The sequence below is a fragment of the Phycicoccus sp. Root563 genome, from assembly GCF_001427915.1.
In the GTDB taxonomy this organism is placed as follows: Bacteria; Actinomycetota; Actinomycetes; order Actinomycetales; family Dermatophilaceae; genus Pedococcus.
The window spans coordinates 1,727,520-1,775,684 of record NZ_LMGM01000001.1 but is presented as its reverse complement, the minus strand read 5'-3'; the positions used below and the strand labels follow the sequence as shown (position 1 = coordinate 1,775,684).

At 71.7% G+C, this 48,165-nt stretch carries 45 protein-coding genes; 26 read left to right on the top strand and 19 right to left on the bottom strand.

From position 1 onward, the window contains the following. Positions 1 to 1,619, top strand: a 1,619-nt coding sequence (locus tag ASD62_RS08425) for a hypothetical protein (protein WP_235530664.1), incomplete at its 5' end; no start/stop codon positions are given. 16 nt (positions 1,620 to 1,635) lie between these two features. Continuing rightward, positions 1,636 to 3,453: a 2-succinyl-5-enolpyruvyl-6-hydroxy-3-cyclohexene-1-carboxylic-acid synthase gene (gene menD, locus ASD62_RS08420; RefSeq protein ID WP_056915571.1), complete on the top strand. Its 1,818-nt coding sequence runs from the start codon at positions 1,636 to 1,638 to the stop codon at positions 3,451 to 3,453. On the opposite strand, the gene ASD62_RS08415 is transcribed toward menD, so the two are convergent. Both ASD62_RS08415 and ASD62_RS08410 read right to left on the bottom strand, forming a co-directional pair. Then, complete coding sequence (locus tag ASD62_RS08415) at positions 3,416 to 4,069, bottom strand: HAD family hydrolase (protein ID WP_056915570.1); 654 nt, start codon at positions 4,067 to 4,069, stop codon at positions 3,416 to 3,418. The two genes, menD and ASD62_RS08415, sit on opposite strands and share 38 nt — an antisense overlap. Before the next feature lies 1 nt (position 4,070). Further along, complete coding sequence (locus ASD62_RS08410; protein WP_056915569.1) at positions 4,071 to 5,363, bottom strand: isochorismate synthase MenF; 1,293 nt, start codon at positions 5,361 to 5,363, stop codon at positions 4,071 to 4,073. 96 nt (positions 5,364 to 5,459) lie between these two features. On the opposite strand from ASD62_RS08410, the gene ASD62_RS08405 reads away from it, so the two are divergent. The 17 genes from ASD62_RS08405 to ASD62_RS08325 all read left to right on the top strand — a co-directional run bounded on the left by ASD62_RS08405 (position 5,460) and on the right by ASD62_RS08325 (position 25,000). After that, positions 5,460 to 6,155: a demethylmenaquinone methyltransferase gene (locus ASD62_RS08405; RefSeq protein ID WP_056915568.1), complete on the top strand. Its 696-nt coding sequence runs from the start codon at positions 5,460 to 5,462 to the stop codon at positions 6,153 to 6,155. Between the two features lie 149 nt (positions 6,156 to 6,304). After that, positions 6,305 to 7,639 carry a geranylgeranyl reductase family protein gene (locus ASD62_RS08400; RefSeq protein ID WP_056915567.1) on the top strand — a complete coding sequence of 445 codons (1,335 nt, stop codon included), beginning with the start codon at positions 6,305 to 6,307 and terminating at the stop codon, positions 7,637 to 7,639. A gap of 160 nt (positions 7,640 to 7,799) precedes the next feature. Next, positions 7,800 to 8,162 (top strand): NADH-quinone oxidoreductase subunit A, encoded by a 363-nt coding sequence (locus ASD62_RS08395; RefSeq protein WP_056915566.1) that lies wholly within the window; start codon positions 7,800 to 7,802, stop codon positions 8,160 to 8,162. A 19-nt stretch (positions 8,163 to 8,181) separates the two neighbouring features. Beyond that, entirely contained in the window at positions 8,182 to 8,835 is a 654-nt protein-coding gene (locus ASD62_RS08390) for an NADH-quinone oxidoreductase subunit B family protein (protein ID WP_235529344.1), read from the top strand. 146 nt (positions 8,836 to 8,981) lie between these two features. Further along, on the top strand, positions 8,982 to 9,701 hold the full coding sequence (locus tag ASD62_RS08385; RefSeq protein WP_056917257.1) for an NADH-quinone oxidoreductase subunit C: 720 nt from the start codon (positions 8,982 to 8,984) through the stop codon (positions 9,699 to 9,701). Further along, positions 9,701 to 11,053: an NADH-quinone oxidoreductase subunit D gene (locus tag ASD62_RS08380; RefSeq protein ID WP_056915565.1), complete on the top strand. Its 1,353-nt coding sequence runs from the start codon at positions 9,701 to 9,703 to the stop codon at positions 11,051 to 11,053. The genes ASD62_RS08385 and ASD62_RS08380 overlap by 1 nt, the downstream gene beginning before the upstream one ends. Continuing rightward, positions 11,053 to 11,901, top strand: a complete 849-nt coding sequence (gene nuoE / locus ASD62_RS08375) for an NADH-quinone oxidoreductase subunit NuoE (RefSeq protein ID WP_056915564.1) — start codon at positions 11,053 to 11,055, stop codon at positions 11,899 to 11,901. The genes ASD62_RS08380 and nuoE overlap by 1 nt, the downstream gene beginning before the upstream one ends. Positions 11,902 to 11,906: 5 nt before the next feature. Continuing rightward, positions 11,907 to 13,220 carry an NADH-quinone oxidoreductase subunit NuoF gene (gene nuoF, locus ASD62_RS08370; RefSeq protein ID WP_056917256.1) on the top strand — a complete coding sequence of 438 codons (1,314 nt, stop codon included), beginning with the start codon at positions 11,907 to 11,909 and terminating at the stop codon, positions 13,218 to 13,220. After that, the gene (locus ASD62_RS08365) at positions 13,217 to 15,733 is read left to right on the top strand and encodes an NADH-quinone oxidoreductase subunit G (protein ID WP_056915563.1); all 2,517 of its coding nucleotides are present in this window, start codon (positions 13,217 to 13,219) and stop codon (positions 15,731 to 15,733) included. The genes nuoF and ASD62_RS08365 overlap by 4 nt, the downstream gene beginning before the upstream one ends. Positions 15,734 to 15,768: 35 nt before the next feature. Then, positions 15,769 to 17,136 carry an NADH-quinone oxidoreductase subunit NuoH gene (gene nuoH, locus ASD62_RS08360; protein WP_056917255.1) on the top strand — a complete coding sequence of 456 codons (1,368 nt, stop codon included), beginning with the start codon at positions 15,769 to 15,771 and terminating at the stop codon, positions 17,134 to 17,136. Continuing rightward, positions 17,129 to 17,845, top strand: coding sequence for an NADH-quinone oxidoreductase subunit NuoI (nuoI, locus tag ASD62_RS08355; protein ID WP_082553495.1), 717 nt, complete (start codon positions 17,129 to 17,131; stop codon positions 17,843 to 17,845). The genes nuoH and nuoI overlap by 8 nt, the downstream gene beginning before the upstream one ends. Then, the gene (locus ASD62_RS08350) at positions 17,842 to 18,612 is read left to right on the top strand and encodes an NADH-quinone oxidoreductase subunit J (RefSeq protein ID WP_056915562.1); all 771 of its coding nucleotides are present in this window, start codon (positions 17,842 to 17,844) and stop codon (positions 18,610 to 18,612) included. Before nuoI ends, ASD62_RS08350 begins: the two co-directional genes overlap by 4 nt. Further along, positions 18,609 to 18,908, top strand: coding sequence for an NADH-quinone oxidoreductase subunit NuoK (gene nuoK, locus ASD62_RS08345; RefSeq protein WP_056915561.1), 300 nt, complete (start codon positions 18,609 to 18,611; stop codon positions 18,906 to 18,908). The genes ASD62_RS08350 and nuoK overlap by 4 nt, the downstream gene beginning before the upstream one ends. Positions 18,909 to 18,922: 14 nt before the next feature. Then, a complete protein-coding gene (nuoL, locus tag ASD62_RS08340) occupies positions 18,923 to 20,860 on the top strand; it encodes an NADH-quinone oxidoreductase subunit L (RefSeq protein WP_056915560.1) in 1,938 nt (645 codons plus the stop codon). Continuing rightward, positions 20,860 to 22,386, top strand: a complete 1,527-nt coding sequence (locus ASD62_RS08335; protein WP_056915559.1) for an NADH-quinone oxidoreductase subunit M — start codon at positions 20,860 to 20,862, stop codon at positions 22,384 to 22,386. The genes nuoL and ASD62_RS08335 overlap by 1 nt, the downstream gene beginning before the upstream one ends. Next, positions 22,386 to 23,984 carry an NADH-quinone oxidoreductase subunit NuoN gene (nuoN, locus tag ASD62_RS08330; protein ID WP_056915558.1) on the top strand — a complete coding sequence of 533 codons (1,599 nt, stop codon included), beginning with the start codon at positions 22,386 to 22,388 and terminating at the stop codon, positions 23,982 to 23,984. Before ASD62_RS08335 ends, nuoN begins: the two co-directional genes overlap by 1 nt. A 14-nt stretch (positions 23,985 to 23,998) precedes the next feature. Beyond that, on the top strand, positions 23,999 to 25,000 hold the full coding sequence (locus ASD62_RS08325; RefSeq protein ID WP_056917254.1) for a polyprenyl synthetase family protein: 1,002 nt from the start codon (positions 23,999 to 24,001) through the stop codon (positions 24,998 to 25,000). A gap of 169 nt (positions 25,001 to 25,169) precedes the next feature. Here the strand turns inward: ASD62_RS08325 and ASD62_RS08320 are convergent, their stop codons facing one another. Further along, entirely contained in the window at positions 25,170 to 27,218 is a 2,049-nt protein-coding gene (locus ASD62_RS08320) for a PhoX family phosphatase (protein WP_056915557.1), read from the bottom strand. A 152-nt stretch (positions 27,219 to 27,370) separates the two neighbouring features. Here ASD62_RS08320 and ASD62_RS08315 point away from each other — a divergent pair, with 152 nt between their 5' ends. The 3 genes from ASD62_RS08315 to ASD62_RS08305 are packed head-to-tail and all read left to right on the top strand — an operon-like array spanning position 27,371 to position 30,484. Continuing rightward, positions 27,371 to 28,609 (top strand): alanine racemase, encoded by a 1,239-nt coding sequence (locus ASD62_RS08315; protein ID WP_369818784.1) that lies wholly within the window; start codon positions 27,371 to 27,373, stop codon positions 28,607 to 28,609. After that, positions 28,606 to 29,922 (top strand): D-arabinono-1,4-lactone oxidase, encoded by a 1,317-nt coding sequence (locus tag ASD62_RS08310; protein WP_056915556.1) that lies wholly within the window; start codon positions 28,606 to 28,608, stop codon positions 29,920 to 29,922. Before ASD62_RS08315 ends, ASD62_RS08310 begins: the two co-directional genes overlap by 4 nt. A gap of 58 nt (positions 29,923 to 29,980) precedes the next feature. Continuing rightward, positions 29,981 to 30,484, top strand: coding sequence for a DinB family protein (locus ASD62_RS08305; protein ID WP_056915555.1), 504 nt, complete (start codon positions 29,981 to 29,983; stop codon positions 30,482 to 30,484). Positions 30,485 to 30,597: 113 nt separating this feature from the next. Here ASD62_RS08305 and ASD62_RS08300 read toward each other — a convergent pair whose 3' ends face one another. From ASD62_RS08300 to ASD62_RS08230, 15 genes are all read right to left on the bottom strand, one after another. Continuing rightward, positions 30,598 to 31,614, bottom strand: a complete 1,017-nt coding sequence (locus tag ASD62_RS08300; RefSeq protein WP_056915554.1) for a siderophore-interacting protein — start codon at positions 31,612 to 31,614, stop codon at positions 30,598 to 30,600. Beyond that, on the bottom strand, positions 31,611 to 32,513 hold the full coding sequence (locus ASD62_RS08295) for an ABC transporter ATP-binding protein (RefSeq protein WP_082580634.1): 903 nt from the start codon (positions 32,511 to 32,513) through the stop codon (positions 31,611 to 31,613). The genes ASD62_RS08300 and ASD62_RS08295 overlap by 4 nt, the downstream gene beginning before the upstream one ends. Further along, positions 32,510 to 33,532 carry an iron chelate uptake ABC transporter family permease subunit gene (locus ASD62_RS08290; protein ID WP_056915553.1) on the bottom strand — a complete coding sequence of 341 codons (1,023 nt, stop codon included), beginning with the start codon at positions 33,530 to 33,532 and terminating at the stop codon, positions 32,510 to 32,512. Before ASD62_RS08290 ends, ASD62_RS08295 begins: the two co-directional genes overlap by 4 nt. Further along, a complete protein-coding gene (locus ASD62_RS08285; RefSeq protein WP_369818782.1) occupies positions 33,529 to 34,539 on the bottom strand; it encodes a FecCD family ABC transporter permease in 1,011 nt (336 codons plus the stop codon). Before ASD62_RS08285 ends, ASD62_RS08290 begins: the two co-directional genes overlap by 4 nt. Before the next feature lie 14 nt (positions 34,540 to 34,553). Beyond that, positions 34,554 to 35,582 (bottom strand): iron-siderophore ABC transporter substrate-binding protein, encoded by a 1,029-nt coding sequence (locus ASD62_RS08280; protein WP_056915551.1) that lies wholly within the window; start codon positions 35,580 to 35,582, stop codon positions 34,554 to 34,556. 85 nt (positions 35,583 to 35,667) lie between these two features. Further along, complete coding sequence (gene rarD, locus ASD62_RS08275) at positions 35,668 to 36,534, bottom strand: EamA family transporter RarD (protein WP_369818813.1); 867 nt, start codon at positions 36,532 to 36,534, stop codon at positions 35,668 to 35,670. Positions 36,535 to 36,611: 77 nt separating this feature from the next. Then, complete coding sequence (locus tag ASD62_RS08270; protein WP_056915549.1) at positions 36,612 to 37,709, bottom strand: 2-oxoacid:ferredoxin oxidoreductase subunit beta; 1,098 nt, start codon at positions 37,707 to 37,709, stop codon at positions 36,612 to 36,614. Next, the gene (locus ASD62_RS08265; RefSeq protein ID WP_056915548.1) at positions 37,706 to 39,628 is read right to left on the bottom strand and encodes a 2-oxoacid:acceptor oxidoreductase subunit alpha; all 1,923 of its coding nucleotides are present in this window, start codon (positions 39,626 to 39,628) and stop codon (positions 37,706 to 37,708) included. The genes ASD62_RS08270 and ASD62_RS08265 overlap by 4 nt, the downstream gene beginning before the upstream one ends. A gap of 194 nt (positions 39,629 to 39,822) precedes the next feature. Further along, positions 39,823 to 40,071, bottom strand: a complete 249-nt coding sequence (locus ASD62_RS08260) for an SCO4226 family nickel-binding protein (protein WP_056915547.1) — start codon at positions 40,069 to 40,071, stop codon at positions 39,823 to 39,825. Between the two features lie 63 nt (positions 40,072 to 40,134). After that, on the bottom strand, positions 40,135 to 40,926 hold the full coding sequence (locus ASD62_RS08255) for an urease accessory protein UreD (protein WP_056915546.1): 792 nt from the start codon (positions 40,924 to 40,926) through the stop codon (positions 40,135 to 40,137). Further along, positions 40,910 to 41,617, bottom strand: coding sequence for an urease accessory protein UreG (gene ureG, locus ASD62_RS08250; RefSeq protein ID WP_056915545.1), 708 nt, complete (start codon positions 41,615 to 41,617; stop codon positions 40,910 to 40,912). The genes ASD62_RS08255 and ureG overlap by 17 nt, the downstream gene beginning before the upstream one ends. Beyond that, positions 41,610 to 42,320: an urease accessory UreF family protein gene (locus tag ASD62_RS08245; protein WP_200956866.1), complete on the bottom strand. Its 711-nt coding sequence runs from the start codon at positions 42,318 to 42,320 to the stop codon at positions 41,610 to 41,612. Before ASD62_RS08245 ends, ureG begins: the two co-directional genes overlap by 8 nt. Further along, positions 42,320 to 44,029: an urease subunit alpha gene (locus ASD62_RS08240; RefSeq protein WP_056915544.1), complete on the bottom strand. Its 1,710-nt coding sequence runs from the start codon at positions 44,027 to 44,029 to the stop codon at positions 42,320 to 42,322. Before ASD62_RS08240 ends, ASD62_RS08245 begins: the two co-directional genes overlap by 1 nt. Continuing rightward, entirely contained in the window at positions 44,022 to 44,435 is a 414-nt protein-coding gene (gene ureB, locus ASD62_RS08235) for an urease subunit beta (RefSeq protein ID WP_082580631.1), read from the bottom strand. The genes ASD62_RS08240 and ureB overlap by 8 nt, the downstream gene beginning before the upstream one ends. Positions 44,436 to 44,462: 27 nt before the next feature. After that, complete coding sequence (locus ASD62_RS08230) at positions 44,463 to 44,765, bottom strand: urease subunit gamma (protein ID WP_056915543.1); 303 nt, start codon at positions 44,763 to 44,765, stop codon at positions 44,463 to 44,465. A 140-nt stretch (positions 44,766 to 44,905) separates the two neighbouring features. Between ASD62_RS08230 and ASD62_RS08225 the strand changes: the two genes are divergently transcribed. The 4 genes from ASD62_RS08225 (at position 44,906) to ASD62_RS08210 (ending at position 47,738) form a co-directional block, all read left to right on the top strand. Next, the gene (locus tag ASD62_RS08225) at positions 44,906 to 45,583 is read left to right on the top strand and encodes an alpha/beta hydrolase (RefSeq protein WP_157581404.1); all 678 of its coding nucleotides are present in this window, start codon (positions 44,906 to 44,908) and stop codon (positions 45,581 to 45,583) included. Positions 45,584 to 45,604: 21 nt separating this feature from the next. Next, positions 45,605 to 45,907, top strand: a complete 303-nt coding sequence (locus tag ASD62_RS08220; protein WP_056915541.1) for a DUF2087 domain-containing protein — start codon at positions 45,605 to 45,607, stop codon at positions 45,905 to 45,907. A 54-nt stretch (positions 45,908 to 45,961) separates the two neighbouring features. Next, complete coding sequence (locus ASD62_RS08215) at positions 45,962 to 46,987, top strand: glycoside hydrolase family 68 protein (protein ID WP_056915540.1); 1,026 nt, start codon at positions 45,962 to 45,964, stop codon at positions 46,985 to 46,987. Positions 46,988 to 47,198: 211 nt separating this feature from the next. After that, positions 47,199 to 47,738 (top strand): GNAT family N-acetyltransferase, encoded by a 540-nt coding sequence (locus tag ASD62_RS08210; RefSeq protein ID WP_056915539.1) that lies wholly within the window; start codon positions 47,199 to 47,201, stop codon positions 47,736 to 47,738. Between the two features lie 150 nt (positions 47,739 to 47,888). Here ASD62_RS08210 and ASD62_RS20460 read toward each other — a convergent pair. Continuing rightward, the coding region (locus tag ASD62_RS20460) for a DUF664 domain-containing protein (protein ID WP_200956865.1) at positions 47,889 to 48,165 on the bottom strand (277 nt) is incomplete at its 5' end.

Below are 48,165 nucleotides of genomic sequence, written 5' to 3'. Positions count from 1 at the left end.
CGTCCGGCCCCGGCCCGTCCGGCCCCGGCCCGTCCGGCCCCGGCCCGTCCGGCCCCGGCCCGTTCAGCCCCGGCCCGTCCGGCCCCGGCCCGTCCGGCCCCGGCGCGTCCGGCACCGGCCATTCCGGGGGTGACCCATCCAGCACCGACCCGGTGATCGAGGTCCGGGGTGGGGTCGGCGGTACGACCGTCGGGGTCGACGAGCTCGTCGGGGCGGCCGGACAGCTGGTCCAGGCGGCGGCCGACCTCGGTGGCGTCGTGGTGGGGTTGGTGGCGGCGGCGGCCCGGGTGGCGGCGTCGTCGAGCACCGGGGCCGCGTTGAGCCCCCTCACGGCCGTGCGGGCCGAGGCCGAGGTGCTCGAGGCCGCCCGGGCGCTGGTCGTCGAGGCGGCGGCCCTGGAGGGTGTCGCGCTCGCGGTCCGGGCTGCCGCACGGGCCTATGGGGAGGTGGAGGACGAGGTGGTCCGGACGGCGTCGCTCGCCCAGGACGTCGTCCTGGCCCTGGCCGGGCACGCCGCCCCGACCCTCGTCGTCGGGGTGGTCGCGCTCGAGGCCGTCGGGGTGGACGTCGCAGACCTGCTGGACCGGGCAGCCTGGGCGCTGCCCGAGGTGGCCGAGCTCGGGGGAGGCAGCGGCGGTCTGGTCGTCGGGCTGCGTTCGAACCCCCTGACAGCACCGCTCCTCGCCCCACCGCTCCTCGCTCCACCGCACCGGGTGAGCAGCAGCCCGTGGGCCGGACCCGACCTCGCCCGGCCGGCCGACCGCGACGAGCAGGCGGTCGGGGTGCTGGCGGACTCCGCGGCAGCCCGGGGCCTGCTCGACGACGCGGGCGCGGTCCGCGTGACCGAGGTCGCGGTCCCTGGGGGTGGGGGTAGGGCCACCGTCGGGCCGGGGGGTGTGGCGGCGCTCGCCGGCGACCTCGCGGAGCTGCCCGGCGACGGCCGGGTCCGGGTCGTCGAGGTCGTGGGTGACCGGGGTCCGGCCTGGATCGTGGAGGTCGGCGGCACCCAGGTCTGGGACGCGCGGGCGGGGGAGAACCCGTTCGACCTCACCACCGATGTCCGCTCGATGGCGGGGGAGTCGACCCTCCTCGCAGCCGGGGTCCAGCAGGCGCTGGCAACGGCGCAGGCTGGTGCGGCCGCGGCGGATGGCCGGGACGTCGCCGCGGAGCCGGTGATGCTGGCCGGACACAGTCTGGGCGGCATCGTCGCGGCGGGGCTGGCTTCGTCCGCGGAGTTCAGGTCAGCCCACCGCGTCACCCATGTGGTGGCCCTCGGGTCCCCGATCGGCAAGGCTCCCGTGCCTCCCGGGGTGCAGGTGCTGGCCCTCGAGCACCGGCAGGACCCCGTTCCCCGGCTCGAGGGACGCGCCAACCCCGACCGGGTCGACTGGGTGACCGTCTCGCGCGACCTCGCGGACGATCCCGGGCAGCGGCACCGCGCCAGCGCAGCCCACCCGGGTGAGCTCTACGTCGGGACCGGAGCGGCCGTCGACGCCTCCGACGACCGGTCCGTGGTGCGCTGGCTGGAGGGCGCGTCCTCCTTCTTCGAGTCGTCGGGTGGCCCGGGGACGGCGGTGGTCCGCGACTACCGCATCGCCCGCGTCGGTCCCGAGCCCTGATGGCACAATCCGAGCCGTGAACCCGTCCACCGCCATGGCCACCGTCCTCGTCGACGAGCTGGTCAGGCAGGGGGTGCGGCACGTCGTGCTCTGCCCGGGGTCGCGGTCCGCGCCCCTCGCGTATGCCGTGCAGGAGGCCGAGCGCGTCGGGCGCGTGCAGCTCCACGTCCGCGTCGACGAGCGGTCCGCCGGGTTCCTCGCCCTGGGACTGGCCAAGCTCACCCGGGTGCCGGCTGTGGTCGTCACGACATCCGGTACCGCCGTCGCGAACCTCCACCCGGCCGTGCTCGAGGCCCACCACGGCGTGGTGCCGCTGGTCGTCCTGTCCGCCGACCGGCCGGTGGAGCTGCGCGGCACCGGGGCGAACCAGACGACCGTGCAGCCGGGCATGTACGGCGAGGCGATCCGGTGGTCGGTGGACTCCGCGGCGCCGGACCGCCGCCCCGGCGAGGTGGACCGCTGGCGCGCGGTCGCCGCGGCCGCGGTCGGGCACGCGACCGGGACGGTCGGCGGTGGCGAGCCGGGTCCCGTGCACCTCAACGTGCAGCTGCGCGAGCCGCTGGTGCCGGCAGCGGGCGAGCCCTGGCCGGAGCCACTGGATCACCCGCAGCCCCACGACTGGTCCACGTCCGCGCCCTCGACCACATCCGCGTCGTCGGCCACCTCTGCGCCGTCGACCACGTCCGCGCCCTCGAGCACGCCGGTTCGCCATGGCCAGGAGCCGGCCACGGGGGTGCAGGACGTCGCCCGCACGGTCGTCGTCGTGGGTGACCTGCCCGAACCCGACCAGTTCGAGCGGGTGGTCCGGTGGGCGGGGCGTCGCGGGTGGCCGGTCGTGGCCGAGCCCTTCGGCACCCATCCCCGCCCCGCCGTCCTGCCGCACGGGCCGCTCGTCCTGACCGACCCCGGCTGGCTCGACGAGCACGCGCCTGACCGGGTGATCGCCGTCGGGCGGCTCACCCTCTCCCGGCCGGTCGCAGCGCTCCTGCGCCGTCCCGGGGTGCGGGTGGAGGCCGTGGGGACCCACGCGTGGATCGAGTCCCGCCCCGACATCGCCGCCGTGCACCCCGTCGAGGTCATCGACGAACCGACCCCCGAGCCGACCCCCGAGCCGGCCAGGACCGACGCCGACCTGGAGTGGGCCCGTGCCTGGGAGGCCGCAGGCTCGCGCCTGACGGCCGCCCTCGCACCCGGCGCGGCAGTGGGTCGAGCCTGGCCGAGCGGGCTGGCCGTCGCGGAGACGGTGACCGAGGCACTCCCTGTAGGGTCGACGCTGTTCGTCGGGTCGTCGAACTCGGCCCGGGACCTCGACCTCGGCCCGGCACGCACCGAGGAGCTGCGCGTGGTGGCGAGCCGCGGGCTCGCCGGCATCGACGGCTGCGTCTCGACGGCGGTGGGCCTGGCCCTGGCCGGCGACGACCCCGTCTACGCCCTCCTGGGCGACCTCACGTTCCTGCACGACGCCAACGGGCTCCTCATCGGCCCGCTGGAACGACGGCCTGACCTGACGATCGTCGTCACCAACGACGACGGCGGCGGCATCTTCACGCTCCTCGAGCCCGGTGAGCCCGAACGCACCGCCGACTTCGAGCGCGTCTTCGGCACCCCCACAGGTGTCGACCTCGCCTCCTTGTGTGCCGCGCACCACGTCGCGCACCGAGGCATCTCGACCCGGGACCAGCTCGTCGACGCCCTGGCCCAGCGACCGGACGGCCTGCGCGTCCTGGAGGTGCCGCTCGACCGCTCCGGCCACCGCGAGCTGCACGCAGAGCTGCGCCGAGTGGCGGCTGCCGCGATCAGGGCAGGTGACGCAGCGGCATACCCCGCGCGATGAGGTCCTCGCGCAGGTGGTCCGGGTTCGTGAAGTGGATGGCGTCGAGCCCGGTCTCCTCGGCGGCGAGGACGTTCGCCGGGCTGTCGTCGATGAAGATGCAGTCGTCCAGCCCTGCGCGGTGACGGACCCGTTCCTCGAGCACCTCGAAGATCTCGGGGTCGGGCTTGGCCACCCCCTCCTCACCGGAGACGATGATGTCCTCGAACAGGTCGAGGAACCCGAACCGCTCGACGGCCACGGGGAACAGGTCGGCCGACCAGTTGGTCAGGGCGAACAGCGGCACCTTCGCCGCGTGCAGTTCCTCGAGGATCGCGACCGTGCCCTCGATCTCGCCCACGAGGGACGCGTCGAAGTGCCGGCCGTAGGCGAGCACCTCCTCCGCGTAGTGCGGGTGCGACGCGAGCGCCGACTGCTCCGCCTCGTCGAGGGTGCGGCCCGCATCGTTGGCGTGGTTCCACGCGGCGAAGTCGAAGTCGGGGTCGGCCACGAACGCGGCCGCCCGCTCGGGGCCGACGGCGACGGCGATGGCCGGCACCGGGTCCCACCGGATCAGGACGTTGCCGAGGTCGAAGACGACGACGTCCGCAGGACGTGGAGCGAGGTCGCCGGCCGACACGTCAGCTCCGCGCCGTCAGGGCGTCGCGCATCGGCACGAGCTTGGCGTCGGACTCGGCGACCTCCGAGTCGGGGTCGGACCCGGCGACGATGCCGCACCCGGCGAACAGTCGCATCGATGCCGCGTCGTCGGGCTCGAAAGCGCCGCAGCGCAACGCGATCCCCCACTCGCCGTCACCGGAGGAGTCCATCCAGCCGACCGGTCCGGCGTACCGGCCGCGGTCCATGTGCTCGAGCTCGGAGATCACCGCGTCGGCGACCTCCGCGGGTGTGCCGCACACCGCGGCCGAGGGGTGCAGGGACGCGGCGAGGGTGAGCGAGGTCGCGCCGTCGGCGACCACCCCTGCGACGTCGGTGGCGAGGTGCATGACGTTGGACAGGTGCAGCACGAACGGCGACTCGGGGACGTTGACCGACGAGCAGTGCGGGCGGAGGGCGTCGGCGACCGAACGCACGGCGTACTCGTGCTCCTCGAGGTCCTTGCTCGACCGGGCCAGCGATCCCGCGAGCGCCAGGTCGTGCTCGTCGTCGCCGGTGCGCCGGATGGTGCCGGCGAGGACGCGCGACGTCACGAGGCCCTTCTCCAGCCGGACGAGCATCTCCGGCGTCGCCCCGACCAGGCCGTCGACGGCGAACACCCACGTGGTGTCGTACCGCTCGGCCAGCCGCTGCAGCAACCAGCGGGCGTCGATCGGCTCGGACGCGGTGACCCGCAGGTCACGCGCGAGGACCACCTTGTCGAGGTCGCCGTCGGTGATGCGGGCGACCGCCTCCTCCACGGCTCCGGCCCACTGGGCCGGTGACAGCGCCCCGTCGGCGAACGCGACGCCTGTCGGCTCGAGGGGGGCGGACTGCTCGGGGAGCACGGGCGAGGGGAGCTCGGAGGTGGTGCCGATCGTGGTGACCCACCAGGCGCCGTCACGGGCGCCCACGACCACCTCGGGCACGACGAGCGTTGCGCCCGAAGGGGATCCGGCGGCATACGCGACCGAACCGAAGGTGACCGGGCCGGAACCGGGGCGGCCGACCTCGTCGCGCACGACGGCGGAGGCGACGACGTCGCGCCACCACTCCTCCGCGAGGGCGAACCGGTCGGGTCCGTGCGCCGTGAACTCCAGCGCACGCCCCCAGCCCACGAGCCCCTCGCCGCGACGGACCCAGCTGGCGATCTCGCGCGGGTCACCGAGGTCGGGCAGCAGGGTGAGCAGGCTGCCCGGGTCGGTGAGCGCCACGGTGCGGGCGACGAGGTGGGTCCCCTGGCGGGCAGCCGCGGCGGGAGTGGGCAGGGTGCTCATGTCGGGGGCCAGCCTACGACCGACCGGTATGGCGCCGGTCGCGGGCCGAGCCGGGGCGGGGCTGCCCCTCCGCGCGGGGTGCGGGAGGATGGCGCCATGACGCGTGCCAGCCTCGACAAGGACCCCCGTGACGTCGCCGCGATGTTCGACGACGTGGCCGGCAAGTACGACCTGACCAACGACGTGCTGTCGCTGGGGCAGGACCGCCTGTGGCGCCGGGCCGTCCTCAAGGCGGTTGCGGCCCAGCCGGGGGAGACGGTGCTCGACATCGCGGCCGGCACGGGCACGAGCAGCGAGCCGTTCGCCGACGGTGGGGTCAACGTCGTCCCGGCGGACTTCTCGCTCGGCATGCTGCGGGTGGGCAACCGGCGTCGCCCCGACCTCGGGTTCACCGCGGCCGACGCGATGAGGCTGCCGTTCGCGGACGACAGCTTCGACGCCGTCACGATGTCGTTCGGCCTGCGCAACGTCGCCAGCGTCGAGGCGGCGCTGGGGGAGTTCCTGCGGGTGGTGAAGCCGGGCGGACGGCTCGTGGTCTGCGAGTTCAGCCAGCCGGTCAACGCCGCCTTCCGCAAGGTCTACACCGAGTACCTCATGCGCTCCCTGCCGCCGGTGGCACGCAAGGTCAGCAGCAACCCGGAGTCCTACGTCTACCTCGCCGAGTCGATCCAGGCGTGGCCCGCGCAGCGCGAGCTCGCCACGACGATCGCGGCGGCCGGCTGGTCGCAGGTGGGCTGGCGGAACCTGACCGGTGGCATCGTCGCGCTGCACCGAGCGGTGAAGCCGGCGTGACTCGCGCACCGAGGCTCGCGCCGAGCCGGTGCCGAGCTGGAGCCGGGGCGGCATGCGGTTAGGGCTGCCTTACTAGGAGGGCCGATGAGGGCGGGAATAGACTCCGCATTTGAAGTTCGTGAAGTCGTTCACAAGCGGGTGAGGCAGGCGTGACACACAGCATCAGCGAGGTCGTCGGAGGCAGCTCCACGATCGGCGCAGCCACCGAGACCGCCGACGTCATCGTCGTCGGCGCGGGTCCCGCGGGATCCGCGACCGCGGCATACCTGGCGATGACGGGACTGGACGTCCTCCTCCTGGAGAAGACGACCTTCCCGCGCGAGAAGGTCTGCGGCGACGGACTGACCCCGCGAGCGGTCAAGGAGCTCATCACCCTCGGCATCCCCACGCCCGAGGAGGACGGCTGGATCAAGAACCACGGGCTGCGGATCATCGGCGGCGGGATGCGCCTGTCGCTGCCGTGGCCGGACCTCGCGAGCTTCCCGCCCTACGGCCTGGTGCGCACGCGCCAGGACTTCGACGACATCCTGGCCAAGCACGCCGTGAAGCACGGTGCGCGACTGCGCGAGGGCACCAACGTCACCGGCCCGATCGTGGACTCCAAGGGGTCCATCGTCGGTGTCACGGCCAAGGCCACGGACGAGAGGGGCCGGGCGACCGGACCGGAGCTGCGCTACACCGCACCCCTGGTCGTGGCGGCCGACGGCAACTCCTCCCGGTTGTCCCTGGCGATGGGCCGCGAGAAGCGCGAGGACCGACCCATGGGTGTCGCGGTCCGCACCTACTACACCAGCCCGCGCCACGACGACGACTACCTCGAGTCCTGGCTCGAGCTGTGGTCGACCGACGCGAACGGCAAGAAGGTGCTCCTGCCCGGCTACGGCTGGATCTTCGGTGTCGGTGACGGCACCTCCAACGTCGGGCTCGGCATCCTCAACACCTCCAGCGCCTTCGGCAAGACGGACTACAAGGACGTCATGCGCCGCTGGGTCGCCACCATGCCGCAGGAGTGGACCTACTCCGACGAGACGATGGTCGGCCCGATCCGTGGAGCCGCGCTCCCGATGGGCTTCAACCGCCAGCCGCACTACGACCAGGGCCTCCTCCTCGTCGGCGACGCCGGCGGCATGGTCAACCCGTTCAACGGCGAGGGCATCGCCTACGCCATGGAGTCGGGTCGGCTCGCGGCCGAGGTGATCGCCCAGGCGTTCGCCCGCACCGACGACGCCCAGCGGGAGCGGGTCCTGCAGTCCTACCCGGGTGTCATGGCCGACTCGCTGGGCGGGTACTACACGCTCGGCCGGTACTTCGCGAAGATGATCGGCAACCCCGAGATCATGCGCCTGGCCACGAAGTACGGACTTCCGCGCACCACGCTCATGAAGTTCCTCCTCAAGGTGATGGCCAACCTCGCCGAGCCCCGCGGGGGCGACGCGAGCGACCGCCTCATCACCGCCCTGTCGAAGATGGCGCCCGACGCATGACCCGTCGTGCAATCTCGGAGGCCACCCCTAGGATTGGGGCGCGCACGTCGCGGCCCGGCTGCACGTCCCGCCCTGACGCCGCCCACGGCGTCAGCCACGACGTCGAGCACGACGTCACACATGAGCTCACAGATGACTTCGGAAGGGGAGTGGCACGGCGATGAGCAACCCCTACGTCCCCCTGCTTTTCCTGTTGGCGATCGGTGGCGGCTTCGCCGTGTTCTCGGTCTTCGCCGCCTCGATCGCGGGGCCCAAGCGCTACAACCGCGCGAAGCTCGACGCCTATGAGTGCGGCATCGAGCCGACGCCCCAGGCCGCCGGCGGCGGGCGCGTGCCGATCAAGTACTACCTGACCGCCATGCTCTTCATCATCTTCGACATCGAATCGGTGTTCCTCTACCCGTTCGCCGTCGCGTTCAACCAGCTCGGTCTCTTCGCACTCGTCGAGATGGTGCTGTTCATCCTGACCGTCTTCGTGGCCTACGCATACGTGTGGCGCCGCGGCGGCCTCGAGTGGGACTGACGAGGACTAGGACAAAGCAATGGGAATCGAAGAGAAGCTGCCCGCAGGCTTCCTGCTGAGCACGGTCGAGCAGGTCGCGGGCTACATGCGCAAGAGCTCGGTCTGGCCCGCCACGTTCGGTCTGGCCTGCTGCGCCATCGAGATGATGGCCGTCGGCACGCCCGACTACGACATCGCCCGGTTCGGCATGGAGCGGTTCTCCGCGACGCCGCGCCAGGCCGACCTGATGATCGTCGCCGGCCGGGTCAGCCAGAAGATGGCCCCCGTCGTGCGCCAGGTCTACGACCAGATGCCCGAGCCCAAGTGGGTCATCTCCATGGGTGTCTGCGCCAGCTCCGGTGGCATGTTCAACAACTACGCCATCGTGCAGGGGGTCGACCACATCATCCCGGTCGACGTCTACCTGCCAGGGTGTCCGCCCCGCCCCGAGATGCTCCTCAACGCGATCCTGACGCTGCACGAGCAGATCCAGAACAGCAAGCTCGGCGTCAACCGCGTCGCTGCGGCCCGCGCGGCCGAGGCGGCCGCCCTCTCGGCGACGCCGACGCACCAGATGACCGGCCTGCTCGCCCAGGGTGCGGGCACCAGCCTGCCGCTGGCCGCTGCCGGCCCGTCGCACGCCCACAGCCACTCGCACAGCCACGACCACGGCGCGCACGGAGGTGTCGCGTGAGCGACGAGAAGGACCCGAAGCAGGCCACCGCCAACAGCGACGTCCTCGGCAACAAGGCCGCTGACGCCGCCGCCGACAAGGGCGACGGACCCGACCAGCCGGCCGCCGTCGTGGCCGGGGCCACCGTCGGGGCCGAGCCCGGCGCCGTGACCGACCGCGAGACCGGGGACCGGCTCCCCGCCGCCCCCGGCACCACGCCCGACCCCGTCCAGGTCGGTGAGCGCCGCGGCATGTTCGGTGCCACCGACACCGGTGACACCACCGGGTACGGCGGCATGGTCAGCCCGATCCTCTTCCCGGCCGCCGCGGTGCGTCCGTACGGCAGCTACTTCGACGAGATCGCCGACCGGCTCGAGCAGGGGCTGGTGGGCGGCTCCGCCTCCTACTCCGAGGCCGTCGAGCGCGCGGTCGTCGACCGGGGCGAGCTGACCCTGTTCGTCCGGCGCGAGCACCTCAGGGCGGTCGCGCGGGCGCTGCGCGACGACCCCGCGCTGCGCTTCGAGATCTGCACCGGCGTGTCCGGTGTGCACCACCCGCAGGAAGAGGGCCGAGAGCTCCACGCGGTCTACCACTTCCTGTCGATCACCCACGGCGGACGCCGGGTCCGCGTCGAGGTCACTGCCCCCGACGCCGACCCGCACATCCCGTCGATCGTCGAGATCTACCCGGCGAACGACTGGCACGAGCGCGAGACGTGGGACATGTTCGGGATCCAGTTCGACGGCCACCCCGCGCTGACCCGGATCCTCATGCCCGACGACTGGCCGGGCCACCCCCAGCGCAAGGACTACCCCCTCGGCGGCATCCCCGTCGAGTACAAGGGGGCCACGGTCCCGCCGCCGGACCAGCGGAGGTCTTACAACTGATGAGCACCGACACCACCGACATCTACGCGACCTCCGGAGCCGACGCGGCTGCGGCCGAGGGCGCGCACATCTTCAACGCCACCGGCGGCGACTGGGACCAGCTCGTCGACGAGGCCGCTGCCCTCCACGAGGAGCGGATCGTCGTCAACATGGGTCCGCAGCACCCGTCGACGCACGGCGTGCTGCGCCTCATCCTCGAGCTCGACGGCGAGACGGTGACCGAGACCCGCGCGGGCATCGGCTACCTGCACACCGGCATCGAGAAGAACATGGAGTTCCGCACCTGGACCCAGGGCGTCACGTTCTGCACCCGCATGGACTACCTGACGCCCTTCTTCAACGAGGCGGCGTACTGCCTGTCCGTGGAGAAGCTGCTCGGCATCACCGACCAGATCCCCGAGCGCGCCAACGTCATCCGCGTCCTCATGATGGAGCTCAACCGCATCACCTCCCACCTCGTCGCCCTCGCGACCGGTGGCATGGAGATGGGGGCCAGCACGGTCATGACCGTCGGCTTCCGCGAGCGCGAGCGCATCCTGGCCATCTTCGAGATGGTCACCGGGCTGCGCATGAACAACGCGTTCATCCGCCCCGGCGGCGTCGCGCAGGACCTGCCCCCGGGCGCCATCGACAAGGTGCGCGACACGGTTCCGTTGCTGCGCAAGGGACTCGGCGAGCTCGAGCTCCTGCTCAACGAGAACCCCATCCTCAAGGGACGCACCGTCGACGTCGGCTACCTCGACCTGTCGGGCTGCATGGCCCTGGGCATCACCGGTCCGGTGCTGCGCTCGACCGGCCTGCCGCACGACCTGCGCAAGCTCGACCCCTACTGCGGCTATGAGACCTACGAGTTCGAGGTCATCACCCGCACCGAGGCCGACGCCTACGCCCGCCTGCGGATCCGCATCGACGAGATGTACGAGTCCCTCAAGATCGTCGAGCAGGCCATCGACCGCCTGCAGTCGAACCCGGGCCCGGTCATGGTCGCCGACAAGAAGATCGCGTGGCCGGCCCAGCTGGCCATCGGCGGCGACGGCATGGGCAACAGCCTCGACCACATCCGCGAGATCATGGGCACCTCGATGGAGTCGCTCATCCACCACTTCAAGCTGGTGACCGAGGGCTTCCGGGTGCCGCCCGGCCAAGCGTATGCCGCCGTGGAGAGCCCCAAGGGCGAGCTCGGCTGCCACACGGTGTCCGACGGCGGGACGCGCCCCTACCGCGCGCACTTCCGGGACCCGTCCTTCAACAACCTGCAGGCCACTGCCGCCATGTGCGAGGGCAGCCAGATCGCCGACGTCATCGTCGCCGTGGCCTCGATCGACCCCGTCATGGGAGGCGTGGACCGCTGATGAGCGGAGACAACTTCGGACTGCAGACCGCCTCAGGTCACCTCAACGTCCCCGTCGAGTCCAAGGAGCCCTACCCGGCCGACGTCCTGGCGGGCCTCCACGAGGACGCCGCCCAGGTGGTGGCGAAGTACCCGCAGAAGCGTTCGGCGCTGCTGCCGCTGCTGCACCTGGTGCAGAGCGTCGACGGGTACGTCACGGGCCGCGGCATCGACTTCTGCGCGGAGGTCCTCGACCTGACCACCGCCGAGGTGTCGGGCGTCGCGACGTTCTACACGCAGTACAAGCGCCACCCCAACGGTGAGTACACCGTCGGCGTCTGCACCAACACGCTCTGCGCCATCATGGGCGGCGACCAGATCTGGGACGAGGTCTCCGAGCACCTCGGCATCGGCCACGACGAGACGACGGCCGACGGCAAGATCACCCTCGAGCGGGTCGAGTGCAACGCGGCCTGCGACTACGCGCCGGTGGTCATGGCCAACTGGGAGTTCTTCGACAACCAGACGCCCGACTCGACCAAGCAGCTCGTCGACGACCTGCGCGCGGGCAAGGACGTCGCCCCCACGCGCGGCGCGGCGAAGGTCTGCAGCTTCAAGCAGGTCTCCCGCGTCCTGGCCGGCTTCCACGACGGCCTCGCCGACGAGGGTGTCGGCGCCGGTCCCTCGTCCCTCGAGGGCCTGCGGGTCGCCAAGGACCGCAACTGGACCGCCCCGGGCGCCAAGCACGCCGCTCCCGCCGACGGCGACGCCGGCACGGCCGGCCTGGCGCCGGGGCGCAGCTCCTCCACCGACACGCCGTCCAACGCCGCCGACGAGCAGGCGGGCTCCAAGCCCGCCGAGGGGAAGTGACAGCCGTGGCCACCACGCTCACCCCGATCCTCACCAAGTTCTGGGACGACCCGCAGTCCTGGACCCTGGAGACGTACGAGAAGAACGAGGGCTACCAGGCGCTGAAGAAGGCGCTCTCGATGGCTCCCGCCGACCTCGTGCAGATGACCAAGGACTCCGGCCTGCGCGGTCGTGGGGGCGCAGGCTTCCCGACCGGCATGAAGTGGGGCTTCCTGCCCCCGCCGGACGGCGGCCCCCGCTACCTCGTCGTCAACGCCGACGAGTCCGAGCCGGGCACCTGCAAGGACATCCCGCTCATGATGGCGGCACCGCAGTTCCTCATCGAGGGCTGCGTCATCACCTCCTACGCCATCGGCTGCAACCACGCCTTCATCTACCTGCGCGGCGAGGTCGTGCACGTCTACCGCCGCCTGCTGCGCGCGGTGGAGGAGGCGTATGCCGCGGGCCACCTGGGCAAGAACATCCACGGCTCCGGCTTCGACCTGGACATCACCGTGCACGCGGGTGCCGGCGCCTACATCTGCGGCGAGGAGACGGCGCTGCTCGACAGCCTCGAGGGCCGTCGCGGACAACCGCGCCTCAAGCCGCCGTTCCCGGCCGTCGCAGGCCTCTACGCCCGCCCGACCGTGGTCAACAACGTCGAGTCGATCGCCTCGGTCCCGCCGATCCTGCTGCACGGCGCCGACTGGTTCTCCGACATGGGCACCGCCAAGTCCCAGGGCTTCGGCATCTTCAGCCTGTCGGGCCACGTCAAGCGCCCCGGCCAGTACGAGGCGCCCCTGGGCATCACGCTGCGCGAGCTGCTCGACATGGCCGGTGGGATGCGCGACCCCAACCACAAGCTGAAGTTCTGGACGCCCGGTGGCTCCTCCACCCCGCTGTTCACCGACGAGCACCTCGACACCCCGCTCGACTTCGAGTCGGTGGCGGCCGCGGGCTCGATGCTCGGCACGCGCGCCCTGCAGATCTTCGACGACACCACCTGCGTGGTGCGGGCCGTCGACCGCTGGACCGACTTCTACAAGCACGAGTCCTGCGGCAAGTGCACCCCGTGCCGTGAGGGCACGTGGTGGCTCAAGCAGATCCTCGGCCGGCTCGAGCACGGCGAGGGGTCCGAGGAGGACCTCGACAAGCTGCTCGACATCTGCGACAACATCCTCGGTCGCAGCTTCTGCGCGCTGGGTGACGGTGCCACGTCGCCGATCACCAGCAGCATCCAGTACTTCCGCGAGGAGTACCTCGCACACCTCACCAACGGTGGCTGCCCCTTCGATCCGAGGGAGTCGTCGCTGTTCGCGAAGGAGAAGGCCACCGCATGACGGTCCAGACCAGTCCCAGCGCCGGCGGCAACGCCGTCAGCAAGGGCGGCGACGCCTCGCCGCCCGCCACCGTCGACCAGGTCAGCCTGACCATCGACGGCGTGGAGGTGTCGGTCCCGAAGAACACGCTGGTGATCCGCGCCGCCGAGGAGGTGGGCGTCCAGATCCCGCGGTTCTGCGACCACCCGCTGCTGGAGCCCGTGGGCGCCTGCCGCCAGTGCCTCGTCGACATCGCCACCCCGGGCCCCGACGGCAGCATGCGCGCCATGCCCAAGCCGCAGGCCTCCTGCACGATCACCGTGTCGGAGGGCATGCAGGTCAAGACCCAGCAGACTTCGCCGGTCGCCGACAAGGCGCAGCAGGGTGTCATGGAGCTGCTGCTCATCAACCACCCGCTCGACTGCCCGGTCTGCGACAAGGGCGGCGAGTGCCCCCTGCAGAACCAGGCGATGAGCAACGGTCGCGCGGTGTCCCGCTTCGAGGACGTCAAGCGCACCTACCCCAAGCCCATCAACATCTCGAGCCAGGTGCTGCTCGACCGCGAGCGCTGCGTCCTGTGCGCCCGGTGCACCCGCTTCTCCGACCAGATCGCCGGTGACCCGTTCATCGCGCTGGTCGAGCGCGGCGCCCTGCAGCAGGTCGGCATCTACGAGCAGCAGCCGTTCGAGTCCTACTTCTCGGGCAACACCGTGCAGATCTGCCCGGTGGGCGCCCTCACCGGTGCGGCCTACCGCTTCCGCAGCCGTCCGTTCGACCTGATGTCGACGCCGAGCGTCTGCGAGCACTGCGCCTCCGGCTGCTCCATCCGCACCGACCACCGTCGTGGTGTCGTGCTGCGTCGCATGGCGATCAACGACCCGGCGGTCAACGAGGAGTGGAACTGCGACAAGGGTCGCTGGGCCTTCCAGTACGCCACCACGGGCGACCGGATCCAGTACCCGATGGTGCGTGACGAGTTCGGTGACCTGCAGGTCGCGTCGTGGCCGGAGGCCCTCGAGGCAGCGGCCAACGGCCTGCGCGCCGCCAAGGGCGTCGGGGTGCTCGTCGGCGGCCGCGTGTCCGCCGAGGACGCCTACGCCTACTCCAAGTTCGCCCGCACGGTCGTCGACACCAACGACGTCGACTTCCGCGCCCGCCCGCACTCGCAGGAGGAGGCCGACTTCCTCGCCTCCACCGTCGTCGCCACCGGCCCGCACGGTGCCGCCGTGACGTACGCCGAGCTGGAGACGGCCAGGACGGTCGTCCTCGTCGGCTTCGAGCCGGAGGAGGAGAGCCCGATCGTGTTCCTGCGGCTGCGCAAGGCGCACCGCAAGAACAAGACGGCCGTGTATGCCGTGGCCCCGTTCGCCACGCGCGGCCTCGAGAAGCTGGGCGGCACGCTCATCCCGGCCGCTCCCGGTACCGAGGCCGAGGTGCTCCGCGCCCTCGGTGACGGGGTCACCGGCGACGGTGCCGCCGCCAAGGCCGCGCAGGCCCTCGAGGAGCCCGGCACGGTCGTGCTCGTCGGCGAGCGCCTGGCCACCGTCCCCGGTGCGCTGTCCGCCGCGGCGGCCCTCACCTCCTCGGTCGGTGCCCGCCTCGCGTGGGTGCCCCGCCGGGCCGGTGAGCGTGGTGCGCTGGAGGCCGGTGCGCTCCCGACCCTGCTGCCCGGTGGCCGACCGGTCGCCGACCCGGCTGCCCGTCAGCAGGTGGCCGAGGCCTGGGACGTCGTCGGCCTGCCCGACACGCCCGGCCGCGACACCGCCGGCATCATCGCCGCGGCGACCACCGGTGACGTCAACGCCCTCGTCGTCGGTGGCGTCGACGCCCGCGACCTCGCCGACCCGCGCGCGGAGGAGGCCCTGGCCAAGACGTTCGTCGTGTCGCTGGAGGTCCGGCCCTCGTCGGTCACCGAGGTCGCCGACGTCGTGTTCCCCGTCGCCGCGCACGCGGAGAAGGGCGGCACCTTCGTCGACTGGGAGGGTCGCACCCGGCCCTTCGCCACGGCGATCGACACCGCGCACAACTCCGACTACCGCGTCCTGGACATGCTGGCCGGCGAGCTCGGCTCGTTCCTGGGTGCGCGCACGCTCACCGAGGTCCGCGCCGACATGTCCGCGCTCGGACCGTGGGAGGGCCAGCGGCCCGCCGCGCCGTCCGTCGCCGCCGGTGACGTCCCGCACCTGCCCGAGGGCAAGGTCGTCCTCGCCACCTGGCACCACCTGCTCGACCGCGGTTCGCTGCAGGACGGCGAGCCGTTCCTGGCCGGCACCGCCCACGCCACGCGGGCGCGCGTCTCCGCCGCCACCGCCGAGGCCCTCGGGCTCGTCGACGGTGACACCGTGCGGGTGGCGGGCGACCGGGGTGCGATCAGCGCACCGGTCGAGGTCACGCCGGACATGGTCGACCACGTCGTGTGGCTGCCCACCAACTCCGAGGGCAGCCGGGTCCGTGCCACGCTGGGCGCCGACGCGGGAGCCCTTGTGTCCCTCACGAAGGCCGCGAACACCGTGGACAGGAAGGTCACCCAGTGAGCACCGTGACGTATGCCGCCCAGGCAGTCACCGCCCTGCCGCACCTCCCGGCCGGGCTGGCGAGCGCGCCGTTCGCCGACAACCCCAGCGCCGACTTCAGCGACACGCCGTGGTGGCTGCACCTGGTCAAGGCGTTGCTCGTCTTCGTGTTCCTGCTCGTCAACACGCTGATCGTCATCTGGTTCGAGCGTCGCGTGATCGGTCGGATGCAGCAGCGTCCCGGACCCAACCGCACCGGTCCGTTCGGGCTGCTGCAGACCCTCGCCGACGGCGTCAAGCTGGCCCTCAAGGAGGACCTGACGCCGAAGAACGCCGACAAGGTCGTCTTCGCACTCGCCCCGGCCATCGCGGGTGCCATGGCGTTCGTGTCGTTCGCGATCATCCCGCTCGGCCCGACCGTCTCGATGTTCGGCCACCGGACGCCGCTGCAGCTGACCGACATCCCCGTGGCGGTGCTGCTCGTGCTCGCCGTCGCCGGTGTCGGCGTCTACGGCATCGTGCTGGCCGGCTGGTCGTCGGGCTCGACCTACCCGCTGCTCGGTGGACTGCGCTCGACCGCCCAGGTCATCTCCTACGAGATCGCCATGGGCCTGTCGCTCGTCGCCGTGTTCCTCTACTCCGGCTCGATGTCGACCTCGCAGATCGTCGCCTCGCAGAAGGACCTCTGGTACATCATCCCGGCGTTCTTCAGCTTCTTCGTCTACGTCATCACGATGGTCGGCGAGACCAACCGACTGCCCTTCGACCTCGCCGAGGGCGAGGGCGAGCTCACCGGTGGCTTCCACACCGAGTACTCGTCGCTGAAGTTCGCGATGTTCTTCCTCGGCGAGTACGTCAACATGTTCACCGTCGCGGCGCTGGCCACGACGATGTTCCTCGGTGGCTGGCAGGCGCCTCCCGGCATCGCCGCCATCAACGACGGCATGTTCAACCACGGCTGGTGGGGTCTGCTCTGGTTCGTCATCAAGCTCTGGCTCTTCATGTTCTTCTTCGTCTGGCTGCGCGGCTCCCTGCCGCGTGTCCGCTACGACCAGTTCATGCGGTTCGGCTGGAAGTTCCTCATCCCCGTCACCCTGGGCTGGGTCGTCGTCGTCGCCTTCATCCGTGGCAGCCAGCTCGGCTACTTCGGTGATGCCGCCCTGACCCTGGGCAACCGGCAGTTCCCGGTCTTCAGCATCGTCTTCGTCGTCATCGTGTCCCTCGCGGCACTGCTCGCGGTGTGGATCTGGGACAACAAGAAGATCGAGAAGGACGCCGCCCGCTCCGCCCCCGCACCGGAGGAGATCGACCCGTTCGCGGGTGGGTACCCGGTGCCACCCCTGCCCGGACAGCGCCTGAAGGAGCCGACCATGGCCATCAGCGACCGCACGGACGCAACCCAGAAGGAGGCCGCTCGTGGCTGACCGAGCAGCTGGTCGACCAGCTGACGACAAGAAGAGCGGGTTCTTCGCCGACCTCTTCGCCCCGGTCGGCGGGTTCGGCGTCACCTTCGCCACGATGTTCCGCAAGCTGGAGACCGAGGAGTACCCCGAGGAGAAGCGTCCGACGCAGCCTCGCTACCACGGTCGCCACCAGCTGAACCGGCACCCGGACGGCCTCGAGAAGTGCGTCGGCTGCGAGCTGTGCGCGTGGGCCTGCCCGGCCGACGCGATCCTCGTCGAGGGTGCTGCGAACGACGACAGCGAGGGCGGTCTGGGCCGCTTCTCGCCCGGCGAGCGCTACGGCCGCGTCTACCAGATCAACTACCTGCGCTGCATCTTCTGCGGCCTGTGCATCGAGGCCTGCCCGACGCGCGCCCTGACGATGACGAACTTCTACGAGCTCGCCGACGACAACCGGGCTGACCTCATCTTCACCAAGGAGCAGCTGCTCGCGCCGCTCTCCGAGGGGATGCTCCCCGCGCCGCACCCGATGGTCGACGGCCTGGAGGAGCGCGACTACTACCAGGGCAAGGTCGCTCGGTCGACCCCCGAGCAGGAGGCATGGGTGAAGGAGCACGACACCGCCCCCCGCGACGGCGTCGCTGCCAGCGGCGACCCCGTCGAGGGCGTCGACACCGTGGTGACCGGTCAGGCCACCCGCGACAGCAGCGGAGAGGCGGTGCGCCGATGACCGGGCTCGGTGAGCAGGTGCTCTTCTGGATCCTCGCGCCGGTCTCCGTCGTGGCGGCCACCGGGCTGCTCTTCGCGAAGAAGGCGGTGCACGCCGCCATCGGCATGGCCCTGGTGATGATCAACCTCGGCATCTTCTACATCGCGCAGGAGGCGGACTTCCTGGGCATCATCCAGATCTTCGTCTACACCGGCGCCGTGATGATGCTGTTCCTCTTCGTCCTCATGCTCGTCGGCGTCGACTCCTCGGACTCGCTCGTCGAGACCCTCAAGGGCCAGAAGTGGGCGTCGCTGTTGTTGGCGCTCGGCCTCGGCACGCTGGTCTTCACGGCTGTCGGCCGCGTGGAGTTCGGCCCCATGAAGGGCCTGGCCGGTGTCAACGACAGCCCCGGCAACATCACCGGTGTCGCCGAGCTGATCTTCGGCAAGTACGTCTGGACCTTCGAGGTCACCTCGGCCCTGCTCATCACCGCTGCGCTCGGCGCGATGGTGCTGGCCCACCGCGAGCGGATCGGCGCCAAGCCGAGCCAGCGGCTGTGGTCCGAGCGGCGCATCCGTGACAACCGCAACGTCGCCGGCCTCCCCGCGCCGGGTGTCTACGCCCGCAGCAACGCGGTCGACACCCCGGCCCTGCTTCCCGACGGCACCCCGAGCGAGCTGTCCGTCTCGCGCGTGCTGACCGCCCGCGAGCAGATCGTGACCCCCGTCCCGCACATCGAGTCCGAGCACGACATCGAGCACGAGATCGAGGAGGGCTCACAGCGATGAACCTCGTCAACTACATCTACCTCGCGACGATCCTGTTCGCGATCGGTGGAGCCACCGTCCTCATGCGGCGCAACGCCATCGTCGTGTTCATGGGTGTCGAGCTCATGCTCAACGCGACCAACCTGATGTTCGTGACCTTCGCGCGGATGCACGGCTCCCTCGACGGCCAGGTGATCGCCCTGTTCGTCATGGTGGTCGCGGCCGCCGAGGTCGTGGTCGGCCTCGCGATCATCATGGCCATCTTCCGTGCCCGCAGGTCGGCCTCGGTCGACGACGCCAACCTCCTGAAGCTGTAGAAGGGGCCTCGAAGGTGACTTCCCTCGCAACTCTCGCCGCCGCCGACGGTGCCGCCACCGCGGCCACCGGCATCACGGCATACGCGTGGCTCCTGGTGGCTCTCCCGCTGCTCGGTGCCGCCGTCCTCCTCCTCGGGGGACGCGCCACCGACAAGTGGGGGCCGCTGTTCGCGACCGCCATGTCGTGGGCCGCGTTCCTCGTCGGCGCCATCATCTGGATCTCGATGATCGGGCGCGACCACGAGTCGCGCGCCGCGTCGCTGCACCTGTTCAGCTGGGTGCCGGCCGGGTCGTTCAACGTCGACGCCGGCATGCTCATCGACCAGCTGTCCGTGGTGTTCGTGCTGCTCGTGACATTCGTCGGCTCGCTGATCCACGTCTACTCCCTCGGCTACATGGAGCACGACCCGGACAAGCGCCGGTTCTTCGCCTACCTCAACCTGTTCGTGGCCGCGATGCTGCTGCTCGTGCTGTCCGACTCCTACCTGCTGCTGTACGTCGGCTGGGAGGGTGTGGGTCTCGCGTCCTACCTGCTCATCGGGTTCTGGAACCACAACCCGGCGTACGCGACGGCTGCCAACAAGGCGTTCGTGGTCAACCGCGTCGGTGACTTCGGCCTGTCCGTCGCGATCATGATCATGTTCGCGGCGTTCGGGACGGTCTCCTTCGCCGGGGTCCAGCAGGCGGCGGAGGGTGGTGCCGGTCAGGGTGTGCTCACCGCGATCGGCCTGATGCTGCTGCTCGGTGCCTGCGGCAAGTCGGCGCAGTTCCCGCTGCAGAGCTGGCTCGGCGACGCGATGGCCGGCCCCACGCCGGTCTCGGCGCTGATCCACGCGGCGACCATGGTCACCGCCGGCGTCTACCTCGTCGTGCGCAGCGGCTTCATCTTCAACAACGCGCCGAACGCCCAGCTGGTCGTGGTCATCGTGGGTGCGATCACGCTGCTCTTCGGTGCGGTGGTCGGTTGTGCCAAGGACGACATCAAGAAGGCCCTGGCGGCCTCGACCATGAGCCAGATCGGCTACATGATGCTCGCCGCCGGGCTCGGACCGGTCGGTGCGGCGTTCGCGATCTTCCACCTGCTCACGCACGGCTTCTTCAAGGCCGGGATGTTCCTCGGTGCCGGTTCGGTCATGCACGGCATGAACGACCAGGTCGACATGCGTCGCTTCGGTGGCCTGTCCGGCCTGATGAAGATCACCTGGGTCACGTTCGGGCTCGGCTGGCTGGCGATCCTCGGCGTCCCGCCGTTCTCGGGCTTCTGGTCCAAGGACAAGATCATCGAGGCGGCGTTCATCGGTGAGGGCTGGCGTCCGTGGGTCTTCGGCCTCACCGCCATGATCGGCGCGGGCATCACCGCCTTCTACATGTCGCGCCTGTTCTTCATGACCTTCCACGGCAAGAAGCGCTGGACCGAGGACGTGCACCCGCACGAGTCCCCGCTGACGATGACCGTCCCGATGATGGTGCTGGCCGTCGGCTCGGCCCTCCTCGGTGGCGTGCTGTCCATCGGTGGCACCTTCACGCACTGGCTCGCGCCGGTGGTGGGGGAGCACGGCGAGGAGCACCCGGTGCTGGCCGTCCCGGTCATCACCGGCCTGACGCTCCTGCTCGTCCTCGGCGGTGCCGGCCTCGCGTGGATGCGGTACTGGCGCGACGAGGTGCCGCAGGCCCAGCCGACCGGTTCGCTGGTCACCCGGGCCGCGCGCCGCGACCTCTACCAGGACGACGTCAACGAGGGCGTCTTCATGCGCCCCGGCCTGCACCTGACCCGTGCCCTCGTCTTCGCGGACAACCGCGGCGTCGACGGCGGGTTCGGCGGCCTGGCTGCCCTCGTCGGCGGCACGTCCAGCCGCCTGCGTCGCCTGCAGAACGGCTTCGCACGTTCCTATGCCCTGACGATGCTTGCCGGCGTCGTCGTGATTCTCGGTGCTCTGTGGGTGATCCAGTGATGACGAACTTCCCCTGGCTGACCGTGATCGGGTTGATCCCGCTCATCGGTGCTGCCGTCGTGGCCGCCCTCCCGGCAGGGGTGACCGACCGTGCCAAGCACGTCGCGCTGGGCTTCTCGCTCGTGACGTTGGTGATGGGCATCGCAGCTGCCCTGCAGTTCACGACGAAGTCCGACGCGCAGTTCCAGCTCACCGAGCAGCACGAGTGGATCCCGCAGTTCGGTGTGTCCTACGCGCTCGGTGTCGACGGCACCGCGCTCGTGATGATCCTGCTGGCCGTCATCCTCACGCCGGTGTGCGTCCTCGCCGCGTGGAACGACGTGCCCGAGGGCGGCAAGCGCGAGAAGAACTACTTCGCCCTGATGCTCGTGCTGGAGACGTTCATGGTCGGTGTCTTCGCCGCCACCGACGTGTTCCTGTTCTACGTGTTCTTCGAGGCCATGCTCATCCCGGTCTACTTCCTCATCGGCTCCTACGGTGGCGCGCGCCGCCAGTACGCCGCGGTGAAGTTCCTGCTGTTCTCCCTCGCGGGTGGACTGGTGATGCTCGTGGGCGTCCTGGCGCTGTACCACTACGGCCCGGGCGGCTCGGACGGCTTCCTCGTCACCAAGCTCACCGGACTCGACCTCGGCACCACGCCCGAGCGCCTGATGTTCGTCGCGTTCTTCTTCGCCTTCGCGGTGAAGGCGCCGATGTGGCCGGTGCACACCTGGCTGCCCGACGCAGCGACCGAGGCGCGCCCCGCGACCGCGGTCCTGCTCGTCGGTGTCCTCGACAAGGTGGGCACCTACGGGATGATCCGCTTCTGCCTCCAGCTGTTCCCCGAGGCGTCGAAGTGGGCGACCCCGGTGGTCCTGACCCTGGCGGTGATCTCCATCATGTACGGCGCGCTGCTGGCCATCGGCCAGACCGACGTCATGCGCCTGATCGCCTACACCTCGGTCAGCCACTTCGGCTTCATCGTGCTGGGCATCTTCGCCCTCACCACGACCGCCGGGGCCGGCTCGACGCTGTACATGCTCAACCACGGCTTCTCGACCGCGGCGCTGTTCCTCATCGCCGCGATGCTCGTGACCCGTCGGGGGAGCAAGCGCATCCCGGACTTCGGCGGCTGGCAGCGGGTGACGCCCGGCCTCGCCGGCGTGTTCCTCGTCGCCGGCCTGTCGGGCCTGGCGCTGCCGGGTCTGAGCTCGTTCGTCTCGGAGTTCCTCGTGCTCGTCGGGACGTTCCAGCGCTACAAGTTCGCGGCGGTCGTCGCGACGGCGGGCATCGTCCTCGCCGCGCTCTACATCCTGCTCATGTACAAGCGGATGATGACCGGCGCGAAGCCCGAGCTCGACGCCCCGGTCCGTGACATCTCGCTGCGCGAGAAGATCGTCGTGGCCCCGCTGATCGCCGCGTTCATCGTCCTGGGCTTCTACCCCAAGCCGGCGCTGGACGTCCTCAACCCGGCGGTCGCCAAGACCCTGAGCTACGTCGGTGTCACCGACCCCGCCCCCACCTCCGCTGACGGGAGCACGAAGTAATGCCCGCCGTGACAGTCCTGTCCACGCCGATGGTGCCGGCTGCCTTCCAGGCCGCCGACTTCAACTACGGCGCCATCGCCCCGATGCTCATCGTCATCGGCGGTGCGCTCGTCGGCGTGCTCGTCGAGGCGTTCGCGCCGCGGCGGATCCGCCACACCACCCAGGTGGCACTGGCCCTCGCGACCCTCGTGGCCGCCCTCGTGGTCCTCGTGACCGTGTCGGCCGACGCGAAGAACCGCGGTGGCACGCTGGCCCAGGCCGTCATCATCGACGGGCCGTCGCTGTTCCTCCAGGGCGCCATCCTGGCGATGTCGATCCTCGGTGTCCTGACGATGGCGGAGAAGTTCGGTGGCCAGGGCGCGGACGCGTTCACGCCGATGGGTGCCGCCGTCCCCGGTTCGCCGCACGAGGCCGCGGCCCTGCGTGCCGGCCTGGCGACCAGCGAGGTCTTCCCGCTGACGATGTTCGCCGTGCTCGGCATGATGCTCTTCCCGGCCGCTGGCGACCTGCTGACGATGTTCGTCGCGCTCGAGGTCCTGTCGCTGCCGCTGTACCTGCTCTGCGGCCTGGCCCGACGCCGTCGCCTGCTCTCGCAGGAGGCGTCGCTGAAGTACTTCCTCCTCGGCGCGTTCAGCTCGGCGTTCTTCCTCTTCGGTGCCGCCCTGCTCTACGGCTACGCCGGCTCGCTCTACATCGCCGACATCGCCAAGGCCGTCACGGCGGCCCCCGGCAACCTCGAGGGCCTGCTGCTGCCCGGTGTGGTGTTCGTCCTCGTGGGCCTGCTGTTCAAGGTCGGTGCGGTGCCGTTCCACTCGTGGACCCCCGACGTCTACCAGGGTGCGCCGACCCCGGTCACGGGCTTCATGGCCGCCTGCACCAAGGTCGCCGCCTTCGGCGCCATCCTGCGGATCGTGTACGTCGGCATCGACGCCAACCGGTGGGACTGGCGCGGTGGCGTCATCGCCGTCGCCGCCCTGACCATGGTCGTCGGCGCGGTCCTGTCCGTCACCCAGACCGACGTCAAGCGCCTGCTGGCGTACTCCTCGATCGCGCACGCCGGGTTCATCCTCGTCGCCGTGCTGTCCTTCGACCGGACCGGTGTCTCGGGCACGATGTTCTACCTCGTCGCCTACGGCTTCATGACCATCGCCGCCTTCGCCATCGTCTCGATGGTGCGCCAGGGCGGGTCCGAGGCCTCCCACCTGTCGCAGTGGGCAGGCCTGGGCCGCAACCACCCGGTGGTCGCCGGGGTCTTCGCGTTCCTGCTGCTCGCGTTCGCGGGCATCCCGCTCACCTCGGGCTTCACCGCAAAGTTCGCCGCCTTCTCGCCGGCCGTCGCCTTCGGTGGCCGCGCCGGGGTGTGGCTGGTCGTCATCGGTGTGCTGTGCAGCGTCATCACGGCGTTCGTCTACGTGCGCCTGATCGTGCTCATGTACTTCACCGAGCCGCCGGCCGGGGAGACCGTCGTCGCGGAGACCGCGTCGCCGTTCACCACCGTGGCGATCACCATCGGCACCCTCGTCACGCTCGTCCTCGGCGTGCTGCCGTCGCAGGTCCTCGACCTCGCCGCGCGCTCGTCGCAGTTCCTGGTGAAGTGACCCGGGTCGACCACGTGAGCCCCACCCCGCCGGTCCTGGCCCTTCCGGCCACGTCCGACGAGCTCAACGCGCGACTCGCCGACGGCCTCGAGGCCGTCGACGCGCTGCTGCGGCGCGAGGTGGACCACGAGGACCCGTTCATCGCAGGGGCCAACATCCACCTCGCCGAGGCGGGGGGCAAGCGGTTCCGCCCGCTGCTCACCCTGCTCGCCGCCGAGGTGGGCTCGGGGGTGAACGACGACGTGGTCGCCGCGGCGACCGGTGTCGAGCTCACCCACCTCGCCTCGCTCTACCACGACGACGTCATGGACGAGGCGGACGTGCGACGCGGGGCTCCGAGCGCCAACGCGAAGTACGACAACTCCACGGCGATCCTCGTCGGTGACCTGCTCTTCGGCACCGCCTCGTCGATCATCGCCGACCTCGGCCCGGAGGCCGTGAAGATCCAGGCCCGCACGTTCGTGCGGCTGTGCTCCGGCCAGATCCGTGACACCCGCCGCGCGCCCGAGGGGGTCGACGCGACCGACTACTACCTGCAGGTCCTCGCCGACAAGACCGGTGTCCTCATCGCCACCGCGGCCCGGTACGGCGCGATGTTCAGCGGCTGCGACGCCGCCACCACCGAGACGCTGCGTGAGTACGGCGAACGGCTCGGTATGGCGTTCCAGCTCGCCGACGACCTCATCGACATCGCCTCGGACTCCGAGTCCATGGGCAAGATGCCCGGGACGGACCTGCGCGAGGGCAAGCGGACCCTCCCCGTCCTCTACGCGCTGGCCTCCACCGACCCGGCGGACGCCCGGCTCCAGGAGCTGCTGCGGTCCGAGATCCAGGACGACGCGTCCCTGGCCGAGGCCCTGGAGCTGCTGCGGGTGCACCCGGCGATGGACCGGGCCCAGGAGCGGACGAACGCCGTGGCCGCCGAGGCCACCGCGGCCCTCGCCGGGCTGCCCGACAGCGAGGCCAAGGACGCCCTTTCCGCCCTGGCGACCAGCGTCGTCACCCGCGTCGGCTGAGCCACCGCCCTCCTCGAGCGCTCGGCACGCCGGCCCGGCACGTCGGGTCGGCACCGTGGGTTTCGCCCAGCGGCCGGCGGAGCCGGACCGCCCACGGGCGCAACGCGACCGAGGCGCCATACCGCCCCTCGACGGGGACCGTATGGCGCCTCGGCGGCACCACGTCGGGTCAGCGCTGGCGGATCTGGATCACGCTGGGGCGGGGCTGGCCGTCACCCTGGTAGGGGAACTGGCTGGCCGGGGCCGACAGTGAGGCGCCCTCGGTCTCGCCCGGGTGCTGCACCGCCGCGAGGACCGACTTCTGGTCCCAGGTGACGAGCGGGCCACAGCACTCGGAGTACGCCGGCACCGACAGGAACTGCTGCAGGTGGCCCTGGTGCGGCCCGGAGAGCGGGTACAGGTACATCCCGTCGCAGGCGCCGAGGGCGTTGCCGTCGGTGGCGATCCACATGTTGCCCTCGTGGTCGAAGGCGATGTTGTCGGGGCAGGAGATCGGCGAGACGTCGGACCGGTCGTACCCGTTGAAGTAGGTCGTCGGGTCGTTCGGGTCGCCGGCGATGAGGACGATCTTCCAGGTGAAGGTGGTCGTCGTGTCGTCGCCGCGGGACGGGACGAGCTCGACGATGTGCCCGTGCTTGTTGTTGGCGCGCGGGTTGGCCTCGTCGATCTGGCTCGGCTGGCGGCTCGTGTTGTTGGTGCACACGACGTACGTGCGGCCGTTGACGAGGTTGGGCTCGACGTCCTCGGGGCGGTCCATCTTCGTCGGGCCGACCTTGTCGGCGGCAAGCCGCGTCCAGATGAGCACCTCGGCGACGCTCATACCGGCTACGTACGAGGTGTCGTCCACGACGAGCGGCAGCCAGTAGCCGGTGCCGTCGCTGATGCCGTCCTCGAACCCGTCGCCGGTGAACTTCGCGACGTAGAGGTCGCCGGAGGACAGCAGTGAGAGGTTGTTGGCCCGCGCCTTGCGGGAGTCGCCCTTCTGGTACTTCCCGCGGGAGACGAACTTGTAGAGGTAGTCGAAGCGCTCGTCGTCACCCATGTAGGCGACGACCCGCCCGTCGGGCGCGATGGTCACGTTGGCGCCCTCGTGCTTCAGGCGACCCATCGCGGTGTGCTTGACGGGCGTCGAGGAGGCGTCGGACGGGTCGAGCTCGACGACCCAGCCGAACCGGTTGACCTCGTTGGGCTCCTGCGTGGCGTCGAACCGCCGGTCGGCGCGCTCCCAGCCCCGGCCCTTGGACCCGGTCAGCCCGTAGCGCTTGTAGGCGTCGGCCTGGTCGGCCGGTGCCGTGGGTGCGGCGAAGTAGCCGTTGAAGTTCTCCTCACCGGACAGGGCCGTCCCCCACGGGGTGACGCCGCCGGAGCAGTTGGCGAAGGTGCCGAGCACGCGGCGGCCGGTGGAGTCCGCCGAGGTCCGCAGCAGCGGGTGGCCGGCGGCAGGACCGTCGAGCCGGAACGGCGTGGTCGCGGTGACGCGGCGGTTGACGCGATCGATGCGGACGTGGCGCCACTGGTCGCGGGCGTTGCGACGGCGCAGCGCGACGACCGACATGCCGTGGGCGGCCATGCTGATCCGCAGCTGCTCGGTGGTCAGGCCCGCCGAACCGGTGTAGCCACGGAACATCAGCTCGTCGTTGGTGTACTCGTTGTTGCAGACCAGGGTTCCGCGGTTCGCGTCGCGGCCGGGGATGAGCACCGTGTAGTCGTTGTTGTAGCCGAACTGGCCCTCCTGGGCCCTGGCGCTCTGCTTGTCGAAGTCGAACTCGGGTGCGCCCGAGATGATCGGGTCGCCCCAGCTGATGATGGTCGACCACTCGAACCCCTGCGGGACGACGACCTTGTCGGTGCCGGCCGGCTGGGGCTGGATCGGCGTGAAGCCGAACGGTGACTTCGAGCCCCTAGGCCCTCCCTTCGCGCCGCCGGCCGGGCCCCCGGCGGGGGTGCCGGACGGGGCGGCAGCCGCCGCGCCGGTCCCGGCGAACGCACCGAGGCCGACGACGGCAGCGGCGAGGCCACCGCCCTTGAGGACACCGCGGCGCGAGGCCAGCGAGGAGACGAGGTCGCCGAAGTAGGAGTTGTCGCTGGTGTTGGGGACGGGCTTGCTGCACGCGTCGTCACACTTGAAGTGGCAGGTCATGGCAGACCTGCCCCCCTGGTGGGTGCGCAGCAGGGGCAGCAGCGGGCGGTGCGTGGGCGCAGGCGATGGTGCGGACATCGGTTCCTCCGTAGGGGGCGTGGGCGCCCGCTTCCGGGTGAGCCGGGCCGCCTCGCCCACGCTAGGAACCGGGGCTGGAGCCCGGGTGGCGGCTGGATGAACGCTGGGTGATCTACGGTGAACAGCGGGTATGGCGCTAGTAGGGTCGTCGTGTGACCCTGCACCGGGACGTCGATCCCGCCGTCGACCCGGACGACCCTGCGCGCACGGGTGCGGTCGAGCCGCTCGAGACCGCTGCCCCCGCGCCGCCGCGGTCCTGGGACGTCGCCACGGTCGGTCTTCCTGCGCCCCTGGCCGTGGTCGACCTCGACGCGTTCGACGCCAACGCCGAGGACCTGGTCCGGCGGGCGAACGGGGTGCCCATCCGGGTCGCCTCCAAGTCGGTGCGCTGCCGCCCCCTCCTGCGGCGGGCGCTCGCGCGTCCCGGCTTCTCCGGGGTGATGGCGTACTCCGTCCGCGAGGCCTCCTGGCTGGTCGACTCCGGTTTCGAGGACGTCTACGTCGCCTACCCCAGCGTCGACGTCCTGGCCCTGTCGGAGCTGGCCCTCGACGGGTTGGCCGCCAGCCAGGTGACGGTGACCGTGGACAGCCTCGACCACGTCCGGATGCTGGCCGCCCTCACCCGGCCGCACGGGCTGCGGGTCGCCGTCGACGTCGACTCGTCGCTGCGGGTCGGCCCGGTCCACATCGGGGTCAGGCGCTCGCCGGTGCGCAGCCCCGAGGACGCGGTCGCGGTGGCCCGCGCCGCCAGCGACGCCGGGTTGTCGGTCGTGGGCCTGATGTTCTACGACGCGCAGATCGCCGGGCTGCCCGACACCTCACCCGCGGTCCGCTTCGTCAAGGCGCGGTCGGCCGCCTCGCTGGTCGATCGCCGCCGCGCCGTCGTGCGGGCGGTCCGGGACGTCGCCGACCTCGAGTTCGTCAACGGCGGCGGCACGGGCTCGGTCCACCTCACCGCCCTCGACCCCGTCGTCACCGAGGTCGCTGCCGGGTCGGGGCTCTACGGCCCGACCCTGTTCGACGGGTACGACGCCTTCAGCCCGAGACCTGCGGCGGCCTTCGCCCTGGCCGTCACCCGGCGCCCGGGACCGGGGTTCGTCACCGTGTCCGGGGGCGGGTACATCGCGTCGGGGCCGCCCGGGTGGGAGCGGCTGCCGGCACTGTTCGGTGGACGCGACCTGCGGATGGTTCGGCGCGAGGGGGCGGGCGAGGTGCAGACCCCGTTGCAGGGCAAGGGCGCTCGCGACCTGCAGATCGGGGACCGCGCGTGGTTCCGCCACGCGAAGGCCGGCGAGCTGTGCGAACGATTCAACGCGCTCCACCTCGTCAGCGGCACCGACCTCGTCGAGACGGTGCCGACGTACCGGGGTGAAGGACGCAACTTCGGATGAGCTCGCCGACCGCCCACACCTGGACCAACTGGGGTGGCAACCAGACCTGCCGTCCTGCCGAGGTCGCGGTACCCCGCGACGTGGACGAGCTCAGGGCCACGCTCGCGCGGTCCCACGCCCGCGGCATACCGGTCAAGGCGGTCGGGTCGGGGCACTCGTTCACCCCGGTCGCCGCGACGGACGGGGTGCAGGTGCGCCTCGACCACCTCACCGGCATCACCTCGGTGGACCCGGCCGCCCGCCGGGTCACGGTGGCGGCCGGGACGCCGTTGCACGTGCTCAACCCGGCGCTCCAGGTCCTCGGGCTCGCCCTGCCGAACCTCGGTGACATCGACCAGCAGACCATCGGCGGCGCGATCGCCACCGGCACCCACGGGTCCGGGCTGCGCCGCCAGGGGATCGCTGCGGCCGTGTCCGGGCTGACGATCGCGCTGGCCGACGGCGGGCTGCTGCGCTGCTCGGCCGACACCGAGCCCGACGTGTTCGGGGCGGCCCGCGTCGGCCTGGGCGCGCTCGGGGTGGTCACCGAGGTGGAGCTGCAGTGCGTCCCCGCGTTCCGCATCCACGCGCGCGAGTTCAGCGCCGACCTCACCGACGTGCTGGCCACCGTCGCCGCCGACGTCGAGGGCCACGACCACGTCGACATGCACTGGTTCCCCCACACGACGCGGGTGCTGGTCAAGCACAACGACGACGTCGGCCCCGACCACGCCGGGCGCGCCCTGCCGCCGTGGCGCGCGAGGCTCGACGACGACCTGCTGGCCAACGACTTCTTCGAGGTGGTCAACCGGGCCAGCACCCGGTGGCCGCGCATCGTCCCCCGGCTCGCCCAGCTGACGGCCAGGACGCTGTCGGCGCGCGAGTTCACCGATGACTCGTGGAAGGTGTTCTGCTCGCCGCGGCGGGTCCGCTTCCGCGAGATGGAGTACGCCGTGCCGCTCGGCTCCGTCGGTCCGGTGGTCACCGCGCTGCGCTCCTGGATCGACTCCCACGACGTCTCGCTGCCGTTCCCCGTCGAGCTGCGATTCACCGGGGCCGACGACGTCTGGTTCTCCACCGCCTACGAGCGGGACAACGCCTACGTCGCCGTCCACCAGTACCACCGGATGGACGACGGGGGAGTGTTCGCCGCCTTCGAGGCGATCGCGGCCGAGCACGCGGGACGCCCCCACTGGGGCAAGCTGCACACCCTCGGCGCCGAACGACTGCGCGAGCTCTACCCCAGGTTCGACGACTTCCGTATGGTGCGCGACCGCCTCGACCCGGACCGCACCTTCACCAGCGAGCACGTCCGCCACCTCCTGGGCGACTGACCCCCCTGGTTCCGAGCGCTCGGGGCCGGGTGTCCGCGGTGGTCGCTAGCCTGCCGGGGTGACGAGAGACGAGCCGCGGACCGGTGACGAGACGACCGTCCTGCTGGCGGCCTTGCAGAGCCACCGCGACGTCATGCTCTGGAAGCTCGACGGCCTCACCGACGAGCAGCAGCGCTGGTCGCCGGTTCCCAGTCGCACCAGCCTGGTCGGTCTGGTCAAGCACCTCGCCAACTCCGAGTACGGCTGGTTCTGCGAGACGTTCGGGCGACCGCACGAGCCTCTCACCGACATCTCCCAGGACATCGAGGCGGACATGCGGGCCGCGCCCGGGGAGACGACGCAGGAGATCGTCGACTTCTACCGGCGCTCGTGGACCGCGGCCGACGCCTCGGTCCACGAGCTGGGGCTCGACGCGACGGGCACGTCCTACGCCGGCACCACCGTGAGCATGCGCTGGGTGCTGGTCCACATGATCGAGGACACCGTCCGGCACGCCGGGCACGCCGACATCATCCGGGAGCTCGTCGACGGCGGCACCGGTCACCACCTCCCGCCTCGCTGACGCCCGTTGCCCCCGTTGACCCTCCNCGAGGTGTTCCGCGACCGGATCCTGGTAGCGGAACACCTCGAACCGCCGCAGGAGGTGGGGGGAGGAGGGGAGGAACAGGGAAGGGGCTAGGAGCGCATCGCGACGCCCTCGCGCCAGTACCCCATGAACGCGACGCGCGACCTCTCGACCCCGAGCTCGGTGACCAACACGCGGCGCAGCGCCCGGACGCACCAGGACTCGCCGGCGATCCACGCGTACGTGTCCTGCAGGTCCGGGCGTTCCCGCACAGGAGACGACCCGGCGTCGGGGACCGGGACGCCGAGGTCCTCGCCGGCCGAGGAGTAACGGGCCGTCTCCCACACCTCGACGTCGAGGGTGCTCGACACGTCGGGCAGCGGGGCGTCGAGGTCGGTGGGAGGCAGCCCGAGGTGGGAGCGAACGGCGGCCACCAGGGTCCGGCCCTGGCGAGCACCGCCGCGCACCAACCACGTCACGTCCACCAGGTCGTGCTCGGGCAGCACAGGGATGTCGGCAGCGGTCGGCACCTCGACGAACGCGTGTCCCGTGAAGCCCGGGCCGACGTCCTCCAGGATGCGCGCGATCGCCGGGAGGGCCGTCTCGTCTCCGATGAGGAGCAGGTCGCGCAGGGCGCCCGGGTCGAACTCGGTGCCGCCGTACATGGGGGAGCGACGGTGCGGCCCGACGATGTGGACGACGTCACCCGGCCGCGCGGTCAGCGCCCACCGGCAGGCGGGGCCGAGGGCCGACTCGTCGCCGGTGGCAGCCTCATGGACGACGAAGTCCGTGACGAGACGGACCGCGTCGCCGGCCGTCGTGATCTCGCGGATCGTGTACGTGCGCATGGGCGAACGCTCCGCCTCGGGCATGGCGCGCCACGACTCCTGCCACTGCTCGGGGGTGGACGTCGACCCGGGCAGCAGCCCGGTCGGTCCGGGGAAGACCACCTTGAACCGTGTGTCGAACCCGTCCGCCGTGCTGAGGTCGACGAGCCCGGGCCCACCGAACGTGACGCGCACGAAGGACGGACTGATCCGTTCGATCGCCTCGACGAGCACGGGCGTGACCAGCGTGGTCGGGGCAGGCCGGGTCCGGGTCGTGGCCGTGGCCGAGGCCGAGGTCACCGGGCGCCTCCACGCGGGGTGGAACGGGGCGTGTGCACCCGCGGTCGGTGACGACCGACGGGCACCACCATGGGGGTGTGCGCCACCGGGTCGGGCACCACGCGGCACCGCATGCCGAAGACCCGGAGCACCGACTCCTCGGTGATGACCTCCGCGGGCGGGCCCGAGGTGACGACCGTGCCGTCGAGCAGGGCGACGACGTGGTCGGCGTACCGGGCGGCGAGGTTGAGCTCGTGCAGGACCATGACGACGGTGGTCCCCCGGGTGGCGTTGAGCTCGGCAAGCAGGTCGAGCACGTCGACCTGGTGGGCGACGTCGAGGTACGTCGTGGGTTCGTCGAGCAGGAGCAGGTCGGTCTCCTGCGCCAGGGCCATCGCGATCCAGACCCGTTGGCGCTGGCCGCCGGACAGCTCGTCGACGACGCGGTCGGCCAGGTCGAGGGTGTGCGTGGCCTCCAGCGCCCGGGCGACCGCGAGCTCGTCGTCGGCCGACCATCGTTGGAACCGCCCGTGGTGGGGCGTGCGGCCGCGACCGACCAGGTCGACCACCGTCACGCCCTCCGGGCAGACGGGGTTCTGCGGGAGCAGGCCCAGCCGCCGCGCGACCTCACGGGTGGGCATCGCGTGGATCGACGCCCCGTCGAGCACGACCCGGCCCGACGAAGGCGTGAGCAGCCGCGCCATACCTCGCAGGAGGGTGGACTTGCCACAGGCGTTGGCGCCGACGACGACGGTGATCTTCCCGTCGGGGATCGCGGTCGAGACGTGGTCGACCACGACCCGGTCGCGGTAGCCCAGGGTGACGTCCTCGGCGCGCAGCCGGCTCCCGGTCGCAGCCGAGGGGTCTGCGGAGTCGGTGGCGTCGGCGACGGTGGGTTCGTGGGAGGTGACGACGGTCATGAGGTGCTCCTGGAGGTTCGGCCGGTGGCGAGGAGCCACAGCAGGAAGGGCGCACCGAGGGCGCCGGTGACGACGCCCACGGGCAGGTTGGTGTCGGCGACGAGGTAGGCGCCGACGTGGTCGGCACCCGTGACGAGGGCGGCCCCGGTGAGGGCGGCCGCGAGCAGCGACGTGCGGCCGGCGTTGAGCGCCCGGGCGATCGGCCCGGCGAGGAACCCGGCGAACGAGACCGGACCCGCCGCGGCGACCGCGACACCGACCAGCAGCACCGCGAGGCCGAGCAACAGGTCCGTCCGCCGGGGGGAGGAGCCCAGGGCGGTGGCCGTGTCGGGGCCGAGCTCGGTGAGCCGCAACGACCTCGAGCACCAGGCGACGAGGGGCAGCAGAACGGCCAGGGCGGCGCCCAGCTGTCCGATGAGCGTCCAGTCGGCGGGGGCGAGGCTGCCCGTCAGCCAGACCAGGGCCGTCTGGGCGTCGTAGATGTCGGCGCGGGTGAAGAGGTACTGGACCACGGCGGACAGGAAGGCCGCGGACCCCACCCCGACGAGGACGAGCCGGTATCCCGCGTGGTCGCCGGCGACGAGCCGGATCACCGCACACACCGCGAGGGCGCCGACGACGGCGAACCCCGAGACGGCGGGCCCGGACAACCCCAGCGTGACGATCGCGAAGACCGCCGCAGCGCTCGCGCCCATGCTCACGCCGATCACCTCGGGGCTCGCGAGGGGGTTGCGCAGCGTGGTCTGGAAGATCGCCCCGCCGAGCCCGAAGGCGGCGCCGACGAGCACGCCCAGGGTGGCCCGGGGCAGGGTCGAGTCGAGCACGATGAAGGTGGCCCCCGGGATCTGTGCGCCGGCGAGGATCCGCACGAAGTCGGCGACGGTGACCGTGAAGTCGCCGAGGAGCACCCGGACGAGGAACGTGCCCACGGTCAGGGCCGCCAGCCCCGCCACCACGAGGCGGCGACGACGGGTCGTGTGCCGGCGCGCGCCCCGGACGACGAGCGCAGCGGCGCTCACAGCGAACCCATCCGGCCACGGCGCACCAGCACGAGGAACACCGGCACCCCGACGACGGCGGTCATGATGCCGACCTGCACCTCGGTGGGGGGAAGCACGACGCGTCCGGCGGTGTCGGCGAGGACGACCAGCGTGGCGCCGAGGGCGAGGCTGGCGGGCAGGACCCGGCCGTAGTCGGCACCCACGAGGATCCGCGCGAGGTGCGGACCGAGCAGGCCCACGAACGCGACCGGTCCGGCGAGCGCGGTCGCACCACCGCACAGCAGGACGATGGCGAGTCCGGCGACGACCCGGTCGAGACCGGCCCGGCGACCCAGGCCGCGGGCGAGGTCGTCGCCGAGCGCGAGGACGTTGAGCAACCGGCCCCCCACCAGGGCCAGGACGGCACCGACGGCCAGGAAGGGGAGCACGGGCCACACGACGTCCAGGGCCCGCCCGCCCACCGTGCCGACCTGCCAGAAGCGGAAGGTGTCGAGGGTCTGCCGGTCGGTGAGCAGCAGGGCGGTGGTCCAGCTGGACAGCCCGGCGGTGAGCGCGGCCCCGGCCACCGCGAGCTTCACCGGGGTGGCGCCGCCGTGGCCGAGCCCGGCGATCGCGTGGACCGTGACGGCCGCGACGGCCGCCCCGAGGAACGCGAACCACAGGTACCCGCCCAGCCCCGTGACCCCGAGGACGGAGATCGCCAGCACCATCGCGAGCGCTGCTCCGGCGTTGACACCGAGCAGTCCGGGATCGGCCAGCGGGTTGCGGGTCAGCCCCTGCATGGTCGCCCCGGCGAGCCCGAGGGCACCCCCGGCGAGGAGCCCGACGACGGTGCGGGCGAGGCGGGCGGCGACGACCGCCTGGTCGGCGTTCGCGGGGTCGTGGGCCGTCAGTGCCGCCCACACCTCGTGCACCGGTATGGCGCGGGAGCCCACCGTGAGCGACAGGGCCGCCCCCACGGCGACCATGGCCACGAGGGCAGTGGTCGCCGTGGCTGGACGTCGACGACCGGTCGTCGGTGTCACCAGCGTGGTCATCGTCAGGCGGCGCGGTCGACCGCGGCGGCGACGAGCGGGACGAACTTCTCCATCGCCCACGGGATGGCCAGCGGTGAGGGCGCCGAGAGGCCGAGCGAGTCGGTCTTGTCGGACGCGTCGACCCAGCCACCGGACGCGAAGGCCGGGATCTGCCGCAGCAGCGGGTCCTTCAGGTACTTCTCCATCTCGCCGGCGCCCTCGGTGTAGGTGACGAACACGTCGGCGTCGAGGGTGGCGGCCTGTTCGGACGAGATCGTCCTGAAGAACTCCGTGCTGCCCTTGCTGAGCCGCTCGACCACCGGGGCGTTCACCATGCCGAGGTCGACGAGCAGCCGCGGCCGGTTGTCCAGCGGCGTGTAGTAGCTGATGGACGAGGTGTCGGTGGGGGTCAGCGAGCCGAAGATGAAGGTCTTGCCCCGAGTCTGCGGGTACTTCGTCGCTGCGGCGGCGATCGACGCCTCGGTCTGCTGCGCGAGGGTCGCGGCCTGCGAGGTGCGGCCGAGGGCCTTGGCCACCAGGTCGAGCGAGGTCTGCCACGGGGTGCCCCAAGCGGCTCCCGGGTAGGCGACCACGGGGGCGATCTTCGACAGCTTCGCGTACTCCTCCTTCGTGATCCCGGAGTTCGTCGCGAGGATCAGGTCGGGGGCCAGCTTGGCGATCTCCTCGACGGGCGCGCCGTCGGCGTCGCTGTACCGCGTGGGTTGTGCCGCGCCCACCTCGGCGAGCTTCGCGTCATACCAAGGGGTCGAGCCCTGGGCGTTGCCACCCCACGTGATCTTCACGGCCCCCACGGGGGCCACGCCGAGGGCGAGCGCGAAGTCCTGGTCGGACCAGCCGAGGGTGGCCACGCGCGTGGGCGCCTTCTCGATGGTCGTCGACCCGTGGACGTGGTTGATGGTGACGGGGAACGCGTTCGGGTCCGCGCCGGCGGAGGTGGGAGCGGCCGTGTCGGTGGAGCCGGTGCTGCACGCAGCGACGGAGAGGGCGAGGAGAGCCGCTGCGGAGGCGGCCACGAGGCGAAGGGGTCTCATGTTAGGAGAGCCTAACCTTACCTACCCCGATTAACACAAGCCGGGTATGCCGTTAATCGCCTCCGCTCGTCGGCCCCGCCGCGCCCTACGGTGCGAGCTGCGCGACGGGGGCGCGCGAGCGCCCGGGGAGATGGCGCAGCGAGTCCACGGTGAGCACGGCGAGAGCCACCCACACGATCGCGAACCCGATCCACCGGCTCGTCGACATGTGTTCGTGCAGGAGCAGCACGCCGCACAGCAGCTGGAGCACCGGGGTGATGAACTGCAGCAGCCCGATCGTCACCAACGGCACCCGGCGGGCGGCTCCGGCGAACAGCAGCAGCGGCAGGGCGGTGGCGGCACCGGCAGCCACGAGCAGCGCGGTGTGGAACGCCCCCTCGGTGGTGAAGGTGGTCTCGCCCCGCACGGTGAGGACCACGAGCATGACCGCCGCGACGGGAGCGAGGACCGCGGTCTCGGCGGTGAGCGAGTGCATCGCCTGGAGGGAGACGCCCACCTTCTTCTTGACCAGGCCGTAGAGCCCGAACGACATTGCCAGGGTGATCGCGATGACGGGCACCGAACCGGCGGCGACGGACAGGTAGACGAACGCGAGGGCGCCGATGGCGACGGCCACCCACTGCAACGGGCGCAGCCGCTCCCGCAGGACGAACACCCCGAGGGCCACGGTGACGATGGGGTTGAGGAAGTAGCCCAGTGCCGCCTCGGTGGTGCGCCCACCCAGCACCGCTGCGACGTACACGACCCAGTTGACGGCGATGAGGAGGGCGGCCACGGTGACGCCCATGCCGAGGCGTGGCCGCTGCCACAGCTGGTGCGCCCACGCGAGGTCGCGGCGCAGGAGCAGGATGACGGCGCAGAGCAGCAGCGTCCAGAGGATCCGGTGGGCGAGGATCTCCCACGCCCCGGCGGGTTTCAGCGCGGCGAAGTAGAGCGGGAAGACCCCCCAGATGCCGTAGGCGAGGAGTCCCTGGAGCGACCCGCGACGGGTCTCCTCGTGGCCGGTCAGGGGAGCCGGGCCGCCGGCGCTCAGGCCACGGTCCAGGTGTCGCGTCCGTGGATCAGCGCATCGAGGTCCTCGTCGGTGGCCGGGCCACCGCCGGTGTCGACAGCGGCGTCGACCTGGGCACGCACGAGGTCGTCGTAGGTCGGGCGGACGACGTTGCGGAAGATCCCCATCGGCACGTGCGTCATCTGCGGGGAGTCCAGCCGCGACAGCGCGAAGGCCTGCGTCGGGTCGCCCGCGGTCGCGTCGTGGACGACGACCTCTCGCTCGCCGACCTCGGAGGCGGGCACGAACTCCATCGCACCGCCGGCCGCGCGCACGAGCACCTGTCGGTCGTCCTCCGGGCCGACCTGCACGCGCTCGCCGTCGGTGAGGTGCACGATCCGCGCCTCCTGCTGGCTGCGGTCCTTGATGAGGTCGAACGCGCCGTCGTTGAAGATCGGGCAGTTCTGGTAGATCTCCACCAGCGAGGTCCCGCGGTGCGCGGCGGCGGCCTTGAGGATGCCGGTGAGGTGCTTGCGGTCGGAGTCCATGGTGCGCGCGACGAAGGTCGCCTCGGCACCCAGTGCCAGCGAGACCGGGTTGAACGGGTGGTCCACCGAACCCATCGGCGTCGACTTCGTGACCTTGCCGACCTCGGAGGTGGGTGAGTACTGGCCCTTGGTGAGGCCGTAGATCTGGTTGTTGAACAACAGGATCGTCATGTTCACGTTGCGGCGCAGCGCGTGGATCAGGTGGTTGCCGCCGATCGACAGGGCGTCACCGTCACCGGTGACGACCCAGACCGACAGGTCCGCGCGACTGGTCGCGAGGCCGGTCGCGATCGCCGGCGCACGCCCGTGGATCGAGTGCATCCCGTAGGTGTCGAGGTAGTAGGGGAACCGCGACGAGCAGCCGATGCCCGAGACGAAGACGATGTTCTCGCGCTTGAGGCCGAGCTCGGGCAGGAAGCCCTGGACCGACGCGAGGATGGCGTAGTCGCCGCAGCCGGGGCACCAGCGCACCTCCTGGTCGGAGGTGAACTCCTTCTTCGTCTGGGGCGTCGCGTCCTCGCCGAGTCGCGGGACCCCGGCGGTGCCGTGGGGGACGCCGAGCGACGGCATCCCGAGTTCGGTGCTCATGCGGGGCCTCCGTGGCTGGTGACGGTCTCGTGGGCGGTGTCGGCGGTCGGGTCGCCGTCCGTGCCGAGGCCGACGATGGCGTCGGCGAGCTCGACCGTGGTGAACGGCAGTCCGCGCACCTGGGTGAACGAGTGCACGTCGACGAGGTACTTGGCCCGCAGCAGCATCGCGAGCTGGCCCATGTTCATCTCGGGGACGAGCACCCGGTCGTAGCGACGCAGGACCTCACCGGTGTTGGCGGGGAACGGGTTCAGGTGGCGCAGGTGGGCCCGGGCGACCTTCGCACCGGTGTTGCGCACGCTGCGCACCGCCGCGGCGATCGGGCCGTAGGTCGATCCCCAGCCGAGGACGAGGACCGACGCCTCGCCGCTCGGGTCGTCGACCTCGAGGTCCCCGATGGTGTCGGCGATCCGCTCGATCTTGCCCGCGCGCAGCCGGGTCATCAGGTCGTGGTTGTCGGGGTCGTAGGAGATGTTGCCGGTGACGTCGGCCTTCTCGATGCCGCCGATGCGGTGCTCCAGTCCAGCCGTGCCGGGGACCGCCCACGGGCGGGCCAGGGTGGCCGGGTCGCGCAGGAACGGGTGGAAGACCGGCTCACCCTTCTCGTCGGTGGCGTTCGGCTCGGAGGCGAACTCGACGGTGAGGTCGGGCAGCTCGGCGACCTTCGGGAGCGACCACGGCTCGGAGCCGTTGGCGAGGTAGCCGTCGGAGAGGATGAACACAGGGGTCCGGTAGGCCGTGGCGATCCGGACCGCCTCGAGGGCCGCGTCGAAGCAGTCTGCCGGCGACTGCGGCGCGATGATCGGCACCGGCGACTCGCCGTTGCGGCCGAACATCGCCTGCAGCAGGTCGGACTGCTCGGTCTTGGTGGGCAGGCCGGTCGAGGGCCCTCCGCGCTGGACGTCGACGATGACGAGCGGGAGCTCGAGGGAGACGGCGAGGCCGATGGTCTCGGACTTCAGGGCGACACCCGGGCCGGAGGTCGTCGTCACGCCGATCGCACCGCCGAAGGAAGCCCCCAGTGCCGCACCGATCCCGGCGATCTCGTCCTCGGCCTGCAGCGTGGTCACGCCGTACCGCTTGAGCCCCGAGAGCGTGTGCAGGATGTCGGAGGCCGGGGTGATCGGGTACGAACCGAGCAGCAGCGGCACCTTCGCGCGGTGGGAGGCGGTCACCAGGCCGTAGGCCAGCGCGACGTTCCCGGTGATGTTCCGGTAGGTGCCCGCCGCCATCGGCGCAGGGGCGATCTCGTAGGAGACCGCGAAGTCCTCGGTCGTCTCGCCGTAGCTGACGCCGGCCTTGAGGGCGGCGAGGTTGGCGGCGAGGATGTCGGGCTTCGCGCCGAACTTCTTCGTCAGGAAGTTCTCGGTGCCGCTGGTGGGACGGTGGTACATCCAGGACAGCAGCCCGAGCGCGAACATGTTCTTCGCCCGCTCCTTGTCCTTGCGGGACAGGCTGTCGAACTCGGCCAGCGCCTCGACGGTGATCGAGGTCAGTGCCACCGGGTGCAGGTGCCACGAGTCGAGCGAGCCGTCCTCGAGCGGGTTGGTCGTGTAGCCGACCTTGCCGAGGTTGCGCTTGGAGAACTCGTCGGTGTTGGCGATGATCGTCGCCCCGCGCGGCAGGTCGCGCAGGTTGGCCTTGAGGGCCGCCGGGTTCATCGCGACGAGGACGTCGGGGGCGTCGCCGGGGGTGAGCACGTCGTGGTCGGCGAAGTGCAGCTGGAAGCTCGAGACACCCGGGAGGGTCCCCTGGGGCGCCCGGATCTCGGCGGGGAAGTTGGGCAGCGTGGACAGGTCGTTGCCCAGGGCGGCGGTCTCGGACGTGAAGCGGTCACCGGTCAGCTGCATGCCGTCGCCGGAGTCCCCGGCGAAGCGGATGACGACGCGGTCCAGCTTCTGGACGGTCTTGCTGCTCATGCGGTCCTGACGGTCGTGGACGAACAGTTCTGGAGACTGTCGCCGCGGCGCGTCCGGTGCCGCTGGGCTCACGGACGACGCTGAGCGCAGCCTGTGAATCCATCGTACGTCCGGTCAGGTAAGGGCAACCTGCCCACCCTGCTTTTGAGACGGGTAACACGCCGTTATGGAGGCGCCGCCCCCGGCGCCCGTGCTCAGGCGGTGACGGTGATCTCGTGGATCTCGTCGTAGGGGTGGCCGGCGCGCTCGTGGACGCGCTGGATCGCCTCGCGGTCCGGCCCCTCCGACAGGCAGAACACGTGACCGGTCACGGGATCTGCCCAGGCCTGCTTGAAGTCCACGGACTCGTCGCCCTGGATCGCGAGATCTGCCTGGTGCGCCTCGTACAACGCCTCGGCGGTGACCCCCGGCATGTTGGTGTGGACATCCATGAACTGGGCCATGGTGACGCTCCCTCCGTGTGGTGGTCTCGCCACGCTACGCCGGGCCGCAGCACGTCTCCTCCGTCAAAGGGACGGCAGTTCGGCGGCCCATCGTGCCCAGGTCCCGGGCAGGTCCGAGTCGTGCGCGTCGGTCACCAGCCGTCGCGCCAGCGCACCGGGTTCGTGCAGCCTGAACACGGTGGCGCGCGGCCCCGGGGCGTCCTCGGTATGGCGCGGAGCCGGGTCCGCCGGCGGCGTCACCACCGTGTCGGGACGCCAGCCGAGGGCGGTGACGGAGTCGACGACGCGGGCACCTCCGAGGACGCCGACGCCACCCACGGTCGACGTGCCGCCGAGGGTGAGCTCCTCGACGAGGGCCGGCCGCGCGGCATACGCCATGGTCGTCCGGCAGGTGAGGTCGCCACCGACCTGGCCGCTGCGGCCCAGGGCGACGCGGTCGCGCAGCAGCAACCGGCCCGTCTCGGCCACGTCGACGTCCATGGTGCGCACGACCTCCGCCCCGTCGCACACGACGAGCGGTTCGCCGGCCCAGACGAGGACGGCACCCGGGTGGACGGTCAGCGACACCGCGACGAGGCACCGCTGCCCACGCCCGTGGTACGCCACGGTGCCTGCGACGTCGCGCAGGTCGAGGCGCAGGCCGGGCCCGACCTCGACGGCCAGGCGCAGCTCGTCGCCCCCGAGCAGGGTCGCGGTCGTGGCGATGAGGGCCACCTCGGCGCTCGCCGCCCCCTGCCGCACGACCCGCGGGGAGACGAGGCCGCCGCGCAGCTCCAGGCGGGCCCCTCCTCCCGGGCGGCTGTCGGTGGGGAGGAGGGCGACCCGCGCGGCACGGACGTCAGTGCGTGTGGGCACCCTCACCGCCGGCGTGGGAGTGCGGGGCCATGGGGCCCGGGTCGACGGGGATGTGGTCCCCGCTGCGGTGGTCGTCCAGCACCCCGAGCACCCAGTCCGTGAGCGCCGTGACCGATGCGCGGTCGTGGCGGGACAGGGCGATCACCGGCCGCCCGTCCCGGGCCTCGCGGCCCTGGCGGGCCATGAGCTCGGCGTCGACCCCGACGTACGGCGCGAGGTCGGTCTTGTTGACCACGAGCAGGTCGGCCCGCGAGATGCCGGGGCCGCCCTTGCGCACGACGTCCCCGCCCCCGGCGACGTCGAGGACGAACAGCTGCGCGTCCACCAGGGCGGGCGAGAACGTCGCCGTGAGGTTGTCGCCACCGGACTCCACGAGGACGAGGTCCAACGGTGCGAAGTCGGCCTCGAGGTCCTCGACGGCGAGCAGGTTGGCGCTGACGTCGTCACGGATGGCGGTGTGCGGGCAGGCACCGGTCTCGACCGCGCGGATCCGCTCGGGGTCGAGCACTCCTGCGGCACGCAGCATGCGGGCGTCCTCGTCGGTGTAGATGTCGTTGGTGACGACCCCCAGCTCGAGGGTGTCGCCGAGCTCGCGGCAGAGCATGCCGATGAGCGAGGACTTCCCGGTGCCGACGGGCCCGGCGACGCCGAGCCGCAGGGCGCGGGTGGTGGACGGGCTGGCGTCAGGCACTGAACAACCTCCGTGGGTGGGTCGGGTGGTCGTGCGCCCACTGTTCGAGCAGCGGGGCAGCCGGAGCCGGTATGGCGCCGGGCTCGGTGAGGTGCGCGACCGCGGCGACCACGGCCTCGACGTCACCGCCTGCCGCCAGCAGCCACGCGGTCGCGTCCGAGGGGTCGAGCGGGCAGAGCTTGAGGGCGGCGGCGCAGAGGGTCTGCACGTCGTCGTAGGCGACGAGCCGGGCCGTGCGCGCAGCGTCCAGACCTGCTGCGGCAGCCATCGCCCCGACGGCGACCGGTCTCGACGGCAGGCGCAGGTCCTCGAGGGCGGCGGCGGCTGCCGAGCCGGGCCAGAGCCGCAGGGTGAGTCGTCGCTGCCCGCGTCCCACCGCGACCGAGGCGGCCCGCGAGACCTCGCTGGGGGTCCGGGCGGCCCACGCGTCCTGCACCTGTTGCAGGGGGAGCCCGGCGAGGACGTGGTGGCGGGCAACGACGGCGACGGCGGCCTCGACGCGGACCACCGTGCGCAGGCGGGTCCGCACCAGCGCGGGGACGTCGCCCTCGGCCAGCCCGCCGAGCAGGGCGGGTTCGAGGCCGGAGGACTGGGTGTGACCACCAACGGGGAGCCGGCCGTCGGCGAGCATCATCGCGGCGAACTCGGGGTGGGGGAGGACGGGTGGCCCGACGGCCGGTACCTGCGAAGGCGAACTCGGCATCAGAACAGCGAATACCGTTGGGCCAGCGGGAGCTCCGTCGCGGGCGACGGCGTGACGACCTCTCCCTCGACGCGGATCTCGAACGACTCGGGGTCGACCTCGATCGCCGGCGTGGCGCTGTTGTTGACCATGTCGGCCTTGGTGACGTCGCGGGTGGGCCGCACCCCGACGAGGGTGCTCCGCAGCCCCAACGTCTCGGCCAGCCCGGCCTCCAGGGCCGCGGGGGCGACGAAGGTCAGCGACCGGTCCGCTCCCGCACCGCCTTCGCCGACGAGGGCCGGACGCATGAGCACCGGCTGCGGGGTGGGGATGGACGCGTTCGGGTCGCCGAGGGCGGCATACACGATCGCGCCCGCCTTGATGACGAGGTCCGGACGCCACCCGAAGAACTTCGGGTCCCAGAGCACGAGGTCCGCGAGCTTGCCCGGCTCGACGGAGCCGACCTCGTGGTCGATGCCGTGCGCGACGGCCGGGTTGATCGTGTACTTCGCGACGTAGCGGCGGGCCCGCTCGTTGTCCGCCGGGAGGCTGTCGCCGAGCGCGCCGTAGCGGGCCTTCATCACGTGCGCGACCTGCCACGTGCGCGTGACGACCTCGCCGATGCGGCCCATCGCCTGGGCGTCCGAGCTGGTCATCGACAGGGCCCCGAGGTCGTGCAGGAGGTCCTCGGCGGCGATGGTCGTCGCGCGGATCCGGCTCTCGGCGAAGGCCAGGTCCTCCGGCACCGCGGGGTTGAGGTGGTGGCAGACCATGAGCATGTCGAGGTGCTCGGCGACGGTGTTGACCGTGTGGGGGAGCGTCGGGTTCGTCGAGCCGGGCAGGACGTTGGCGTAGCTCGCGATGGTGATGATGTCCGGGGCGTGGCCGCCACCGGCGCCCTCGGTGTGGAACGCGTGGATGCTCCGCCCGCCGATCGCCCGCAGCGTCGAGTCGACGTAGCCCGCCTCGTTGAGGCTGTCGCTGTGCAGCGTCACCTGCAGCCCGAACTCGTCGGCCGCGCGCAGCGCCGCGTCGATGGCTGCCGGGGTGCTGCCCCAGTCCTCGTGCACCTTGTACGCCGCGGCGCCGGCCAGGGCCTGCTCGCGCAGCCCCGCGGCGCTGACCGTGTTGCCCTTGCCCATGAGGAGCACGTTGACGGGCAGGTGGTCGAGTCCGCGCAGCACCGACTGCAGGTGCCACGGACCGGGCGTCACGGTGGTCGCCTTCGAACCCTCGGACGGCCCGGTGCCGCCACCGCCGAGGGTGGTCAGCCCGGCCGCGAGTGCCTCGTGGATCTGGCTGGTCGACAGGAAGTGGACGTGCAGGTCGATGCCACCGGCGGTGAGGATCCGCCCCTCGCCGGAGATCACGTCGGTGCCCGGGCCGATCTCGAGGTCGGGGTGCACGCCGTCGGCGATGTCGGGGTTGCCGCTGCGGCCCAGGGCCACGATGCGCCCGGCGCGGATGCCCACGTCGGCCCGGACGACGCCCCAGTGGTCGAGGACGATCGCGTTCGTGATGACGGTGTCCAGCGCGCCGTCCGCGTTGGTGCGCAGGCCCTGCGCCATCGACTCGCGGATCGACTTCCCGCCACCGAAGACGGCCTCCTCGCCGCCGAAGGTGAGGTCCTGCTCGACCTCGACCCAGAGGTCGGTGTCGCCGAGGCGGACCTGGTCTCCCGCCGTGGGGCCGTACAGCGCGGCATACCGCTCGCGGTCGAGGTCAGCCATCGTGGGCACCTCCCTCGGCACGCTCGTGGGTTTCGCCGGCCCGGCCGTCGAGCCGCCTGTCGGCCGGGCCGTCGAGGCGCCCGTCGGTGCGGCCGTCGACCTGGAGGCCCGGCACCCGACGGCGGCCCTTGAGGGCCACGGCGTCGACCTGGCGGCTGACGCCGGGCTCGAACCGGACCGACGTGCCGCTCGGGATGTCGAGACGGAAGCCGTGGGCGGCGTCGCGGTCGAAGGACAGCGCGGTGTTGCTGTCCGGCAGGTGCAGGTGCGACCCGATCTGGACCGGGCGGTCACCGGTGTTGACGATGACGAGGCTGAGGCGTCCGGCCTCGGTGCGGTCGGCGTTGATGGTGACGGTGCCCGGCTTCACCCGGACCGCTCCCGGTCCGGAACTGTTGCTGCTCAACGGATCTCCTGCTCTCGGCTGTCTCGGTCAGGCGATCGGGTGGTGGAGGGTGACGAGCTTGCGGCCGTCGGGGAACGTCGCCTCGACCTGCACGTCGGCGATCATCTCCGGCACGCCCGCCATGACCTGGTCGCGGTGCAGGACCGCCCGGCCCTCCTCCATGAGGTCGGCGACCAGGGCGCCTTCGCGGGCGCGCTCGATGACCCACGTGGAGAGCAGGGCGACCGACTCGGGGTGGTTGAGCAGGACGCCGCGCGACAGCCGGTCGCGGGCGACCATGCCGGCGACGGACAGCAGCAGCTTCTCGGTGTCCGCGGGGGACAGGTGCACGGCAGCCTCCTCGGTGTCGTGGTCGGTCTCTGGCGGTCAGTAGACCAAGGCAGTGTTTCAAGTGCGTTTCGCCACGGCTACCCGGGACGTGTGCGCGTTTCCCGCGCTGTCACCGCCCACGTCGGGCTAGCGTGCCGAACGTGTCCGTCGACGTGCTCGTGCTGCCCAGCCCGCTGCTGGGGCCGGTGGCCTACGGCCCGCTGGCGGGAGCCCTCGACGCCCGCGGTGCGTCGACGGCGGTCGCGGACCTGCCCGACGGCGTGCTGACCCCGGCGGCGGTGCTGGCGGGGTTCGTCGACCAGCTCGTCTCGTCCGGGGCGTCCCTCCTGGTGGCGCACAGCAACGCGGGGTACCTCGTCCCGGCCCTGCGCGCAGCGGTCCCTGTCGATGCCGTGGTCCTCGTCGACGCGGCCCTGCCCCTGGCTCCCGGGCCCACGACCGTGCTGGCGCCCCCGGCGTTCGCGGACTTCGTCGCCGGGCTGCCGAAGGTGGACGGCCTGCTCCCGCCGTGGCCGCTGTGGTGGGACCCCGCCGACGTCGGGCCGCTCTTCCCGTCGGAGGACTGGCTCTCACGCGTGACCGACGGGGCACCCCGGCTCCCGCCGTCGTGGTTCACGACCCCGGTGGAGGTGCCGGGGGGCTGGGAGGCGCTGCCCGCGGCATACCTCGGCTTCGGTGGGACGTATGCCGAGGAGCTCACCTTCGCCCGTGGGGCCGGCTGGCCGGTCGACGTCGTCGAGGGCCACCACCTGCACCTGCTCTCGGAGCCCGGCGCGACCGCCGAGGCGGTGCTGGCGCTGCGCGAGCGGCTGCGGTGAGGGCTGCCTAGGGTGGTGGGCATGGACCGACCGGCGCTCCAGGACGCCCTGAGGAACCGCGACGCCGTGCTCCGGGCGTTCGTGCGCCCCGACGGGAGCCTCGTCTCGATCCCGACGAAGATCACCAAGCGCCTGGTCGTGCTCGACCTCATCGCGCAGCAGTTCGCCGTGGGAGAGGTGTACGAGGAGACCGAGGTCAACGCCACGCTGCGGGCGTTCCACGACGACGTCGCGGCGCTGCGGCGGTACCTCGTCGAGGAGGAGTTCATGGACCGGCGCGACGGCCGCTACTGGCGGGCCGGCGGGACGGTCGACGGGGGCTGACCGAGGCGCGGGCAACGCCGTGCCAGACGCGCGCGGGGCTGCCACACTCGGCGCATGCTCCGGCTCGAAGACCACTGGGTCTGGGACTCCTGGATCGCCGACGACGGCGACCTCTACCACCTGTTCTTCCTCCAGGCGCCGAGGTCGTTGGTCGACCCGGGCAAGCGGCACACCGCGGCGACGGTGGGCCATGCGACCTCGCGGGACCTCGTCACCTGGGACTACCTCGGCGAGTGCTTCGGCCCGGCGGAGACCGGGTTCGACGACCTGGCGATCTGGACCGGGTCGGTCGTGCGCGACGGCGAGCGCTGGCGGATGTTCTACACGGCGGTCTCGACCTCGGGGCACCACGTCTACGACCAGCGGATCGGTTCAGCGGTCTCCGACGACCTGCACCACTGGGAGCGGGTGTCCTCCGAGCCCGCGGTGCGCGTCGACGGGCGCTGGTACAAGAACCTCGCCAACACCCCGGCGCCGACGCAGGGCCCGGACCTCGAGGGGGCGAGCGAGACGTGGCGGGACCCCCTGGTGTTCGCCGATGCCGACGGCGACGGCTGGCACCTCCTGCTCGCTGCCCGGGCCCGGGAGGCTGCCCGCAACGACGACGGCGTGGTGGCCCACGCCACCAGCCCCGACCTCGAGAGGTGGACCCTCCAGCCGCCGCTGTGCGAGCCGGGCGCAGGGTTCGGGCAGCTGGAGGTGTTGCAGGACAAGCAGATCGACGGCCGCTGGGTGCTGGTCTTCACGTGCCACCCGCAGGAGATGACCGCCGAGCGCAAGGCCCGCACCGGCGAGTACTGCACGTGGTCGGTCCCCGGACCCGGCCCGCTCGGGCCCTGGGACATCGACTCCGCCCGTCCCTTCACGGCGGAGCCCCACCTGTTCGCCGCGCCGCTGGTGCAACGGCGGGACGGTTCGTGGGCGCTGATCGGCTTCCGCAACGTCGAGCCGGAGGGCTTCGACGGGTTCGAGATCATCGACCCGGTCCCCGTGACGCTCGACGACGACGGCTACCTCGTCGCCGCCGACGACTACGTCCCCTGGCCCTCGAGCTACGCCGCCCTCCCCAAGGCGCCCTGACTCCCGACTTCTCGGCGCCCTGACTCCCGGCTCCCCGGCTCCCGGCTCCCGGCTCCCTCGAGTTTGAAGCCCGTCCTGCGCCAGAGCGCGCTCAGCGCTTCAAACTCACGGGAGGGTGCCGGCTCTGTGGGGTGTCGGGACCGCGTGCAGCGTATGGCGCGTGCGGAAATCGGGAGGCGGCGCGACCGTGCGCGTGGCTAGGGTCGCGTGCATGCTGATCCGCCGCGAGCTGCCGTCCGACGCCGACGCGATCAGGGCGGTGCACCTCGCGGCATTCGCCAAGCCGGCCACCGACGATGCGCCGGCTCGCGAGGGGACCCTCGAGGCCGACCTGGTCGACGACCTTCGCGCCGACGGCGACCTCGTCGGGGAGTGCTGCCTGGTGGCCGAGGTCGATGGGGTCGTCGCGGGGCACGTGGCGATCAGCCGGGCGTTCGTCGCAGACCAGCCGGTGCTGGTCGCGCTGGGTCCCCTCGGGGTCCTGCCCGAGGTCCAGCGGGTCGGCATCGGCTCGGCCCTCGTGCACGCCACGCTCGGCGCGGCGGACGCGCTGGGCGAGCCGGCGGTGGTGCTCCTCGGCCACCCGACCTACTACCCGAGGTTCGGGTTCGGACCGGCCGTCGACCACGGCATCACGCCGCCTCAGGACTGGGGGCCGCAGTACTTCCTGCTCCGCCGGTTGCACGCCTGGGGCGACGGACTCTCCGGTCCCTTCCGCTACGCCCCCGCCTTCGAACGCCTCGACGACTGACGCAGCGGCAGGACCCGGACGTTCTCGGTCACCGCGACGACTCGCCAGCAAAGCGGGTGTCGTTCGGCGAAACCGTGGGAAATAACTGCCGTGTTGCCGAACGACACCCGCATCGGGCGGAGGGTGCGCCGGTCGGAGAAGCAGGGACGCTCAGTCGCCGGTGCGGCCGTCGGCGAGCTCGCGCAGCAGGTCGAGGTGGCCGTTGTGCCGGGCGTTCTCCTCGATCAGGTGCAGGATGACCCAGCGCAGGGTCGGGTGGCCGCCACCCCGGAACGGGGTCACCGAGCGGTCGTCGAGCTGCAGGCCCGCGATCAGGGCGTCGGTGCGGACGGCCTGCGCGGCATACTCCTCCAGCGTCTGGGCGATCGGCGTCTCGGCACCCACGGTGAACTCGCGGTCCGGTTCGGTCGCGGTCCACGGCCCGAGG

Bases quoted from the DNA above. Each gene is read 5' to 3' on its own strand.
- ASD62_RS08410 (WP_056915569.1), bottom strand. From the start codon at position 5,363: ATGAGCACCCTGCCCACTCCCGCCGCGGCTGCCCGCCAGGGGACCCAC.
- ASD62_RS08405 (WP_056915568.1), top strand. From the start codon at position 5,460: ATGACGCGTGCCAGCCTCGACAAGGACCCCCGTGACGTCGCCGCGATG.
- ASD62_RS08395 (WP_056915566.1), top strand. From the start codon at position 7,800: ATGAGCAACCCCTACGTCCCCCTGCTTTTCCTGTTGGCGATCGGTGGC.
- ASD62_RS08390 (WP_235529344.1), top strand. From the start codon at position 8,182: ATGGGAATCGAAGAGAAGCTGCCCGCAGGCTTCCTGCTGAGCACGGTC.
- ASD62_RS08380 (WP_056915565.1), top strand. From the start codon at position 9,701: ATGAGCACCGACACCACCGACATCTACGCGACCTCCGGAGCCGACGCG.
- nuoE (WP_056915564.1), top strand. From the start codon at position 11,053: ATGAGCGGAGACAACTTCGGACTGCAGACCGCCTCAGGTCACCTCAAC.
- ASD62_RS08365 (WP_056915563.1), top strand. From the start codon at position 13,217: ATGACGGTCCAGACCAGTCCCAGCGCCGGCGGCAACGCCGTCAGCAAG.
- ASD62_RS08350 (WP_056915562.1), top strand. From the start codon at position 17,842: ATGACCGGGCTCGGTGAGCAGGTGCTCTTCTGGATCCTCGCGCCGGTC.
- nuoK (WP_056915561.1), top strand. From the start codon at position 18,609: ATGAACCTCGTCAACTACATCTACCTCGCGACGATCCTGTTCGCGATC.
- ASD62_RS08335 (WP_056915559.1), top strand. From the start codon at position 20,860: ATGACGAACTTCCCCTGGCTGACCGTGATCGGGTTGATCCCGCTCATC.
- nuoN (WP_056915558.1), top strand. From the start codon at position 22,386: ATGCCCGCCGTGACAGTCCTGTCCACGCCGATGGTGCCGGCTGCCTTC.
- ASD62_RS08320 (WP_056915557.1), bottom strand. From the start codon at position 27,218: ATGTCCGCACCATCGCCTGCGCCCACGCACCGCCCGCTGCTGCCCCTG.
- ASD62_RS08310 (WP_056915556.1), top strand. From the start codon at position 28,606: ATGAGCTCGCCGACCGCCCACACCTGGACCAACTGGGGTGGCAACCAG.
- ASD62_RS08295 (WP_082580634.1), bottom strand. From the start codon at position 32,513: ATGACCGTCGTCACCTCCCACGAACCCACCGTCGCCGACGCCACCGAC.
- ASD62_RS08280 (WP_056915551.1), bottom strand. From the start codon at position 35,582: ATGAGACCCCTTCGCCTCGTGGCCGCCTCCGCAGCGGCTCTCCTCGCC.
- ASD62_RS08270 (WP_056915549.1), bottom strand. From the start codon at position 37,709: ATGAGCACCGAACTCGGGATGCCGTCGCTCGGCGTCCCCCACGGCACC.
- ASD62_RS08265 (WP_056915548.1), bottom strand. From the start codon at position 39,628: ATGAGCAGCAAGACCGTCCAGAAGCTGGACCGCGTCGTCATCCGCTTC.
- ASD62_RS08260 (WP_056915547.1), bottom strand. From the start codon at position 40,071: ATGGCCCAGTTCATGGATGTCCACACCAACATGCCGGGGGTCACCGCC.
- ASD62_RS08245 (WP_200956866.1), bottom strand. From the start codon at position 42,320: ATGCCGAGTTCGCCTTCGCAGGTACCGGCCGTCGGGCCACCCGTCCTC.
- ASD62_RS08240 (WP_056915544.1), bottom strand. From the start codon at position 44,029: ATGGCTGACCTCGACCGCGAGCGGTATGCCGCGCTGTACGGCCCCACG.
- ASD62_RS08220 (WP_056915541.1), top strand. From the start codon at position 45,605: ATGGACCGACCGGCGCTCCAGGACGCCCTGAGGAACCGCGACGCCGTG.
- ASD62_RS08215 (WP_056915540.1), top strand. From the start codon at position 45,962: ATGCTCCGGCTCGAAGACCACTGGGTCTGGGACTCCTGGATCGCCGAC.
- ASD62_RS08210 (WP_056915539.1), top strand. From the start codon at position 47,199: ATGCTGATCCGCCGCGAGCTGCCGTCCGACGCCGACGCGATCAGGGCG.